The sequence below is a fragment of the Alteromonas sp. MTD1 genome (assembly GCF_042848195.1).
Taxonomy (GTDB): domain Bacteria; phylum Pseudomonadota; class Gammaproteobacteria; order Enterobacterales; family Alteromonadaceae; genus Alteromonas.
In genome coordinates, this window is sequence record NZ_BTGG01000009.1 from 1 (window position 1) to 57,671 (window position 57,671).

General features: G+C 44.4%; 48 protein-coding genes (1 of these 48 running past the window's edge). 18 read left to right on the forward strand and 30 right to left on the reverse strand.

Annotated elements, in window-relative coordinates; genetic code table 11:
* Positions 1-189: 189 nt before the first annotated feature.
* From ACGHAV_RS12875 to ACGHAV_RS12890, 4 genes are all read right to left on the reverse strand, one after another.
* The gene (locus ACGHAV_RS12875; RefSeq protein ID WP_390381299.1) at positions 190-1,101 is read right to left on the reverse strand and encodes an alpha/beta fold hydrolase; all 912 of its coding nucleotides are present in this window, start codon (positions 1,099-1,101) and stop codon (positions 190-192) included.
* A 157-nt stretch (positions 1,102-1,258) separates the two neighbouring features.
* Entirely contained in the window at positions 1,259-3,058 is a 1,800-nt protein-coding gene (locus ACGHAV_RS12880) for an acyl-CoA dehydrogenase C-terminal domain-containing protein (RefSeq protein ID WP_390381302.1), read from the reverse strand.
* An 11-nt stretch (positions 3,059-3,069) separates the two neighbouring features.
* Positions 3,070-4,251 carry an acetyl-CoA C-acyltransferase gene (locus ACGHAV_RS12885; RefSeq protein ID WP_390381305.1) on the reverse strand — a complete coding sequence of 394 codons (1,182 nt, stop codon included), beginning with the start codon at positions 4,249-4,251 and terminating at the stop codon, positions 3,070-3,072.
* Positions 4,252-4,273: 22 nt separating this feature from the next.
* Positions 4,274-6,394: a 3-hydroxyacyl-CoA dehydrogenase NAD-binding domain-containing protein gene (locus ACGHAV_RS12890; RefSeq protein ID WP_390381308.1), complete on the reverse strand. Its 2,121-nt coding sequence runs from the start codon at positions 6,392-6,394 to the stop codon at positions 4,274-4,276.
* A gap of 245 nt (positions 6,395-6,639) precedes the next feature.
* Here ACGHAV_RS12890 and ACGHAV_RS12895 point away from each other — a divergent pair, with 245 nt between their 5' ends.
* The 5 genes from ACGHAV_RS12895 to ACGHAV_RS12915 all read left to right on the forward strand — a co-directional run bounded on the left by ACGHAV_RS12895 (position 6,640) and on the right by ACGHAV_RS12915 (position 12,152).
* Positions 6,640-7,554: a haloalkane dehalogenase gene (locus tag ACGHAV_RS12895; protein ID WP_390381310.1), complete on the forward strand. Its 915-nt coding sequence runs from the start codon at positions 6,640-6,642 to the stop codon at positions 7,552-7,554.
* Between the two features lie 9 nt (positions 7,555-7,563).
* Positions 7,564-8,328, forward strand: coding sequence for an SDR family NAD(P)-dependent oxidoreductase (locus ACGHAV_RS12900; protein WP_390381313.1), 765 nt, complete (start codon positions 7,564-7,566; stop codon positions 8,326-8,328).
* A gap of 742 nt (positions 8,329-9,070) precedes the next feature.
* Positions 9,071-9,481 (forward strand): STAS domain-containing protein, encoded by a 411-nt coding sequence (locus tag ACGHAV_RS12905; protein ID WP_390381316.1) that lies wholly within the window; start codon positions 9,071-9,073, stop codon positions 9,479-9,481.
* 15 nt (positions 9,482-9,496) lie between these two features.
* Positions 9,497-10,501 (forward strand): ATP-binding protein, encoded by a 1,005-nt coding sequence (locus tag ACGHAV_RS12910; protein WP_390381319.1) that lies wholly within the window; start codon positions 9,497-9,499, stop codon positions 10,499-10,501.
* The gene (locus ACGHAV_RS12915; RefSeq protein ID WP_390381321.1) at positions 10,491-12,152 is read left to right on the forward strand and encodes an EAL domain-containing protein; all 1,662 of its coding nucleotides are present in this window, start codon (positions 10,491-10,493) and stop codon (positions 12,150-12,152) included. The genes ACGHAV_RS12910 and ACGHAV_RS12915 overlap by 11 nt, the downstream gene beginning before the upstream one ends.
* A 149-nt stretch (positions 12,153-12,301) precedes the next feature.
* On the opposite strand, the gene ACGHAV_RS12920 is transcribed toward ACGHAV_RS12915, so the two are convergent.
* From ACGHAV_RS12920 to ACGHAV_RS12935, 4 genes are read right to left on the reverse strand one after another with little or no spacing between them, the layout of a single operon-like run.
* Positions 12,302-13,276, reverse strand: a complete 975-nt coding sequence (locus tag ACGHAV_RS12920; RefSeq protein ID WP_390381324.1) for an NADPH:quinone oxidoreductase family protein — start codon at positions 13,274-13,276, stop codon at positions 12,302-12,304.
* 27 nt (positions 13,277-13,303) lie between these two features.
* Positions 13,304-14,359, reverse strand: coding sequence for a phosphotransferase family protein (locus ACGHAV_RS12925; RefSeq protein ID WP_390381327.1), 1,056 nt, complete (start codon positions 14,357-14,359; stop codon positions 13,304-13,306).
* Positions 14,360-14,368: 9 nt separating this feature from the next.
* Entirely contained in the window at positions 14,369-15,595 is a 1,227-nt protein-coding gene (locus ACGHAV_RS12930; RefSeq protein WP_390381330.1) for an acyl-CoA dehydrogenase family protein, read from the reverse strand.
* 11 nt (positions 15,596-15,606) lie between these two features.
* Positions 15,607-16,293 (reverse strand): histidine phosphatase family protein, encoded by a 687-nt coding sequence (locus ACGHAV_RS12935; RefSeq protein ID WP_390381333.1) that lies wholly within the window; start codon positions 16,291-16,293, stop codon positions 15,607-15,609.
* A 383-nt stretch (positions 16,294-16,676) separates the two neighbouring features.
* Between ACGHAV_RS12935 and ACGHAV_RS12940 the strand changes: the two genes are divergently transcribed.
* Positions 16,677-19,250, forward strand: coding sequence for a TonB-dependent receptor (locus ACGHAV_RS12940; RefSeq protein ID WP_390381336.1), 2,574 nt, complete (start codon positions 16,677-16,679; stop codon positions 19,248-19,250).
* A gap of 77 nt (positions 19,251-19,327) precedes the next feature.
* Here the strand turns inward: ACGHAV_RS12940 and ACGHAV_RS12945 are convergent, their stop codons facing one another.
* Both ACGHAV_RS12945 and ACGHAV_RS12950 read right to left on the reverse strand, forming a co-directional pair.
* The gene (locus tag ACGHAV_RS12945; RefSeq protein WP_390381339.1) at positions 19,328-20,317 is read right to left on the reverse strand and encodes an XdhC family protein; all 990 of its coding nucleotides are present in this window, start codon (positions 20,315-20,317) and stop codon (positions 19,328-19,330) included.
* Between the two features lie 109 nt (positions 20,318-20,426).
* Entirely contained in the window at positions 20,427-21,323 is an 897-nt protein-coding gene (locus ACGHAV_RS12950; RefSeq protein WP_390381342.1) for an SGNH/GDSL hydrolase family protein, read from the reverse strand.
* Between the two features lie 68 nt (positions 21,324-21,391).
* On the opposite strand from ACGHAV_RS12950, the gene hemN reads away from it, so the two are divergent.
* Complete coding sequence (gene hemN / locus ACGHAV_RS12955) at positions 21,392-22,765, forward strand: oxygen-independent coproporphyrinogen III oxidase (RefSeq protein ID WP_390381345.1); 1,374 nt, start codon at positions 21,392-21,394, stop codon at positions 22,763-22,765.
* Here the strand turns inward: hemN and ACGHAV_RS12960 are convergent.
* The 7 genes from ACGHAV_RS12960 to moaB all read right to left on the reverse strand — a co-directional run bounded on the left by ACGHAV_RS12960 (position 22,752) and on the right by moaB (position 27,691).
* Positions 22,752-23,984, reverse strand: coding sequence for an ATP-binding cassette domain-containing protein (locus ACGHAV_RS12960; protein WP_390381348.1), 1,233 nt, complete (start codon positions 23,982-23,984; stop codon positions 22,752-22,754). The genes hemN and ACGHAV_RS12960 overlap by 14 nt on opposite strands.
* Positions 23,981-24,754: a molybdate ABC transporter permease subunit gene (modB, locus tag ACGHAV_RS12965; RefSeq protein ID WP_390381351.1), complete on the reverse strand. Its 774-nt coding sequence runs from the start codon at positions 24,752-24,754 to the stop codon at positions 23,981-23,983. Before modB ends, ACGHAV_RS12960 begins: the two co-directional genes overlap by 4 nt.
* Before the next feature lie 146 nt (positions 24,755-24,900).
* Positions 24,901-25,974 (reverse strand): molybdate ABC transporter substrate-binding protein, encoded by a 1,074-nt coding sequence (gene modA / locus ACGHAV_RS12970; protein WP_390381354.1) that lies wholly within the window; start codon positions 25,972-25,974, stop codon positions 24,901-24,903.
* Positions 25,956-26,429 (reverse strand): molybdenum cofactor biosynthesis protein MoaE, encoded by a 474-nt coding sequence (locus tag ACGHAV_RS12975; RefSeq protein WP_390381357.1) that lies wholly within the window; start codon positions 26,427-26,429, stop codon positions 25,956-25,958. Before ACGHAV_RS12975 ends, modA begins: the two co-directional genes overlap by 19 nt.
* Before the next feature lies 1 nt (position 26,430).
* A complete protein-coding gene (locus tag ACGHAV_RS12980) occupies positions 26,431-26,679 on the reverse strand; it encodes a MoaD/ThiS family protein (RefSeq protein ID WP_390381360.1) in 249 nt (82 codons plus the stop codon).
* A 32-nt stretch (positions 26,680-26,711) separates the two neighbouring features.
* A complete protein-coding gene (gene moaC, locus ACGHAV_RS12985) occupies positions 26,712-27,188 on the reverse strand; it encodes a cyclic pyranopterin monophosphate synthase MoaC (protein WP_390381362.1) in 477 nt (158 codons plus the stop codon).
* Positions 27,185-27,691 (reverse strand): molybdenum cofactor biosynthesis protein B, encoded by a 507-nt coding sequence (moaB, locus tag ACGHAV_RS12990; RefSeq protein WP_390381365.1) that lies wholly within the window; start codon positions 27,689-27,691, stop codon positions 27,185-27,187. The genes moaC and moaB overlap by 4 nt, the downstream gene beginning before the upstream one ends.
* 125 nt (positions 27,692-27,816) lie before the next feature.
* Between moaB and ACGHAV_RS12995 the strand changes: the two genes are divergently transcribed.
* The 3 genes from ACGHAV_RS12995 to ACGHAV_RS13005 all read left to right on the forward strand — a co-directional run bounded on the left by ACGHAV_RS12995 (position 27,817) and on the right by ACGHAV_RS13005 (position 30,555).
* The gene (locus ACGHAV_RS12995; RefSeq protein ID WP_390381368.1) at positions 27,817-28,599 is read left to right on the forward strand and encodes a HesA/MoeB/ThiF family protein; all 783 of its coding nucleotides are present in this window, start codon (positions 27,817-27,819) and stop codon (positions 28,597-28,599) included.
* A 12-nt stretch (positions 28,600-28,611) separates the two neighbouring features.
* Positions 28,612-29,730, forward strand: coding sequence for a succinylglutamate desuccinylase/aspartoacylase family protein (locus tag ACGHAV_RS13000; RefSeq protein WP_390381371.1), 1,119 nt, complete (start codon positions 28,612-28,614; stop codon positions 29,728-29,730).
* Positions 29,731-29,820: 90 nt separating this feature from the next.
* The gene (locus tag ACGHAV_RS13005) at positions 29,821-30,555 is read left to right on the forward strand and encodes a 2'-5' RNA ligase family protein (protein ID WP_390381374.1); all 735 of its coding nucleotides are present in this window, start codon (positions 29,821-29,823) and stop codon (positions 30,553-30,555) included.
* 58 nt (positions 30,556-30,613) lie between these two features.
* On the opposite strand, the gene ACGHAV_RS13010 is transcribed toward ACGHAV_RS13005, so the two are convergent.
* Positions 30,614-33,055 carry a zinc-dependent metalloprotease gene (locus ACGHAV_RS13010; protein WP_390381377.1) on the reverse strand — a complete coding sequence of 814 codons (2,442 nt, stop codon included), beginning with the start codon at positions 33,053-33,055 and terminating at the stop codon, positions 30,614-30,616.
* A gap of 360 nt (positions 33,056-33,415) precedes the next feature.
* Here ACGHAV_RS13010 and ACGHAV_RS13015 point away from each other — a divergent pair, with 360 nt between their 5' ends.
* The 5 genes from ACGHAV_RS13015 to ACGHAV_RS13035 all read left to right on the forward strand — a co-directional run bounded on the left by ACGHAV_RS13015 (position 33,416) and on the right by ACGHAV_RS13035 (position 38,861).
* On the forward strand, positions 33,416-34,591 hold the full coding sequence (locus tag ACGHAV_RS13015; protein WP_390381380.1) for a saccharopine dehydrogenase family protein: 1,176 nt from the start codon (positions 33,416-33,418) through the stop codon (positions 34,589-34,591).
* A gap of 103 nt (positions 34,592-34,694) precedes the next feature.
* Entirely contained in the window at positions 34,695-35,135 is a 441-nt protein-coding gene (locus ACGHAV_RS13020; RefSeq protein WP_390381384.1) for an SRPBCC family protein, read from the forward strand.
* Between the two features lie 273 nt (positions 35,136-35,408).
* The gene (locus ACGHAV_RS13025; RefSeq protein WP_390381387.1) at positions 35,409-35,537 is read left to right on the forward strand and encodes a hypothetical protein; all 129 of its coding nucleotides are present in this window, start codon (positions 35,409-35,411) and stop codon (positions 35,535-35,537) included.
* A gap of 525 nt (positions 35,538-36,062) precedes the next feature.
* Complete coding sequence (locus ACGHAV_RS13030) at positions 36,063-38,384, forward strand: molybdopterin cofactor-binding domain-containing protein (RefSeq protein WP_390381389.1); 2,322 nt, start codon at positions 36,063-36,065, stop codon at positions 38,382-38,384.
* A 3-nt stretch (positions 38,385-38,387) separates the two neighbouring features.
* Complete coding sequence (locus tag ACGHAV_RS13035; protein ID WP_039218518.1) at positions 38,388-38,861, forward strand: (2Fe-2S)-binding protein; 474 nt, start codon at positions 38,388-38,390, stop codon at positions 38,859-38,861.
* A gap of 328 nt (positions 38,862-39,189) precedes the next feature.
* Here ACGHAV_RS13035 and ACGHAV_RS13040 read toward each other — a convergent pair whose 3' ends face one another.
* From ACGHAV_RS13040 to ACGHAV_RS13055, 4 genes are all read right to left on the reverse strand, one after another.
* A complete protein-coding gene (locus tag ACGHAV_RS13040) occupies positions 39,190-39,633 on the reverse strand; it encodes an energy transducer TonB (protein ID WP_390381393.1) in 444 nt (147 codons plus the stop codon).
* 95 nt (positions 39,634-39,728) lie between these two features.
* Positions 39,729-40,247 carry a YceI family protein gene (locus ACGHAV_RS13045; RefSeq protein WP_390381396.1) on the reverse strand — a complete coding sequence of 173 codons (519 nt, stop codon included), beginning with the start codon at positions 40,245-40,247 and terminating at the stop codon, positions 39,729-39,731.
* A 4-nt stretch (positions 40,248-40,251) separates the two neighbouring features.
* Positions 40,252-40,800, reverse strand: a complete 549-nt coding sequence (locus ACGHAV_RS13050) for a cytochrome b (protein WP_390381399.1) — start codon at positions 40,798-40,800, stop codon at positions 40,252-40,254.
* The gene (locus tag ACGHAV_RS13055) at positions 40,793-41,425 is read right to left on the reverse strand and encodes a YceI family protein (RefSeq protein WP_390381402.1); all 633 of its coding nucleotides are present in this window, start codon (positions 41,423-41,425) and stop codon (positions 40,793-40,795) included. The genes ACGHAV_RS13050 and ACGHAV_RS13055 overlap by 8 nt, the downstream gene beginning before the upstream one ends.
* 357 nt (positions 41,426-41,782) lie before the next feature.
* Between ACGHAV_RS13055 and ACGHAV_RS13060 the strand changes: the two genes are divergently transcribed.
* Complete coding sequence (locus ACGHAV_RS13060) at positions 41,783-41,995, forward strand: cold-shock protein (RefSeq protein WP_390381405.1); 213 nt, start codon at positions 41,783-41,785, stop codon at positions 41,993-41,995.
* A gap of 329 nt (positions 41,996-42,324) precedes the next feature.
* On the opposite strand, the gene ACGHAV_RS13065 is transcribed toward ACGHAV_RS13060, so the two are convergent.
* From ACGHAV_RS13065 to ACGHAV_RS13075, 3 genes are all read right to left on the reverse strand, one after another.
* Positions 42,325-42,786, reverse strand: coding sequence for a GyrI-like domain-containing protein (locus tag ACGHAV_RS13065; protein ID WP_390381408.1), 462 nt, complete (start codon positions 42,784-42,786; stop codon positions 42,325-42,327).
* A gap of 81 nt (positions 42,787-42,867) precedes the next feature.
* On the reverse strand, positions 42,868-43,083 hold the full coding sequence (locus ACGHAV_RS13070) for a TIGR02450 family Trp-rich protein (protein WP_390381411.1): 216 nt from the start codon (positions 43,081-43,083) through the stop codon (positions 42,868-42,870).
* A gap of 30 nt (positions 43,084-43,113) precedes the next feature.
* On the reverse strand, positions 43,114-43,452 hold the full coding sequence (locus tag ACGHAV_RS13075; RefSeq protein ID WP_390381414.1) for a hypothetical protein: 339 nt from the start codon (positions 43,450-43,452) through the stop codon (positions 43,114-43,116).
* Between the two features lie 308 nt (positions 43,453-43,760).
* On the opposite strand from ACGHAV_RS13075, the gene ACGHAV_RS13080 reads away from it, so the two are divergent.
* A complete protein-coding gene (locus ACGHAV_RS13080) occupies positions 43,761-44,234 on the forward strand; it encodes a hypothetical protein (RefSeq protein ID WP_390381417.1) in 474 nt (157 codons plus the stop codon).
* Positions 44,235-44,289: 55 nt separating this feature from the next.
* On the opposite strand, the gene recD is transcribed toward ACGHAV_RS13080, so the two are convergent.
* The 3 genes from recD to recC are packed head-to-tail and all read right to left on the reverse strand — an operon-like array spanning position 44,290 to position 53,842.
* Positions 44,290-46,413 (reverse strand): exodeoxyribonuclease V subunit alpha, encoded by a 2,124-nt coding sequence (gene recD, locus ACGHAV_RS13085; RefSeq protein ID WP_390381420.1) that lies wholly within the window; start codon positions 46,411-46,413, stop codon positions 44,290-44,292.
* Between the two features lie 2 nt (positions 46,414-46,415).
* Entirely contained in the window at positions 46,416-50,309 is a 3,894-nt protein-coding gene (recB, locus tag ACGHAV_RS13090; protein ID WP_390381423.1) for an exodeoxyribonuclease V subunit beta, read from the reverse strand.
* Positions 50,309-53,842: an exodeoxyribonuclease V subunit gamma gene (gene recC / locus ACGHAV_RS13095; protein WP_390381426.1), complete on the reverse strand. Its 3,534-nt coding sequence runs from the start codon at positions 53,840-53,842 to the stop codon at positions 50,309-50,311. The genes recB and recC overlap by 1 nt, the downstream gene beginning before the upstream one ends.
* A gap of 604 nt (positions 53,843-54,446) precedes the next feature.
* On the opposite strand from recC, the gene ACGHAV_RS13100 reads away from it, so the two are divergent.
* Positions 54,447-55,103: a dUTP diphosphatase gene (locus tag ACGHAV_RS13100; RefSeq protein ID WP_390381429.1), complete on the forward strand. Its 657-nt coding sequence runs from the start codon at positions 54,447-54,449 to the stop codon at positions 55,101-55,103.
* Positions 55,104-55,197: 94 nt separating this feature from the next.
* Here ACGHAV_RS13100 and ACGHAV_RS13105 read toward each other — a convergent pair whose 3' ends face one another.
* Both ACGHAV_RS13105 and ACGHAV_RS13110 read right to left on the reverse strand, forming a co-directional pair.
* The gene (locus tag ACGHAV_RS13105) at positions 55,198-56,877 is read right to left on the reverse strand and encodes an AMP-binding protein (protein ID WP_390381432.1); all 1,680 of its coding nucleotides are present in this window, start codon (positions 56,875-56,877) and stop codon (positions 55,198-55,200) included.
* Between the two features lie 223 nt (positions 56,878-57,100).
* A protein-coding gene (locus tag ACGHAV_RS13110; protein WP_390381435.1) for an EAL domain-containing protein crosses the window boundary here: on the reverse strand, positions 57,101-57,671 show its final stretch. Its footprint extends 3,614 nt past the window's final position; only the last 571 of its 4,185 coding nucleotides appear in the window; its start codon lies beyond the right edge, outside the window; it ends in the stop codon at positions 57,101-57,103.

Sequence of the window (57,671 nt, forward strand, 5' to 3'; positions counted from 1 at the left end):
TCTTCAAGACTCGCCTATCTCTGCAACGCTTAACGACAGAATCTAATTACTTATACGGCAAATATATTTTTAACCTGCGCTTTACTTACATAGCCAGAACAAGATAACGCAGTAGAACGATTCAACATGGTAGCGGCAGGATGCCGCTCTTGAGGCCTCTTCGGAGGCCTCTCCCTTTTCAGACGCCCCTTATTCCCTATTCCAAATAAAATCGCATATGTGCTTTGCCGCCCACGTAGCTTGCTCTCTATGGATCCAGTGCGTTGCAAGTTCGTGGCGTTTAATTGTTAGGCTGTCAACATACCGCGGTAGGCCATCTAAAATATCAACGTCAAACGCATCATCTTGCTCTCCCCACAGAACAAGTGTTGGTATCAGTATTCGTATGTTTGGCACGCGTATGCGCTTAAGCTCATGCTCATCGGCATCGGTTACAGGCACTAACTGAGGCATATTTCGGTAGTAATTCAACATAGCGCTTAAAGAGCGCTTGTTGTTCCACATAGCAAGCAAGGTATCTGCGTAACCTTTGTGCGTAGAAAATAGTAATTCTCCCAACATATTCTTTAGCAACGTAAAGTCGGTGCTTTGCAATGTTGATTGCGCATCATCATCTATCAGTTGGTGAATATATTGACTTTTTTCGCGCTGTTTACAGCTAGTCTTCAACAATTCGGTAAATGTTGAGGGATGCGCGGCATTTAATATTATTAAGTGAGAAAACAAATGAGAGTGGAAAGCGGCTAAAGGCCATGCAATTACCCCACCCCAATCGTGGCCTACAAGAACCACACGCCGTTTATTACTCACTTCCTCAATAAACGTGGCCATCCTAGCAAGCAACATAGGAACAGCGTAATCTTCCTCTTGTCCTAATGGCGCTGATTTATGATAACCAGGTAAATCAGGAGCAATCACATCAACTCCCTCTGGTAAACAAGAAATAAGGGGTTCCCAAGCGTGTGCATTTTCGGGAAAGCCATGTAGAAATAGCACCAAGGGGTTAGTACTTGTATTGTTTACACGTTCAACATTTGATAAATAATGAATGTCGTGGCCATCTACTTCCATATAATGACTACGTAGCATTTGCGTTTCCATGTAATTACTCCCTTTTAGTTACTATTTTCTACTTTCGAAAAACTTGTTTAAAGAATTGATTCTTTCCAAGGCATTTAGTTTTAAAAACAAAAAAGCCGAGCTGTTTTATAGTATTAACAGCTCGGCTTATTTACTCGTTGGTCTTTGACCTAAATACTTACTCTACAGCAAACATACTCTCTGGCATTGACATAAGGTTGTCAGCACCTGATTGCATAGCTGATACCAACGAACGCGTTCTTGTTAGAAGACGATCGAAGTAGAAACCTGTAGTAAGGATCTTACTCTTATAAAACTCTGTTTCTGTGCTACCTGCATCAAGTTGTTCTTGCGCTTTAACTGCCATTTTCAGCCAGAAATACGCTACCGACACATAACCCGAATACATAAGATAATCTACAGAGGCTGCACCAACTTCGTCAGGATTCGATGCTGCAGCTTTACCAATATCCATGGTTATTTGTTGCCATTCGTCAAGGTGTGAGCTTAGCGCATTTGTCCATGCACTGAACTGCGCGTTATCTCGCAGTGAATTACAATAGTCACGCACCTCTTGAACGAACACGTTAAGTAATTCACCGTTAGAACCCATGACTTTACGGCCTAACAAATCTACAGCCTGTATGCCTGTTGTGCCTTCATACATGGTACAGATACGTGTATCACGTGCCAGTTGCTCCATGCCCCATTCTTTTATGAAACCATGACCGCCGTATACCTGCATGCCATAACTGGTTGCTTCTTGCGCGGTTTCAGTTAAGAACGCTTTAACAATAGGCGTTAAAAACGCAAGTTTAGCTTCTGCCATCTGCTTTTCTGCAGCATCATTGCCATACAGCGTGATATCTACAAGCTGCATACAATAAGCTGCAAGCGCGCGGTTACCTTCAGCAAAAGCTTTCTGCGTTAGCAGCATACGGCGCACGTCAGGGTGGACGATAATTGGGTCAGCCGGGCCATCTGGGTTTTTACGCCCTGTTAGTGAGCGAAACTGAACGCGATCTTTCGCATAGCGAAGCGCACCTTGGAATGAAGCTTCAGAAGCCGCCAGCCCTTCAAGGCCAGTACCGATACGCGCCGTGTTCATAAAGGTAAACATGCAGTTTAGGCCACGGTTTGGAGGACCAATAAGGAAACCTTTTGCACCGTCAAAGTTGATAACGCACGTTGCGCTGGCTTTGATACCCATCTTGTGCTCGATGCTGCCGCACGCTACTGCGTTTCTGTCTTGTTTCTCGCCATCTTCACCAACGTTGAATTTTGGTACAACGAACAATGAAATACCTTTCGTGCCTTCCGGCGCATCAGGCAAACGGGCAAGAACGATATGCACAATGTTTTCAGACATATCATGCTCGCCGGCAGAGATAAAAATCTTGGTGCCCGTTAGGCTGTAGCTGCCGTCTTCTTGAGGCTCTGCTTTACATTTCAGCATGCCCAAATCTGAGCCACAGTGAGATTCTGTTAAACACATTGTGCCTGTCCATTCACCACTGATAAGCTTAGGTAAGAATTTGTTTTGCTGCTCTTCTGTACCATGAGCTTTAAGCGTTTCCATACACCCTTGGCTTAGGCCAGGATACATAGCCCATGAGTGGTTAGCGCCAGAAAACCATTCCGCAATAATTGAAGAAAGCGAGTACGGTAACGCTTGACCGCCAAAATCTTCAGGGTGCGACATGCTTGGCCACCCGCCTTCAACGTAGGTTTGGTAAGCTTCTTTGAAACCTTTTGGCGTTGTTACTTCACCGTCAACCCACTTACAGCCTTCTTCATCACCAGACGCATTGATAGGTGCCAGCGTATTCTCAGAAAACTTAGCGGCTTCAGCGAAAATGGCAGTAACCAAATCTTCTGAAGCTTCGTCAAAACCCAGTTTTTGATAGTGACTTTGATAATCGAGTAACTCATGTGTAACGAACATTGCGTCACGTTGAGGAGCTTTATAACCTTCCATACTAATACCTACTATAGAACTTCAAATAGACCAGCAGCGCCCATTCCGCCGCCGATACACATGGTGCAAACTACGTATTTTGCACCGCGTCGTTTACCTTCGATGAGTGCATGACCCACCATGCGAGCACCGCTCATGCCATAGGGGTGACCTATTGAGATAGCCCCACCATTTACATTTAATAATTCGTCTGGAATGCCCAATTTGTCGCGGCAGTACAGCACCTGTACGGCAAACGCTTCATTGAGTTCCCACAGACCAATATCGTCCATGGTCAATCCATGCTGTTTTAATAACTTAGGAATAGCGAACACTGGGCCAATACCCATTTCATCTGGCTCACAACCTGCTACTGCAATACCGCGATAAATACCAAGTGGTTGTGCACTGCCCTTTGCTGCAGATTGCTCGTCCATAATTACCGTAGCGCTAGCACCATCAGAAAGCTGACTTGCATTACCTGCTGTAATACAACCGCCCTCAATGACCGGATTAAGTGCTTGAAGCCCTTCTAAGGTTGTTTCAGGGCGATTGCCTTCGTCTTTAGAAAGCGTGACTTCGCGCTCACTGGTTTCGCCTGTTTCTTTATTGAAGATGGCCTGAGTAGCAGTGATGGGCACAATTTCATCGTCGAACTTACCCGCTTGTTGTGCTGCCGCAGTGCGCATTTGGCTTTGATAGCCGTATTCATCTTGTACGTCGCGACTGATATTGTAACGCTTGCCTACCACCTCTGCGGTTTGCAACATAGGCATGTAAATGTCTTTATGTTTCGCCACAAGCGCAGGGTCAACAGCGCGGAACATATTCATGTTTTTGTTTTGAACAAGCGAGATTGAGTCCAAGCCTCCAGCGACCATAATGTTGGTTTCGCCCGTTCGGATAGCATTAGCGGCGGTTGCAATGGCGTACATGCCTGAACTGCACTGCCTGTCCAACGTCATGCCTGCAACGGTAACAGGTAAACCGCCGGCGAGGCCTGCTAAGCGGCCAATGTTCATACCGCCGCTGCCTTGAGTTAGTGCTGCGCCCATCACCACATCGTCAATGCTGGCTGGGTCTACCCCCGCGCGCGCCACAGCATGTGAAATAGCATGCCCACCCAGCGAAGGAGCGGGTAAGTTGTTCAAAGCGCCTTTATAGGCACGGCCAATTGGCGTTCTCGCGGTACTAACAATAACTGCATCACGCATAGGTTTTATCCTTTTCGTTTGCTTAATTTTTATAGTTTTTAAAGCTGCCGCCTTCACGCGCCAGTTTCACTAGTAATTCACTTGGCTCTAGCCACATTTTGCCGTACTCACCAAGCTGATCTCGGTAAGTTGTCAGCTTGTCTAAAATGGTGCTGAGCCCTACCTCATCGGCGTATTGCATTGGACCGCCGCGATAAACAGGGAAACCATAGCCGTATACATAGATAACGTCGATATCACTCGATTTAGCAGCAATACCTTCTTCAAGTATGGCCGCACCTTCGTTAATCAGCGAGTACATAACGCGCACTAAGATTTCTTCGTCACTAATATTATCGCGCTGAGTTACGCCGAGGCGCTCTGCTTCTTGTTTTGCAATCTCAAGTACTTCTGGATCAGGAATTGGAACTCGGCTTCCCACATCGTAATTATAGGCACCGCGCCCGGTTTTCAGTCCATTGCGCCCTTTTTCTACAAGGCGGTCTGCAACCGCACCGTAGGCGGGGTCGTGAGAAATGTATTCTTGTCTAGACTGGCGCACATAGTAGCCAATATCCAAACCAGCCATATCACCCATGGTAAACGGCCCCATTGGCATGCCAAATTCGGTGAGTACTCTGTCTACCTGTTCTGGTGTGGCACCTTCTAACAGCAGTCTGTTAGCTTCGCGACCATATGGCTCTATCATACGGTTGCCCACAAAACCAAAACATACGCCCACGAGAACTGCGACTTTCTTAATTCGCTTCGCCATCTTCATACATGTCTTGATGACTTCAGGTGACGTTTTATCCGCTTTTACTACTTCTAGTAAGCGCATAACGTTTGCGGGTGAAAAGAAATGAAGGCCAATAACATCTTCGGGACGGGATGTAGCAGTCGCAATTTCGTCAATGTCTAACGTTGACGTATTTGATGCTAAAATTGCACCGGGCTTACACACTTTATCTAGTGTTGAGAAAACCGTCTTTTTAACTTCCATTTTCTCGAACACGGCTTCAATAACTAAATCAACATCAGCAAGGTCATCATAAGACGTTGTGCCTGTTAAAAGGCCCATGCGTGTTTCCACTTGCTCTTGGGTAAGCTTGCCTTTTTTCGCAGAGTTTTCGTAATTTTTGCGAATAAGCGCTAACCCTTTCTCTAACGCCTCTACTTTTAGCTCAAGCATAGTTACAGGAATGCCAGCATTAGCGAAGTTCATTGCAATACCGCCACCCATCGTACCCGCGCCAATAATGGCGACCTTTTGAATACTGCGTTCTGGTGTTGATTTATCAAAGTCGCTCACATGTCCCGCCGCACGTTCAGCGAAGAAAAAGTGCTGTTGGGCGCGTGCCTGTGGCGTATTCATACATTCCATAAACAGCTTGCCTTCATTTTTAAGGCCAGCTTCAAAATCGAGTGTGTACGCACCGTGCACTGCTTCGATACACTTAAGCGGCGCAAAGAAACCACGCGCGGCCTTCTTTGTTTGCGCAGTTACCGCATCAAACACCGCTTGAACTTCATCGGTCATCGATAGCGTGATATCGCATGTGCGTTTAATTGCATTGTCTGCTGTAAGAGATGCTAGATATGCTTTGGTGTCTTCCAATAAGTGCTCAGGTTTATCTGAGATTTTGTCAAAAACTCCAGGTAACTTCAGCACTGACGTAGGTCTTCCGCTGGCAATCATTGTTAGCGCTGTCTGTGCATCTGCCAGTCTTGGTAACCGCTGTGTACCACCTGCACCAGGCAGGATCCCTAAATTCACTTCAGGTAAACCAACCTTGTTATCTGCAAAAGTAACACGGTGATGACACGCTAGTGCAACCTCAAGCCCGCCACCGAAAGCAGGTCCTGGCAACACTGCAATAACTGGCTTGTTTGCGTTTTCAATTTTATCGAGAACTTCAGGAAGCATTGGTGATAAGTCACCGCCAGAAAATTCACTAATATCTGCACCACCTGAAAATATGGGTAAAGCAGAAGTAATTACGATTGCACTTACACTTTCATCTTTAGAGGCGTTTTCGATACCTTCAATTAGCCCAACGCGAAGCGCGCGCGAAAGAGCGTTAACGGGTGCACTTTGCATTGTAAGTGTAGCGACGCCTTGTTGAACGTCATAGGCAACTACTTGATTTTCCGTCTGTGTCATAACCATGTCCTGTTTATCACGTTAACTGGATGTTATTGCAGTGACGTTAATCATCCAAGTTTATTGGTGTTATAGACATTTATCACAATATTTAATATTGACAGCCAGCCCTTTTCAGATGGCATTTTCGCCTCAATACAGCGTGATGTATTGGTTAAGGAGGGTTTGACACCACATCAAACCAGTGTTTTTGTTAACTCGGTCATCACAATTATTTACAAAAATTTCACAATGGATAATTCACCATGCAAGTGTTGAAAACCTCGGAAAGCGCCTTTGCGAATATCACTGATTTTCCCTATACGCCTCACTATGTTCAGGTCACTGATACCATAAGCAGTGAGATAACAATGGCGTATTATCAAGCAGGACCAAAGGATGGTCACACCATTCTGCTAATGCATGGAGAGCCCACGTGGGCCTACCTGTACAGAAAGATGATACCGACATTAGTTGAAGCCGGATTCAACGTTTTGGTTCCCGATCTTATTGGGTTTGGACGTTCGGATAAATTAGAAAGACGCGAGGATTACACGTACGCTCGTCACGTTATTTGGGTGAAAGAATGGTTTAATCAGGTCGTTAAGGGGCCGGTTACGCTGTTTTGTCAAGACTGGGGCGGGCTGCTAGGGCTTAGATTAGTTGCAGATATGCCTGAACGGTTTGCTGGTGTAATGGTGTCGAACACGGGTTTACCTACCGGAGACCAGCCGCCAAGCGAAGCATTCGCTAAATGGCGTCGTTTTTCACAAGATGTGCCGGCCTTTCCAACTTCAAGCATTATTCAAGGCGCAACGGTTTCTGAATTATCGGAACATACCTTGAATGCCTACGACGCCCCCTTCCCCTCTGAAGAATACAAAGCGGGTGCGCGTATGTTTCCGTTGCTAGTCCCTGCTAGCCCAGACAGCGTTGAAGCGCAGTCAAATCGCAATGCGTGGGAAAAACTGCGGAAATTTAAAAAACCGTTTATGACTGCATTTGGTGATAGTGACCCAGTTACCGCCGGCGGTGACCGCGTGTTTCAGAAATTGGTCCCTGGCTGTGAAGGTATTGAACACGCAGTAATAAAAGACGGAGGGCACTTTATTCAAGAAGATAAAGGCGAAGAATTGGCTGCATTGTTGAAACGATTTATAGAACAAACACATAACTTATAGGAGCGCTTCATGGACGCACTTTTAGATTTTACGGGAAATACCGTTTTAATTACGGGCGCTAGCAGTGGCTTTGGGCGTCTTCTCTCAATGGGACTTGCCAGTCGTGGGGCAAAATTAGTGCTTACGGATATAGCCGAATCAGCGCTTGAAGGCACGAGAAGAGATGTAAGTGAACTGACTGATGCAGTGGCCTTGGCAGGTGATATTGCCAAAGAGTCTCTTAACAAGCAGCTAGTAGAACTGGCGTTGGAAACATTTGGTCGTTTAGATATTGCAGTGAACAACGCAGGCATTGCACATAATCCTGCGCCGGTGCACCAAATGACCGAAGAAATAATCGACACACAATTTTCCGTGAATGTTAAAGGTGTGATGTTTGGCATGAAATACCAAATTCCAGCGATGCTTGCACAAAAACACGGGCACATTTTAAATGTAAGTTCTCTTGCAGGGTTAGGCGGTGCGCCAAAAGGTGGGGCTTATGCTGCTGCAAAACATGCAGTATCGGGTATTACACGAACCGCTGCAGTGGAATATGGAAGGAAGAATGTTCGCGTAAACGCCATTTGCCCCTTCTACAGCCCAACAAACATTTTAAATATAGACGGCTACAACACACCAGAAGCAAGAGAACAGCTGGGTATGGGCAGTCCAATGAAGCGTTTAGGAGAACCGCAAGAGATTGTAAATACGATGATGTTACTGCTGTCACCAGGAAACAGCTACATGAACGGTCAAACAATTGCCGTAGATGGAGGGGTAACCGCTTGGTAGCAGGTAGCTAACATTGCGCAATCTGATTGAGTATATATTTGCATACTTAGGTATGGCCAGTATGGTTTCACTGTGCCTACCGATGCGATTTAATGGGAAAGAACAAACAAAACCGTCGTCTGGTGCGGCAACAGCGCACCTTTCGATTTTTTTTGCTTAAATGATGTAGTCGAACTTACGGAATACACAGATTTCAATGTCGAAACGTAGCAATTTCATCTTAATCACGTTGCTTATTTCCGCACTCATGCCGGCCTCTGCTTCTTGCATTAATGAGCGATTAAATCACAAAGCAAATATCGAGGCACCTAAGAACGCCCCCCTAAAACGCAATTACACATCATTGAAAAAACTGAGAAGCGGCAGCACTATAAGCGCCGATTCACTTAAAAAGATTCTCTTACACAGCCGCAAAGGCGACAACTCAGCCTCTGTCAATCTTCATTTAAGCTCACTTCCACACAAGCTCTGACAAACCCTATCAAGCTCTAACACACAAGTTAACCAGAACCGGTTCGCTCAAGTCTTACTTTACTTAATGGGTTTGAACACAAGTTTAGCTTTATACTTTTGCCTATTAAACTTTAGTATAAAATTAAACCAAATTGCGAGCATTTCCACCACACAAGTATATAGTTTAAATAGTGAGCAAATTAATTTTTGTTAACTTTATTGTGCGTAACATCACTTTGGCGCTACTTGCTTTTCCTTATCAGCTTGTGATGCCTTGAAGGACTAATTTATGGACAGTGTAGCAATTAGCAGAAAACAGATCGGTGGTGAATCACCTATTGTGGCCTCTGAACTTTTCGACCAGTGCATCTATTCTGGTTTTTTCGGCACAATTGATTCTGCACGGATGGTCGCGATTACCAGCAAAATCATACAAATGGTGGAAAGTGGAGACTTTACGGTCGCAATTATTGATCTTTCAAACGTGGATGCCATCGACTCATCAGTTGCGACTCAACTAGTTCAAGCGGCTGAAACACTTAGCCTTATCGGCGTTAAAACTATTTTTTGTGGTATACGAGGTGTCATCGCTATGACTATGGTTAAAAACGGTGTGGTGCTTGGCAATATCACTGTTAAAAAGCGTTTAAAAGAAGCTGTTCATGAAGCACTTGCTGTTCTAAATTTAACCATAGAATAATTAGGTTAATAGCTAATGTCTCTGCGCGAATTTCAGGTCGAAGACCAGGAGAAAGTTCACCTGAATTCACAGCGTGATGTAGATATGCTAAGTCAACATTGCAAGCTACTTTGCTATCACATATACAACGACGAGTTCAAAGCAAGCTGCTTTGCTACAGCAATATCAGAAATTGCTACCAATGCGCTTCGCTATGCGAGTAATACGACAGCCACTATTACCATCCTTGATAACTTAAGCGGCCTACACGTAAATATTGAAGATCACGGACCGGGTATCCCTGACCTAGCGCTGGCATTTCAAAATGGTTTTAGCACTTACAAATCTACCAGTTTGGGGTTAGGCCTAAATGCGGCTAGAAATGCGGTAGACGAGTTCGTAATAGAAAAGAATGATAGCAATGGGTTGTCAATATCAATGCTGTTTCATTCACCCCCCAAAAAACACGACATCGATATTGAAGCGATATCGTTCTCGGCCGAGGGCCAATACATAAACCATGATAGACTGCTAAGAAAGGTTTTTGACGGAAATAGTGCTATTGCAGGTATCTATTCAGTTGAAAACAAAAACATACATATTTATTTTCAGGAAGCCATTGACCAGCTTCTTCTTCAGCACTTCCGCCTTGCTTTGCCTGACTTGTTCAAAAAAATACAATCTATGAGTGAAGAAGGTGAATTTCCGCTGTGCTTATTAAAAGTAACGCCAAATACCATTGAATTTATTGGTAACAATCAAATGCAATTCTGTATTGTTCAGCCATTAGAAGATGGTACAAGCCGTATATGCCCGATAAAACAACCTGCACAAAGCCTTACCCATTTCAAACTACCTAACTCTTCGAACAGTGTTTTTGCGTTAGGCTCAAGTGGTATGTCGTTTTGTAATGAACGCATTTCCCTTTCGGTCAAAAAAGACACAACCTACACAATAGCAACGCAGCTTTTCAATCAATTTGCCAAAAGCAATCAGGATGCAACCGTTCATGTTATAAGGACAAAGTCTAATGACCAATGACTATGACCAAGTGTCTACCCTGCGAGATATGTTGTCTGGAATACTGGGTACCATTCCCTATGGCATAATGTGTGTTTCAAATCAGCTGGATATTCAGGTTATAAACCAAAAAGCATGCGAAATTCTTGGGCTAAACAAAGATGATATTGATGAATTTGTTGACCGAGATTTTGAAAATGCCTTTGTCAATGAACATAGTGTTTACGCACGTATTAACGAGGTAATGCTAAAAAACAGAAAGCAAATATTAGATTTAACTGAGATCCCTATTGGCAACCGCGTTGTCACCGTGAAGTGTAGAAGGATGCCAAAAGGTTTTCTTATTGTTCTGAGGGATATTACTCAGGAAAGTTTGCTTTTGCACAGGGCAACCCATGATTCCCTTACACAAATACACAATAGACAATTTTTAGAAGAATCAATGGAGAAGCTGCTACCTGATATGATGAAGATGCGAAAAGATGGTGTTTTCGCTTTTATTGATGTTGATAATTTCAAAGCAATAAACGATAAGTTCGGTCACAGTGTAGGCGATGAGATGCTGAAATGTATCGCTGCGCTTTTAAAAAACAGCATGCGGGGCGACGACATTGTCGCAAGGCTAAGCGGCGATGAATTTGCACTTTTCTTAAATGGATGCACATTAGCACAAGCTGAAAAGCTGCTTCTCAACATTACTAAACAAGTTGAAAAACTTGAGATATTTTCCAACGGAGCCATAGTTCGAGCAACAATTTCTATTGGCGTTACCTCTATTGAGAAGCATGAAACTGATACTTTCAGCAGCTTAATGAGTGTGGCTGATACTGCATGCCATTTGGCAAAAAATGAAGGGCGAAATACGCTCCACATCATAGAGCCAACTGGGTGTGAATTTAAAGATCATCTTGTAAATGTGAAATGGATTGATGAGATTGAAGATGCTATGTCACAAAAGCGACTTCTTCTTTACGGGCAGAAGATAAATGCAGTAGAAGGTAGCGCTAAGCCTTATTGTGAAGTGCTAGTTAGGTTGAAAAAAATGAATGGCAGCATTGTCTCACCCTCTGCTTTTATTCCACACGCAGAGCGTTACAAAATAATGCCGCTTATTGACAGGTATGTTATAGAGAGTTTGGTTCGCTCAATGGTTTGTAACATGACTTACTCTGTAAACTTATCGGGGCAAACTATTTCCGATAAATGTTTTGTACGATTCATCGAAGACATGATGAATACCTATGTATTTGACCCGAGAGCGATTACATTTGAAATTACAGAAACAACTGCAATGATGAGCATTGATGACACCATAGAGAATATCAAAACTTTACGGAGTAAGGGGTTTTCGTTCTCTCTTGACGACTTTGGAACAGGATTAGCGTCGTTTAATTATTTAAAATCGTTGCCAGTTGACACGGTGAAAATTGACGGCCTGTTCATACGGGACATTACTACTAACAATACATCTAACCAAATTGTTAAGTCGATATGTGCCATAGCACACTCACTCGGACTAAAAACAGTCGCTGAATACGTGACCAATGAGGCCGTATACAATGAAATAAAAAGCCTCAAAATAGACTATGCACAAGGCTTTTATATTCACGAACCAGAGTTACTAGGCAATATTCATGATACTGTCGACTTCACTTTAGCAAGCGTGTCTTGAAGTGCAACACTCGGCCCCTATACAACCCTCTGACCCGACACGTTTCGTGTAGTTCATTAAAAAGGCTCAGAACAAAGCCTGAACCTTTATACATTTATACATTTATACATTTATACCGTTATAAGTGCTGTTGTTTGCACCTTTCTGGTTTAAGGCACGAGTACCATTTTACCTTTTACTTCTCGGTTCATAACCTTTGCCATGGCTTTTGTGGCGTCTTTCAGTGACAGTGCTTCATCTACCACGACTTTTACTTTGCCTTGCACATACCAGGTTAATAGTTCCTGCATATTTTCGGCAAAGCCTTTAGGATCATGCTGCGTGAACGAGCCCCAAAATACGCCCATCACAGAATAGCCTTTTACTAGTGCTAAATTCACCGGAAACTTTGGAATTTCGCCACCGGCAAAACCAACCACCAACAAGCGCCCTTCCCATGCCATACTTCTACTGCAAGCATGGAATGTATCGCCACCTACGCATTCGTAAACAACATCAGCGCCTTTGCCGCCAGTCACTTCTTTAAGCGTCTCTTTCAAGTCTTTTTCTTTGTAGTTAATTAGTACGTCGGCACCGTGCTCTTTTGCCAAGGCTAATTTTTCTTCGGTAGAGCAAACTGCAATTACCTTTGCGCCCATAATTTTACCAATCTGCACGGCGGCCAACCCTGTACCACCTGCCGCACCAGTCACTACCAGTGTTTCTCCAGCCTGCAGTTTTGCGCGCTGTTTTAGCGCGTGGTGGGCCGTTGCATGAGCAGTGACCAGTGCAGCCCCTTCGTTAACGTGAATAGGGTCTGGTAACGGCATAACATGGGTTGCTGGAATTAGCGCTTTTTCTGCATAACCACCTAAATTAGATAGTGCAATAACACGCTGCCCTTTTTGGATATGGGTTACACCCTCGCCTACTTCAGCAACAGTACCTGCCACTTCATTACCTGGTACGAATGGAAAATCAGGCTGAAGCTGATATAGACCTTGAACTAATAGCCCATCTGGAAAATTCACACCGGCAGCTTCAACGTTAACGACAATGTGGCCTTTTTTTACTTCTGGGTCGGCAACGTCCTTGTATTGAAGTTCATCAATAGGGCCGAATGCTTCACACACGATTGCTTTCATAAATACTCCAAATCCTGTTCAAAAATATTAACGTTGATGAATGGTTTCATTCGCTATTTGTGCAAGAGGTCGAACCATTGCTCCTAGCTGCATGGCCTTTTCACTTGATGCGTTGCCATCGTGTGCACGTTTAACTACACCCTGCAAAATGGCAGCCAACCGGAAGAAACTAAACGCCAAGTAAAACGTCCAATTATCGATATTGCTAATACCGCGGCGCTGGCAATAAGCATCGATATACGCCTCTTCACTTGGTATACCCAATTCTTCTCTATCTAAACCACCCAGTCCGGCTGCGTGGGCAATGTCACTTGGAAGTCGCAATTGCATACATTGATATGCCAAATCGGCATAAGGGTGCCCTAGCGTTGATAATTCCCAATCAAGAACAGCAATCACCCGGGGGTTATTACTATCTGACATATCAAACATCATGTTATCTAGACGAAAATCACCATGCACCAACGATACTTGACCATCATCTTCGGGTAAATTCGCTTCTAAGTACGTTATCAGAGCTTCAATTTCTTCAATATGCTCAAGCTCAGAAGCGCGGTATTGCTTAGTCCACCGACTTAACTGACGTTCAAAGTAGCTGCCTGGCTTGCCATAGTCTGACAATCCGGCTTTTTCAATATCAACGCTATGTAGCGCAGCAAGCACGCTGTTCATCTCGTCGTACATCATACCGCGTGTTTTCGGCGACGCTATTTCAGGCAGCGCACTATTCCAATAAATCTGCCCTTCAACATAACCCATGATGTAAAACATACTGCCGATAACGCTGGTATCTTCGCAAAGATGAAATACCGTAGGCACAGGTACACTGCTGTCTTGCAGCGCACTGATAACGCGGTATTCTCTGTCTACCGCGTGGGCAGATTTTAAAAGCTTCCCAGGCGGTTGGCGGCGAAGTACAAACGTGCCGTTGTCAGTGATAAGTTTGAAGGTAGGATTAGACTGTCCACCTGCAAATTTTTCAGCAACCTCTACCGCGCCAACTTCAGGACACGCTGAAGACAGATAGTCATTCAGCGTGGTTAAATTGATGGCGTGGGGCGTGTTAGCATGATCCTGTGACACACTCACTCCTTATGCATTTTTCTCTGCAATCAAATTTCTACCAAGCTGCATCATGTGCACTTGATCTGGTCCATCTGCTAACTTGATGGTACGAGCATAGGCATACATAGCCGATAACACAAAGTCTTGGCTTGTACCTGCCGCGCCGTGCATTTGAATAGCTTCATCAATCACATTACAGGCCATCGTGGGTGCCACTATTTTTATCGCTGCAATAAGATCGCGCGATACTTTGTTGCCATACCGGTCCATTTTGTCGGCAGCTTTTAGCGTGAGTAACCGCGCCTGCTCAATATCGCAGTGCATTTTCGCAATGCTTTCACGCACCGACTGCTGCTTGCTTAGCGGCTTTCCAAAAGCCACGCGTTGCTCTACGCGTTCACACGCCATATCAAGCGCGCGCTGCGCACAGCCAATTAAACGCATGCAGTGATGAATTCTGCCAGGCCCCAAGCGACCTTGTGCAATTTCAAATCCTCGCCCTTCACCTAGCAGCAAGTTTTCAGAAGGTACACGAACATCATCAAAAACAATCTCTGCATGCCCTACTGGCTCATCGTAATAGCCCATTGCCGCCATTGGGCGAACAACCTTTACGCCAGGGGTATTCATTGGCACAAGAATTTGCGACTGCTGCTGATGGCGCGGCGCGTCAAAATCAGTTTTCCCCATCACAACCATAATTTTGCAGTTTTCATTCATGGCACCGCTGGTGTACCACTTTCGCCCGTTGATAACGTATTCGTCACCATCGCGCTTTATAGACGTTTCTATATTTGTCGCGTCACTCGATGCAACCGCAGGCTCGGTCATAGCAAACGCAGAACGAATTTCACCGTTAAGCAAAGGTTCTAACCACTGCTTCTTTTGCGCATCGTTGCCATATTTTGCGATTACTTCCATATTGCCTGTATCTGGCGCACTGCAATTGAAAATTTCGGCGCTAAATAGAACACGCCCCATTTCCTCACACAGCGGCGCATATTCAGCATTAGTTAAGCCTGCGCCATAAGGTTTATATTCTTCGGGAAGAAACAAGTTCCACAATCCTGCATCTTTCGCTTTTTGTTTGAGGGCTTGCATCATGTCAGGTGTTTTCCAACGTTCTGCATCACTTGAAGCACCGCTTTCGACTGCGTGAATATAGTCCTTTTCAATTGGGTAAACTTCTTCATTCATAAACGCACGCAGCTTATCTAGAAGTGCTTGGGTTTTTTCATTGTATTCAAAGTTCATAACTGCCCTCGTTAGCTATAAGTAATGGCGTGCAACCTGTCTAACACATCCAGGTGAGGTACGCTGTTGAAATTATTAAGATGCAAGCCTCGCGGATTAGCAAAGCATTGAGAAAAGCTGGCATTGCGAATTTGAAGGTTCATATTTATAACCGTTTCATCGCTATACCCTAGAATTTGTTTGAGCATCATGGCAATTGCACCACCGGAACTGACTACCAATACACGTTTTGCATCCGTGTGCTGTAAATGCTCTAGCATGCCGCTTACCCTTCCCTCAAACGCCTTCCAGGTTTCATCCAACAAACTATGCTCAAGTTCATCTTTTGACCACGCAAGCATCGCTTTTCGAAGTAACCGGTAATATTCAGAGGCAGGCGCTCCTTCAGGCACTTTTTGATCAGGAAAGCGCGCCAAATAAGCAGCAGCCACGGCTTGAAAATTAAACTCATTCAGTGCGCTGTTAGTTTGAACCTCAGGTAAGCAATAGGCCTCAGATTTGATGCCGTTAGCAATTCCCTCCTGAGTTTCTCTATGTCTTACCATATCGCCCATAAATACGGCATCAAACTGCGTTTCGCGTTGCTTAAAATAGTCGCCAAGCCAGAAGGCTTGTTGAGCCCCTAAATCGCTTAACTTATCGTAGTTGGCTTTTCCAAATGACGCTTGTCCGTGGCGTACCAAATATATGTCGGCCATACTGCTCTCTAATGTTATTAAGTTGTAAACTTTATCTCACCATACTAAGGAATAGAGCAATATAAGTTTAATTGATATTTTGAATGGGTATGCATCATGTGAAACTATGAGAATTGTTTGGTATGGTATAAAGCGCATGCAGTTTGAACAAAAAGTGACATGTTTGATTCATATCCATGCAACTTAGCCCCATTAGGCTTTCAAAGTAAGCAACGTGGCAATTAGCTTTTGGTCAAGGATGCGGATCAAATACGTTGCTTAAATTAATGGATGATACGCATTCGGGCACGAGAAAATCGTGATTGTATTTGCTTGAAGCATGATGCTTCTTTGGTCAGCGCTGAAACTGGATTCACGTTGCCTCGTTACATAAAAGAAAAATAATGAAGTCACCTATTAACGTAACAGACCGGACATCACACCGGCTAACACGCTTGGCCAATGCCATCACTGTTTGTCTAATATCTTCAACATTTTGCGCTAGCGCCGACGACAAACTAAATACCGAACTTGAACACATCGTTGTTCAGGCACAAAAAACAGAACAAAACCTTCAAACCGTACCCGTTGCCGTTACGGCGCTATCAGGGAAAGACCTTACAGAAACAGTAAGTCGCGACATATTCGACCTGCAAAATTACGTACCGGCATTCGCTGCCTTCCAAAGCCAAAGTGTTACCAACTCAGGCTTTTCTATTCGTGGTATTGGTACCTCTGCACAGAACTTTGGTTTTGAGTCATCGGTAGGTTTATACGTAGACGGCGTATATCGCTCTCGCCAAAATGCGCTGATTAACGACCTTGTTGATGTAGAATCGGTCGAGATATTACGTGGCCCTCAAGGCACGTTGTTCGGCAAGAATACTGCCGCGGGAGCAATGACAGTAAATTCTGTAGCACCTAGTCATGATGGTCATAATGGCTTTGCAGAAGTATTACTAGGAAACGACAATTTAGTGCGTGTAAGCGGGGCATCATCTTTTTCGGTTGTTGACGATGTACTTGCAGTGCGTTTCTCAGGGTTTAATACACAAAGCGACGGTTTTATTACTGATGAGACTTCAGGGCAAACCTTGAATAATAGAAACCGCTCAGCAATTAAAGCCCAGGCGCTATATACTCCAAACGACAAAATAAGTATGCGTTTTATTGCCGACTACGGTGAACTTAACGAGCGCTGCTGTGGCGCGCTTACTTTGCAAGACAATATTCAGGCAAATGAAATTCCTGGGAAGTTTGGTACTGATGCGCTTCTGCTTCAACCGCCTTTTAATGCGACCATTTACAATCGTTCAGACTTCTTTGACTACAGCACGTCTTTGTCTCAAACGCCAATATCTAAAATGGAAGACAAAGGTTTATCGCTTCAAATTGATGCTGAGCTCAATGATGCTTGGGATATAGTTAGCATATCTGCATACCGCGCTTTTGACAGTCTAGATACGGTAGATACCGACTTCTCTAATGCCGATTTATTAACAGCCACTAACGATGCTAAGCAACAGTCTTTCTCACAAGAGCTAAGATTGCATTACAGCAGTGATACTCTGCGAGCAATGATGGGAGCCTACTACTTCAGTCAAAACTTAGACCTTTCGTTTGATACCACTACGCAGCAAGACTTTGGTGCTTTCTTTGCTGCTGCCGCCGCAGATTTACTGCCGTTAGCAAATGCAATCGACCAGTTCAGTGCATTAACTGGAGGGTTAATTGCACCTTCAGCCGCACCGGCGCCTGCGGGGACTGCATTTGAACATAACGCGTATCAAGATCAAGACAGTATAGCGTTATTTGCGCAAGCCGACTGGTTTTTGACTGATGCATTTACGTTGACCACAGGCCTTCGCTTTACGCGAGAAAAGAAATCCATTGAGGGCGAATACTTTGAACAAGGGCCAGGCATTAATGGGCTTGAACAAGACCCGTTAAGATGGCCAAACATCAATAATGCCGCATTGGCTTTACAAGAGATTGGTGTAGCACTTCTTAATGACACCCTACCCTCTGAAGCAGCATTGGGCGCGATTGCGCCTTTTCAACAACCTGGCTGGGGTTACTTCTTTTTAGGTAGCGCTGCAGTCTTACCGAGGCCTGCATTGTCAGCTGAACTTGATGATAATCAGGTAACTGGCACGGTAAAACTAGCCTATCAGTTAAATGACACCACCCTCACTTATGTAAGCTTTGCTACAGGCTTTAAAGCTGGGGGAACAAACACAGACCGAATTCAGCCTTCCTTCGATCCTCTCTTTGACGCAGAGAAATCTCGAAGTGGTGAAATAGGCATAAAGCATGATTTTGAACAATATGATGTGCGGATAAACGCAGCAGCACACTACACACGCATTAGCGATTTTCAAGCAACAACTTTCACGGGTAGTGGTTTTAACCTTCAAAACGCCGGTGATATTGTTGTACAAGGTTTAGAAGTTGAAGCGATATGGCTGGTAACACCTAACACCGAAATTCACGTAGCCGCTGCGCGTACGCTAGCTAACTTTGATGAATTCGAACAGGGAACATGCTGGGTTGCTTATACCTGGCACACCGGTATTGACGACCCAGGTAGAGCGAACCCTACCGATCCATTTTGCTCACGCGATGGTGATCGCGTTGGTTTTGAACCGCAAAATACCTTGGCAATTATGCTGAATCAGCACTTCGATATTAGCGACTACGCGTTCACAGCCAGCGTAGACTATCAATATACTGGTGATGTTTATCTTGATGACGCAAACGACCCATACAAGTTCGAAGATGCTTACAGTGTAGTAAATGCACGACTAAGCATGTCGATACCGCAATGGGACAGTGAGATTATTGCTTGGTCACGTAACCTTTTTGACGAAGAATATGTGGCAAGAAGCGGCTTTGACGTACCAGTACAAACTGGGAAAATAATGGCATACCCCGGTGCACCGCGCAGTTTTGGTATTACATTTAGAAAGTCATTTTAAGCTGTCGACACGCTTGGAATATCAGCGCGCACTTTTAATTTAAGGGTGCGCGCACACTGTTTGCCAATTACTTTTTTCTAGCTGGCTCCAGTTGGCTTCTTGTAAAAAACTGCATGGCACTGCGCAATAACCGAAAGCGCAATATGCTCTGGCAAATCGCCACCAATATCAAAACCGGCAGGGCTAGCAAAGTAGTCACAGAAAGAGGTATCTGATACACCGGCTAATGTCATGATCTCTTGCTTTCTATGCAAAGGTCCCAGCATAGCGATATACATTAGCTTGTGCTGACTTAGCAATTTAAGTGACTTTGCATCAATATCTCGATGATGCGACATTAACACTGCAGCGTGAATACCATGCTGGGCGATGTGAATATTTAACGCCTCAATATCAGTGTCTTCAACTAGGAAATTCACCTCTGGAAAATGCTCTACCCTTGCTTGGGCTGGTCGAGGATCCCACAGTGTAACCGTCCACCCTTGTGCTTTAGCCATTTGCGTCATAAAGGTGGCATCGTAGCCTCCCCCGATAACTAATAGATGGATAGGTGGGACATGTGTAACAGCAAGCGTTTGTGTGCCTTCCTGTTGTTCCAGTTTCGCTTTTTGAGGACGAACATTAAGAGTGTCTAATGCTGTACATTTCCCCTGCTTCCCAGCAATATCGCATTCCCACGTACAGGCTGTTCCTTGTGACAGCAAACGACTAACGTTATCAAGTTCTAAATATTGATTATCTTGGTTTAATGAAACTAATGACAAGTGCACAACACCGCCACAGCCAACGCCCAATTTGAATGCGATATCCTCTTCATCTTCATCGTCGTACACCGCTGTTCGGCTCTTTCCATCATCCATAACGCGATGGGCTTTCTTAACAATGTCACTTTCTAAACACCCGCCGCTTAAAATTCCAAGTTGATGGCCTGCATCACTAAACAACATCATGGCGCCCGCCTTGCGGTAACAAGACCCTTGTGTTTTAAAGATAAATCCAAGTACCCATTTGTGTTTATCTTTAAGCGGTAGCCATTGTGAAAGTAAATGATTAACGTGATTACTCATGTCTTATTGCCTGTATTTGTAGCATTAACTCGCTTCTTAGCGATGTTTGCTTTTTGGATTCGCTTGTGTTGGATAATGGAAACACTGCATTCTTATAAATCCAGTAACCTTACGATTTTATCCATGTTTGCTTATTCAACACTACCATAATGCGGTCAACCCACAGTGAATACGCTTTGGATGACGGGTGAAATCCATCGGTTGCCATAAACCCACTGTCTTTCATATCTTGAAAGCGCGCAACGATTTCACTTCGCGGGCTCTTTGCGCTCTCGGTGTTTACTTGGGTATTGGCATTGATATTAGTATGAGTATTGGCACCTGCATCGACAACAACATCGGCATCGTTATTTTTGGGATTGTACATAATATCAAGGGGCAAAAACACGCTACTAGCTTCACCCTTCGCATTCTGTGAACATACAACATCCCGCAGTGCTTGATTGAACAGCTTTGCTCGCTGTCCTAATACCCAACGCAGCGGCTGTACAATAGCTGGAAACAGATTAATTGGGGGAAGCTCGCTGAATATTACGAGGTTACACTGAAACTTTCTAGCTAACAGAGCTTTTATTTGCTGGCATTGTTGCTGCCAGCGGCGAAGTGATGTGAAATGCGTAACGTCGTTTACGCCTACAGAAATAAGAGCAACATTAAACTTTTCCACAGATGCGTTTTGCAACATGTTAAGCACATCTTCGCTGGTATACCCTGTTTTCGCCTGTAGCACTACCCGTGCGCTACCTACGTTAGACAAAGCGGAATACAAAAGCCCAGACAACGCATGCTGCTGATGGGTGGCACCAACACCTGCTGCGGCGGAATCTCCAAGAACGAGTACATTTACTCCACTCTTCTCACAAAAAGTAGGGCTCTCAAATAGGCGTTCACCATCAGGTTCAGGAAGACGCAGCGTGCGCCTTCTTACCCATAGCCCTTGCGCCAATAACAAGGGAAATAAAACCAACAGTGCTGTGTTTAAAAGCAAAAGTTTGAAGTAGATCAAAGTGTGTTCCATCCACATGAGTAAACTAAACCTATCCCCTTTCTACACGTGTTAGCAAGTAATTGATTATGACTGACAGTAAAATAGCATCGCACCGTAAAACCATTCTTGAAATGTATGCCCAACATGCCCCACGTTACACGTCATACCCTACTGCATTAAAATTTGCCCCTGTAGCCCACGACATTCTTGTTGATGCGAATGAAAAAAGCGATGCTGACACACTGAGCTTGTACGTACACATCCCGTTTTGTAAAACACTTTGTTATTACTGCGGATGCAATAAAATAGTGACCCGCCACAGCGAAAAAGCTGATGTGTACTTGCGCTATATTGAAAAAGAAATTATTGCACGCCAACATCTGGCTGACGCAAAGCGCATTGTAAGCCTGCATTTGGGAGGGGGCTCACCAAGCTTTCTTAGTGAGTCACAGCATATTGAATTAATGTCGACTCTGCGCCGATACTTTTCGTTCGAGGTAGATGCCACCCTGTCTATAGAACTCGACCCACGAAACGTCACTAAACCCTATTTACGAACATTAAAGCAGCTTGGCTATAACCGCTTAAGCTTTGGCTTACAAGACACAGACTACAACGTTCAACACACGATTAATCGTGTGCAAAGTACCTCACATATTGCCGATTTAGTGTTTGAGGCAAAATCACTTGGCTTCGACTCGGTAAATTTAGACTTAATTTATGGTCTGCCACACCAAAACTTAGAAACGTTTAAAACAACAGTAGCGGCCACGAAAGCAATGGCACCCGATAGAATTTCATTATTTAGTTACGCACATCTTCCCGAGCGTTTCGCAGCGCAGCGGAAATTCAGTGACGATATGCTGCCCGATGCCACATTAAAGTCTGAGCTATATAGCTATGCTGTTGAAAGCTTTGCCGGTATTGGCTACGAAAAAATAGGGCTCGACCATTTTGCCAAGCCAACTGACGAACTAGCAGTTGCCTACAAAAATGGCGTGCTGCATCGCAACTTTCAAGGCTATACCACTCACGGTGATAGCGACTTACTCGGGTTGGGGTTATCGTCAATCAGTTCCCTAGGTAACGCTTTTGCTCAAAATCCTAAAAAGTTAAATGACTACTACCTTCAAATAGACAACAAGTTACCCACTGCTGTTGTTGGCTTAACGCTCACCAAAGACGATTTAATACGGCGAGACGTAATCTCAAGTCTTATGTGCAATATGCAGGTTGATATACAAGAAATTGAAAAGAGACATGCAATTGTATTTAGCGAGTACTTTCACAAAACCATTGAGAAGCTTAAGCCACTTCAAAATGACGGTTTACTATTAATGAAAAAACACTGGCTTTTAGTGCCTGAGAGCGCACGAATATACATTAGAGCAATTTGTGTGAAATTTGACGCATATTTTCACGAAGATGAAATGTCTCAGCGCTACTCTAAAGCAATTTAAACCTGGCTAGAACCTGCATCCCTTCTTTCAGCTTTAGCCTAGTGACAGACAGTTCGCTAATGCTGGCATAGAGGGTTTGACGTCGCTCAGGAGGATTGTCAAATGCGCTTTTGTGCGTTTTTTTGTGAAAGCCCTTGTGAAAATGCTCTTGTGAATTGAGCACGCTCAGTGTTATCAACACTTTTGCCTCTTTGTTACTACCCAGCGGTGCAATATGTGAAACCTTACATAGCAAGGCATTTAACATGCTTGATGTATGCGCTTCTTTCATCATGCTTACATTTGTGTCTAGGCTTACATCGCTGGCTTTTACGGCAACGCTTACTTTTCTCGTATTATTGTGTTGCGCAGACGACACCTGACTATCCAAGCAATTTTCCACAACTGCAGCTTGATGAGAAGCATAAACAATTTGATCGCCAATGCTTATTGCTTTAACTGACGCCGGCCAGCTTGATGTTTCCGCGAAAGGCGTTTTTGATTGCCTGTCAGCGTCAATTAATTTGTCGCGTAACGAGCCACAAAGTACCGCGCTGGGGTTATCAATAAGCCCGGAGTTAAATATATTGCTCAGCACATCGTTAGGAGAGCCGGAATATTTCAACTTACCGTCTTCAATGTAAACCAGTGCATCGCTGAACAAAGCGAGATCTTCTAAATCATGAGACACAAAAATACATGTAGTTTGTGTTGCCTCGCAGTGCTGTTTTAGAAATTGGTAAATTTTTCGTCGAGTTACAACGTCAACAGCACTTAATGACTCGTCTAGCAGCAACACATCAGGGCCGTTAATAAGTGCTCGTGCTATTGCCACACGCTGAGCCTCACCGCCAGATAACGACGAAATAGGTTTATCTAGCAGATGCTCACAACAACAGCCTGCCGCGGCCTTATCCACAGAAAGGGCTTTAACACCTTGATGCCGCTGAGCCAGTTTAAAATTGCCTGTAACATCCACGTGAGGGAACAGCATAGGCTGTTGAAACACAATACCTACTTTTGAAACTTGGCGAGTGTTTACGTTTTTATCAGCATTATCGCGCCTTGAGCTTACCCAGCCACACTCAACCACGGCGCTTTTTTCACTACCGGCAATGGCACGCAGCAGTGAACTTTTCCCCGCCCCTGATGGCCCTGTAACGCCCACAACGCGTGCGTTATTTTCACACGAAAATGACGCGCTAATACGACCGGGAAAGTTAACGTTTACTGAAGTCACAAACCGTTTCCCTTTTGTGCTGTGTCGCCATGTGTTTCTGTTTTTCTGAGTGTTTCTGCGTTGCTGCTCGGTGCTGGTACACGTGATAACGGCATACCGTTAAATTTGTACAGCACGCTTAGTAATAAAAAGCAAAATGCCAACAGGGTCAGCGACAGCGCATGCGCTTTTTCGTAGTCTAACGCCTCAACATTTTCATACAATGCAATCGACAATACTTGTGTTTCTGACGGAATGTTGCCACCTATCATCAATACAACACCAAACTCGCCAATAGTGTGGGCAAAACTTAACCCTACAGCCACCATAATCGAAGCTTTACACATGGGTACCATAATACGCCAAAACGCTTCTAATTTTGAAAAGCCCAATGAATAGGCGGCATCTAAATACCCCCGCTCGAACTGTGAAAAACCACTGTACAGAGGCTGTAGCGCAAAGGGAAACGAGTAAATAACCGACCCAATAACTAAGCCTTCAAAACTAAACGCTAGGGTTGAACCAGTTACCGCTTGCCATGTTTGCCCCAACCAACCTTGAGGAGAAAAGGCAATGAGTAAATAAAACCCTAATACTGTTGGCGGTAACACTATCGGTAGCGCGAAAACAGACATAACAAAGGGTTTGGCTCTGCCCTCCCAATTCGCTAGCGCCCACGCGAGCGGCAGTGTAATCACGAGTAAAATGGCACTTGTTAATACTGCTAGCTTCAAAGTAAGTGCTATAGCACTTAAGCTGGCCGGGTCACTGATATGACTGAAAAAGGACATAAATAGTTAATTCAATTTTGCAATATGTGAGTTATGTTCATTACATAGGCCTGTTTCTGCGTTTAAACCTTATTTATATCGTGGCTGTGTAGTGTTTGTACTTGCTAGCACCGTGTTTTTTTTACCGTATTTATTCTATGTAGAGGCTACTTACTTATTTGTTGGGGCGTGGCAACTGCTGGAAGGTAGCCCCACTCTGGTAACCGGTTTTGCACCCTCTGCGACAGTAAATATTGCACAAACAGATGGCTAGAGGAAATACCCTTAAGCCTTTCTGCAATTTCTCCGTTTAGCCGTATTTCTGTTTCACTTATTTCATTAAACACATTGGGCACTAGTTGCGCCGCCGATTTGCTATTTATAATAAGCGACTGAACAATGGGCGAATAATAGGTGCTTGGTACAAGTACACTATTCTCAGAATCGCCTTTTTTCTCTGACTCAAGCGTAAGTGAATGTGCCACTAAAGCACCAGAAACACTGCCTGTGGTAAAGAATTGATAGGTCTGCAGTACGTTCTTTCCTTTAACCTTGGTAAACATTGCTGAAGTTGGATTTTGCTCAGTTTGCGTTTGGTCTTGGCTTTGTTGATGAAGCTGTCGAGTCTGCATACTTGCTAAAACTTGCTCAGCCGCAACCCCGTAAGGCGCAAGCTTTGGATTGGCGATAGCCAGTTTTGCATTTGCCACCGACATTTCACTTTCAAATATTTTCGAAAACTGTGCAGGGCTTATCTCAGAATGAGATGCGTAGTTGGCATTTTTTTCATTGGTATACACAAATGCTAACCGTCCAAGTGCATAATTCACTAGATTGTCGCTATGTACCAAATGGGCGTCAACAAGGGCTTGCGGGCGGCTGCGATCTGCGGATAAAAACACATCAAAGCCAGCGCCATGCTGAATTTGCGCAAACAAAGTACCGCTAGACGATACCGTTATAGCTACATCGACACCGGTTAACTGCGTGAACTCACTGGCGATATCTCGAAGCGGTTTTGCAAAGTTGGCAGCAACAGCCACATTAACCGATGCATTCTCGGCTGCGCGTAACGGTAAAGGAAAAATAAGGCATATAGAAAAAAAGAAAAGTACAAAACGCATCAACAATGACCGTTTAAACAAAGCGATAAGTGGAGATGAGATAAGATAAAAATCGTGTACGGCTAGAGCACCGCTTCGATGCAAAACGTCGTTAACCCTCAACGTTTCTGCATCCATTTAAGTGCAGCTTGGTCGTCTGTGGCTTTCACCTGTACCCACTTTTCATCGGCACCTTTAAATTCCTTTTTCCATAGCGGAACCGACTGTTTTAGCATATCCATCAAAAAGCACGCGGCATCAAAAGCGGCTTGTCTATGAGGCGCGGCTGCTCCAACCCATACAATTTGCTCGTCATTTAAAATACGCCCAACCCTGTGAACGGCACCAGCACTTGTTAGTGAGAATCGAGACACAGCTTGTTCTACTAGCGATAACAGCGCATTTTCAGTCATGCCTGGATAGTGCTCCAGTTCAATGCCGTCTATATTCCCTGACTGATTATAGTCTCTTACTAAGCCAGTAAACGTAACGATGGCCCCCGTGTTCCCCGCAGCTGCATTATGTGCATTTTGCTGAAGCTGTTTATACAAAGTACCTTGGTCAAAGTCTTGCTGCTGGATAACTGCGAACACCTTATCCCCCTGTTACCGGTGGAAAAAGCGCAAGTTCATCGCCACTTCGCAGCACGGTATCTTGGTCGCAAAGCTGCTGGTTACAGGCAGTAAGCACGTTTGCATCAAGCGCTAACGCCCACTTTTCACTGCGTTTACCTAAAAGCGCTATGGCTTCAGCAACATTCGCGCCTTCATTAAGCGTTAATGATAATTGTGGCTCTTCACACACTTCACGGGTTTGCGCGAAGGTTTTCACCGAAATCTGCATATTTTTCACTTTTATCAAAGTTGAAATAGAGGCTACTGACTTGTCCAGTGGCCTGTTTTACCGCCTTTTTTCTCTAGCACTTTTATGCCCTCTAAACGCATGGCGGGGTCGATGGCCTTACACATATCAAACAACGTTAATAGCGCTACGTTTACCCCCGTTAGCGCCTCCATTTCTACGCCCGTTTTTCCACTTAGTTTGCAAAAACAGGTAGCGCGAACGCGGCTTTGTTCTGGTTCTACTTCAAAATTCACGTCTACTTTCGACAGCGCCAGCGGATGGCACAATGGAATAAGGTCGCTACAGCGCTTCGCACCTTGAATGCCAGCAACACGCGCTACGGCAAACACATCACCTTTGGCAATTTTAGCTTCACTAATTTGCGTTATTACGTCGTCATTAACGTACAAATAACCCTCTGCGGTAGCTTCTCGTTTGGTAACGTCTTTGTCGCTAACGTCAACCATGTTTGCTTCGCCACCCGCATTTAAATGGCTAAACGTGCTCATGACTCCACCAAATGTTTAACAAAGTTACACGGTCGAAAATCGGCATCCAGCTGACTTGAAATAATATTATCCCAAGCGGTTTTGCATGCGCCTGTTGAGCCGGGCAAACAAAAAATAACGGTATTGTTGGCAAAGCCGGCAATGGCGCGAGACTGAATGGTAGATGTGCCAATTTCTTGGTAACTAATTTGTCTAAATAGCTCACCAAACCCATCAACTTCTTTATCGAATAATACGCTAATGGCTTCTGGCGTTGAGTCACGATGTGTGAAACCCGTACCACCTGTAATTAGCACCGCGTGAATGTTTTTATCGGCAATCCACTTAGACACCACCGCTCGCTGTTGGTATATATCGTCTTTCACCAAGTCACGGTCAAACAGCACATGTCCTGCTGAGGTAAGGGCGTCTTTTAAATAATCACCCGATTTATCGTTGTCTAACGTGCGTGTATCAGAGATGGTGAGCACGGCAATATTTAGAGGCTGGCTAACAACAGACATATAAAATCCTAATTTGATCTGCGACATTTCGGCTGGTTTTGATAAAGTACCAGCAAAAATAAATACTTGGTAAACACTTTATAAGGGTGTGCACCATGAATTCAACAATTAAGTTGGCATAACCTATGTTCAAGAGCCTGACAACCGAGCAAGCCATGCGCTATAACCGTCAAGTTGTACTTAAGAAAGTTGACCTAGACGGCCAAGAAGCCCTGCTTAATGCTAGCGTGTGCATTATTGGTGTGGGAGGCTTGGGAACAGCCGCGGCGACAAGCTTGTGTGCAAGTGGCGTGGGTAATATTACGCTGGTCGATTTTGACACGGTTGAAGTAACAAATCTTCCAAGGCAAACCTTGTTCAGCGAACGAGATGTGGGTGAAGCAAAAGTAGAGGCCGCCAAAAAAAGGCTTAGCGAGATAAATAGCGAATGCCACATCACTTGTGTGAACGCAGCATTCGACGAAGCACTTGCTAGTGTTATTAAAAACTGTGACATAGTGCTTGATTGTACTGACAACCTTGAAAGCCGCGACACCATTAATGAATTGTGTTTTGCCAATAATCGACCATTGGTATCTGGTGCAGCAATTCGCTTTGAAGGGCAGCTGTTTGTAGCCATTCCTGGCCAAACCGCCTGTTACGGCTGTTTGCGCACCTTATTTTCCTCCGTAGATTTAAGCTGCGTTGAGGCAGGCATTTTTTCACCCGTAGTTAATATTGTCGGCACTTATCAGGCTTTATTAGCTATGCAGCTGCTTATGGGCATGTCGACCGTTCCCACAAATGCCCTGCTAACCTTTGACGGGTTAACTCATGAATGGCAGCAGTGGGCACTGCCTCCTAATACGCATTGCTCAGTGTGTGCGAACGGTATGTGTGAACAAATAACAACGCAAGATGAAAAGTAGAGACAAACAAACATGACAACCGAAGTAGTAAAGAAACACATGGTTGTGGCACAAAATGCCTCTGGCAGAAATATGAATGTGCCAATTTATAGAATGAAAGGTGCACGCCCAGGCCCTACCGTTTACATTCAAAGCTCTATCCACGGTGCTGAGGTACAGGGCAACGTGGTGATATACCATCTGATCCAGCGCTTAAAGCAAATGGATATTTGCGGCGAAATTATATTAGTGCCTAACTGCAACCCCATTGGTACCAATATAAAAGCAGGTGAATACACCCTTGGCCGCTTCGACCCCGTCAACGGCACAAATTGGAATCGTGGCTATTTCTTCGACAAAGAAGCCGTGCAGCAATTTGCGAAAACCGTTACACCTGAAGAGTCAGTAGCAGCCATTAAGGCTCGCTTTCGCGCACACCTTTCGGCAGCTATTGATAAGAAACTGGCAGAACCTTGGGGTTTAGGTTTAGCGCAACAGCTAAATTTAAAGTTGCAGCAGCTTGCCGTTAACGCTGACTACGTACTGGACTTACATAACGGGCCCGTTAGCACCCGCCACGTATATATTCCCGAATACGCAAAGCAAAGCGCCACGTTGTTTAACATTCCGCATTGTATCTTCATTCCAAACGTATTCGCTGGCGCACTCGATGAAGCTACTTTCTGCCCTTGGTGGACGCTTCAGGAAAATGTAAAACAGAACTTGCAGCGCGAAATCAACTTTGACGTGGAAGCATTTACGCTAGAAATGGGTAGCCAAGAAGTGATTAATTTTGCCGAAGGCGACATTGATGCCACCAGCATTTTAAGCTATCTGAACGCAAAGAACGTGCTTCATGAATGCGACATCACGCCGAGAGCAATGACGAGACTGGGCGTTTACCTTAAAGACTACAAAACCATGTTTACTGATTGGGGCGGCATGGTGGAATATATTGCGAAACCTGGGCACCCTGTATTAAAAGGCGAGCCAATGGCGCAAATTTTAAATATTGACGATTTAGATACCGACAACGGTAGCAGAACACTTACTGCTCCCTGCGATTTAATTCCTATTTTGCATTTCCCGTCGGCGTCGGTACTAAGCGGAACACAGCTCTACAAAGTGTTTACCAACTACGTTGAGCTTTAGAAGGGAAGCATAGCGTTACACGGATGTTCGCTTTTATTGTAAAGAAATTAAGGTGTCGATATTAACGATATAAATCGTATTTACGAGGAAATGTGGCAGCGTTTTAACCAAGCTCTTCATAATGAGGGGGTAAGCGTTGACCACAATATTCATAGTAACGCCGACACGCGACGAGGTGTAACCGCCCTCGCCTACATAGAAAAAAATGATACACAGGTAGCAACGCGAATTAGCGAGTTTTTAATGGGACTACAGCAGGTTATTCCGAACCAATACTTTTATCCTACTAATGAACTCCACCTTACCATGCTATCCATCATCTCTTGTGTAGACGACTTTACGCTAGACGACATTCATACCCCAGACTATACAGCACTTTTTCAAGAAGCACTTTCGGGGCTTCCTGAGTTTAACATTACGTTTGAGGGTGTAACCGCAACACCAGATTGTGTAGTAATACAGGGTGTTGTTGACCATGGAAAGAGCGGAAAAAACGAAGAAAACGATACATTAGCGCTACTGCGACAGAGGCTACGAAACGCTTTCAAATCATCGACACTTAGCAGCAGCATAGACGCTCGTTACACGCTAAAAACAGTGCACTGCACGGCCGTGCGTTTCTGTTCGCCGCTAAATACTAGCTCTAATACAAAAGCTAGCGAAAGCGAATTGTTACTTAACTACCTTGAACGCTACCGCAATCACAACTTTGGTACCATTACCGTCAAGCATATCGACCTTGTTTTCAACGACTGGTACCAACGCCTAAATAATACAAAGCGCCTTGCTCAAGCCTCGCTAGTAAAGATAAATTCCGTTCCATAAAAAAAGCGCTAGGATAAGCGCTTTTTTTTGAGCTGGTTCAATAAGTTCGAACCGTAAGTTAAATAGGTGAGCCTGGGGGAAGTGGTTCAACGTCGAACATTGCTGGCCATTCACCTGTTTCCCAATAACGCGTAAAGTGTTTGTGAATTACCGTAAAACGATTATTGTCAGCTTCATCTTCTAACCACTGCGTAAATTCCAGCAAGGTTTCCTGCGCTGCCAGCTTTGCCTCAGGCGCGAGCATGTCAGACGTTACTGCACGCATTACAGCGTTAAGGGCCACTAGCTTTAATCGCTCATTTAATGGGCTGCTATTTTCATTTCTATACCAATGTACATTTAGTATTTGTTTAAGCAGCAACGCTACATCTACTTTTCTTCGTCTGTCTTTACTGCTTGTTGCTTGCCACTCAAGACGATTCAACCTTTCGGGGTGCAGAAGCAGCTCAAACGCAAAATTCGATGCCGAAGCTGCAGCTGAAACCGGGTCTAGCATTAGGCCCATCTTACCTTTGAAGTGTTCACGGGTAATATCGTCGCCATAGGCTGTGGGTGGTATGAGTGCTAGCACGTTTTGAGGCATAGATAAGTAATCAGACGTAGTTGCTCTTATCAACTGCTGCATTGCGCGCTCTTGAATTGCGGGAGCTACGAATACTTGCCCCTGCGCTTTGGTGTAGTTGCCCTTTCGTTCATAATCGTACTTCAAGCCACCAACCTGCTTTGCTACTGCTTCTAGTTGATAACGGTGTAACAGATAAATGGGTACCAACGCATTTTCTAACGACGATAGTGTGCTATTAGGGGGCAGAGTATCAAGTCCAAGGTTATCTAGTGCCACTTGCCTTATATGAGAAATTTCATCGAAAGCATCAAGCGGGTTACTGCCATTTTCCCACATGTGGCCATTGGCAGAGGCATGCTTAGCACTTCGTGTATCGGGGTCAGATTTAAAACTTAATCCATCGTTTCGCCCTTTCACAATAATTTTTGCTAGCGCTTCGGCCTCTTCTACATCGCTGGCAAAGTCAGAGTAACCGTATGCAACAGCATGCTTATCCCATGCGCCAATGCCTTTGTCGTAAGCCCCCTCAAGCGACACCTTACCGTCTTTAAGCGTAATTCTAGGATGTGGGTAATCCATTACCGAAGCTCTGTCGTTTTCGCTGGCCGCAAAGTTGTGTGCAATACCTAACGTATGCCCTACTTCATGTGCAGATAATTGCTTAATGCGATCAAGCGCCATTTCTTGCTGTAGGCTGGTATCGGTGTTGCCATTTTTAAACGGACTGGTTAACCCCAACGCAATTAAATAGTCTTGGCGCACACGAAGAGAGCCTAAGGTAACGTGACCTTTAATAATTTCTCCTGTACGAGGGTCGACAACCGATGAACCATAAGACCAACCTCGCGTAGCTCTGTGAACCCAATTAATAACGTTGTAACGCACGTCCATTGGGTCTGCGCCCTCGGGCAGCACTTTTACTTGAAACGCATCTTTGTAACCTGCTGCTTCAAAAGCTTGATTCCACCAGCTAGCCCCTTCTTTAAGTGACGACATCACTGGCTCTGGTATACCGGGGTCAAGATAATAAACAATCGGCTCTACTGCCTCGCTTACCGCAGCATGAGGTGACTTTTTGTGAAGTCGATAGCGCGTAATAAAACGCTGCTCCGTGGGCTCGGTGATAGCCGTTGAATAATCGAAATAGCTGAATTTCCAATACCCTGAATAAGGGTGATAAACGCGAGGCGTGTAATTATCGTCTGGCAGCGCCACAAAAGAATGGTGCAAATGCACGGTTAAGCTCTCAGCATCTGGCGTTACCTGCTGCACAAAATTACCCGGCTTTTTACCAGCAAACGTAACCAATGCTTCTAGCTCGGTGTTCTTTTCGAACCCTTTTGTACGCTTGAGATAAACGCCACTGCGCGATTTATCTATGCTGTAGTTCCCTTGCTTTGCCCTGTTCATTCGGTTGCCAATGCCGTGAATATCACTAAGCAAAAATGCCGTATAATCCACCAAGTTAGTACTGTCGTTCGCTGCAACAATGGTAAACCCTGCAATTACCGAATCGGCAAACGCTTCATCAATACTTTGCTTCTCGGCCGCACTTCCCATGCTCGCGCGGTACTCGGTATTATGCTGTTTAAGCAAAAGCTTGTTACCAAATTGCTCGAAGCTCACTAAGCGCGTTCGTCCTAATTGACCTCTATCCAAGCCAATGTCATTCGACCCCACGCCGGAAGGCATACTGCTTTGAAATAAGAATTGTGAGGCTTGTTGTGGCACGGCCAAGTACACTTTGTCTGCCGACTCATCGTAATAGATAGGAATTAAGCCCTGTTTCAGCTGCATATTTTGTGTAAATTCAGCAATGGTAGGCAATGCAGCCCACACCGGAGACACACCTAATACCAATAAGGTTATAATACTTACCTTTAACGCCCTTCTCTTTTTGCTATTTTGAACAAAAAAGCCAAACAATTTGTGCATTTACGATTCCCTCTAACGCTTATGGTTATTCAATCAGTGTTTCGATTGTGAGTGTGCTTATACGTGTATTTATTTCCTGAAGCAATGTCTAACCTTACCTCTTTTTGCCTTATCACAAAACACAGATTCGATAAGTAGTTTTTTATCTTCTAGAAGTGGCGTAAATCTACAACGTCGCTAAATCTATAAGGCACGAAGATATCCAATGTTTTACGCAATACAGTCATGCAATAAATAGCCGTGATAGATAAAAACCCAAAACAACAATTTTGTGAATATACAAATATTATCGAAAAAAATGATACATCGCCGTGTTCATGCGTATATTTGGCTTATACACCACACAGATAGGACGAAATTATGAGTAGTGAACGTGAATTTGATGTTGTGATTTTCGGCGCAACAGGCTTCACAGGAAAGCTTGTTGCCGAATACTTTCAAGCCCAGTACGGAAACGACAGTAGTGTAAAGTGGGCTGTTGCAGGTAGAAACGAATCAAAGCTAAACGACGTTAAACAAGAACTTGGTATTCCAGATAGCGTGCAAAGTATTGTAGCTGATGGCGATAATGAAGACGCGCTACAAGCACTTACCAAACGCACTCAAGTTGTGCTGACTACCGTTGGGCCCTATCAAATTTATGGTGAAAAACTGCTCTCAGCGTGCGTAGATAATGGCACAGGCTACACCGATTTATGTGGTGAGCCTGCTTGGATGCACCAAATGATTAATAAGTACGAAGCAAAAGCCAAAGAAACCGGTGCAAACATTGTGTTCTCGTGCGGTTTTGACTCGGTACCATTCGATTTAGGTGTACATTTCCTTCAGCAGCACGCAACGAAAGAAACCGGCGCCGTTATTGAATACGTAAAAGGCCGCGTAAGAAAGATGCAGGGTACTTTTTCTGGCGGTACGGCAGCATCATTAAAAGCCACTATGGCTGCCGCACATAAAGATAAGGCTATTATGGCGGCGCTTATCAACCCGTTTTCCTTGGCAGGTAACGAGGTAATACAAGCGCAGCCAGACGGCAATAAACCTTACTTCGATGAAGCACTTGGTACATGGGTTGCGCCATTCATCATGGCTGCAATTAATACGAAAAACGTGCACCGCTCAAATTATCTGTCTGGCTATGCTTATGGCAAAAGCTTTCAGTACGATGAAATGATGATGACAGGCCCTGGCGAAAAGGGTGAAGCCATGGCTAAACACGTTGCACAAGATAAATCGTTAGCCAGTGACGATGGCCCGAAGCCAGGCGAAGGCCCAAGCAAAGAAGAACGTGAGAACGGTTTTTACGATGTTGTATTCACAGGCACTGCATCAAACGGCGATATGCTAGCGGTGTCGGTAAAAGGCGATAAAGACCCAGGATACGGCTCTACCAGTAAAATGATTGCGGAGTCGGCACTCTGTTTGTGTAAAGACGTATCCCTTAAAGGCGGTTTCTATACACCTGCTGCAGCACTAGGCGAAAGTTTAATTACCCGACTAGAAAAACACGCCGGCCTTACATTTACTATAGAAAAATAAGTAGGCTTCATGACGGCGCGGCTTTAACTTTGCAAAAGGAAACAGGCCGTGCCTATTCATTATTTACAGCGCACGAAAATCGTAACACGAAGTAGGATTACGTATGTTTTCAATTCATGTAGAAAGAGCCATAAACAAACCCATTCAAGAGGTGTTTGCGGCACTTAGCGACCATGCTAATTATTCACAGTTTAAAGGTGTGGATGAATCTAACCTATTATTGGAAGGTAACACTGAGAAAAACGGTTTAGGCGCTGTGCGTGAGATCATTGCTGGCGGCGCTAATCTGCATGAAGAAATTGTTGCTTACGAACCACCGTATAAACTGGGTTATAGAGTAATAAAGTCAAAGCCCCTTCCCTACGACCACCGTCTAGGCGAAATAACCTTGGAAGAACGCGATGGAAAAACCCACGTTACGTGGCGCTCACAAGGGCATATCACCATCTTTTTGTTAGGAAGCTTGTACTTCGACAAACAAATTCAAAAGCACGGTGCTCGTGCGTTCGGCAGCATCTTAAAGCATATTGATAATATGGCGTAGCAACAACCGTATTAGCTGTCATCAATGAAAGAGATGGGATGTGTGACTGGCTGTGGCGAGCGTGAATCGGACATTGGAATATCTTCTTCGCTGGTCAGATTCAGACAAGGAGCGGATATTCAGAAAATTTCCTTGAACTTCGGTCCTGGTCTCAGATCTCTATATGGAAAACATTCATCAAAACGTAAAAAATGATAATAAGTGCTTTGAGACCATAGTTCCTTGTATTACTGCTGATGACCGTTCAATCAAGCGGACATCAACAAATTAATAATGCATTTAGACAAATTAGACTCTCCGATTACCGCCAATACTTGTCGAGCCCAGCAGATTTTCGAACCTGCACAAACCTCAGTATTTGACGACTACACCATCCAACGAGATTTTGACTTTGATGCATAAGTTGCAAAACATGCGAGAGCTTGAACATACAATATGTTGAGGCAAGAACTTCCACAAATCTCATTTAGAATTTTAGTATCACAGTTCAGTTCACTGAATTATTTTGGCGACAACTCATTTCATATTTTTCAAAACACCCATCAGGAAAACATACCAGAATCAAATACGGCTGCCATTGTGCCTAGTATGGCGTTAATGCTTCTTATGCTCCGTCCTTAATCAGCGATGGCACGTTGATGGCAGCCAGCAATGCCCTGGCGGATAGTTATCCATTAGCCAGCACGGGCCGTGTTGAGCTTCTGCCCTTTTACTCAAGAAAATCGCGTTCGCAGCGAGTAAAGTCGCTATTACAATAAGGGGATCCCCCTACTTTAGCATTAATTATTATTAACGCTTAATAAAGTGTACGCAATGTTAGCATCTCATTAACATTTATGTAGCAAGCTGCAAATTTCTACGCCAAATAAACGACTTTTCTTAAGCTTAAGTTAACGATTGAAGGTCTTGACCTGAAACGGAGAATTTATGACAAAAAGCAACCATGCAGAACAAATAGAGGCGAAAACCTCCTCACAAAAACATGATCAATCCGGTAGTGATGACGAACACATTGTCGAGTTAGAAAACACCGGACGAAGAAAGTTTATTGGTTACATGCTTAAGGGGTCGAGTTTTGCTGTTGCGTTACATATAACTAGCGGAGCTATACGTCCTCAGGATGCCAACGCCCGGTTGTTAGGAATACCGGAACTTGCAGATGAACTGGATTTAACAGATCTGTTGCTTATCTCCGGTGACCCTTTCTACTACGATTATTTAATTAAGATAACGAGTGATAACCGTGTCCGTTTTGAGCTTCCAAGAATGGAGGTAGGGCAAGGTATATTAACTGCAGCAATGATGATTCTTGCCGAAGAGCTGGACGTTGAAATGTCCTCAATTGATGCGACTTTATCTCCGGCAGAAATCAGACGAGCGACTGGTCAAATTACAGGGGGGTCTCACGCCGTAACCTCTCTTTGGGATCCGTTACGCAAGGTCGCGGCAGCGCTGTTACATAAGATAAAATTGTCAGCCGCAGTGCATTTCGGGATTTCTGTGAACGAAATTAGTACAGAACTTGGCTTTGCAATTGATAACAATGGCAATCGCATTGCTTACTCTGAGCTCACCGCAGGTGTTGAGGGACGCAACGATGCAGCTCGACTGGCAAAGCCTAAAGACCCGTCTCAATACAAAATTATCGGTACGCCGCAAAAGCGGGCTGACGCGCGCGATATTGTTACCGGCAAACTAGATTTCGCGATGGATCTCGACATACCAGACGCGATGCCCACTGTGGTCGCTAGGCCACCCAGCTTAGGTGGTTGCGTGGTCACGTTTGACGATTCTGAGGCAATAGGCCTGCCCGGTGTCCTTGCCATCAAGGAAGTTCCATTGGATGTTGATGCAAATTCCTCTGGCGTGGCAGTTGTTGCGCGTTCCTTTGGCGAAGCTTTTCGGGCACGTGATGCACTTAAAATTTCATGGAGTGTGGGTGCTGCCGAACACCTGTCTGATGCCGAGGTCATTGAGCAGTTACGTGCGATAAACCTGCCAACCTTACCTAATATTCCTCTGGCTACCGATTCGGTTGGCGGCGAGTTCATCTTTCCTTATTTGGCACATGCCCCTATGGAAACCATGACAGCAGTTGCCGATGCAACCGGCTCAAAGATCAGGGTATGGACTGGCGCCAAGACGCCACTTGCAGCACAAGCCAAAATTGCGCGTGAACTTGGAGTCTTACCCACTGACGTTGAGGTGAATGTAATTCAGAGCGGCGGCTCATTTGGCCGTCGCTTATTTTTTGATGCAGCAGTTGAAGGCGCGCGTATTTCACAAATTGTAAACCGCCCCATCAAACTTATGTTTACCCGACAGGACGATACAAAGTTTGGCCGCGCACGACCGCTCAGCTTGCACAACGTAAAAGCGACTTACACTAGAGGTTTTTTAATAGGCAAAAAAGTGTTGTCGTTTGACCATCGCGCTGCGACCGCTGAATTGGATCTCGAACATGGCTTTGGCGACGGTATTACTGCATTGGGAGGAGAATTAGCTCCCGCTGCTTTCAGCCAGACAGTCTGGCACTCAACGCAACTAGTGCAATATAAGTTTGGTGTAACTTCCTTACTGCTAAACGAAAAAAAATTCGTTGTGCCAACCTCCTCTTGGCGCGGCATCTACTCCGGCACAGCTGCCGTTGCAAACGAGATAGTTGTTGACGAATTGGCACGCGCAATGAACGAGGACGAATGCCAGTTCAGATTACAAATGCTGGATGATGAGCGCTCCAAAGCTGTCCTGCGGAAAGTTTCTCGAGAGGGCAAGTGGGGAAGGAGAATGAAAAAAGGACGTGCCCAGGGCCTCGGGTTACATAAAGAGTATAAGTCTCGAGCCGCAGTGCTTGTTGAATTACAAACGTTCAAAAATCCGGAGAAAGAATGTAAAGTCACTAAGATTGTTGTTGCGCTGGATGTGAACCGAGTATTGAATCCAACCGGCCTAGAGGCGCAAGTTATCGGTGCGGCAACCGATGCCATTACCTACATGATTCGCACTAGTTTACACCTCGACAATGGCGCAATACGCGAGAGCAGTTATGGCGATTTTGAGATTGCTCGAATGCGCAACACGCCACCAAAAATTGAAGTGCACTTTATGCCGCCTAACGGAGAAACACCGGGAGGTGCAGGCGAGTTGGTAGTGCCTGCGGCGGCAGCGGCGATAGCCAACGCATTTGCCAGGGCGACGGGTATTGCACCACGTCGTTTTCCACTTCGTGACTTCTATCCAGAGGGTTAATTCATGCCACAAATTACATTTAATGTTAACAATAACCCGGTCTCTATCGACGCTGAAAACGATGATGAGCTTCTGTATCTCTTGCGTGATCGACTTGGTATTACTGGCCCAAAATATGGTTGCGGTGTTGGCGTGTGTGGCGCTTGCACTATCTTTAAAGACGGTGAGCTAGTTCGCCCATGCATTGTTCCGATGGAAGAAGTGGAAGGTGCATCGCTAACCACTATTGAAGGGCTTGCGGTCGATGATATTCTGCATCCGGTGCAAGAAGCATGGATAAACGAAGATGTCGCTCAGTGTGGGTTTTGTCAGGCGGGACAAATTTTAACCGCCGTCAAACTATTGGAGTCTAATCCCAATCCCAACGATCGTGACATTGATGAAGCTATGAGCGACAATATCTGCCGCTGTGGTACCTATCATAGAATTCGAAAAGCCATTAAACATGCTGCAGCTTTGATTCAGCAGACGACATAAGAAGCTAGTTTTTGGGAAAACGGGCGGGGGCTGAGAAAAACACTTCAATTTGTATAAACTCATAACTAATCTGAGTTTCTCGCCTATAGGGTTGGTAGTATTGTAGACTGCTTCAAGCGAATTGCTGGAGTTTCACTGCTTTTAATTGAAGGGCTGCTCTAGTACCCCCTCTGTCGTTTAATCACAAATAATTGAACGGGAGCTTCTGGCACATAGGGGTCGGGTATATTCACTAAAATCAACACTTGTGAACGACCGCTCCTTGCTTGAACAAAGATGCCGATAAGACTTCTATCCGCGTCGTATGAAATTTTGAACCAAACCTACATCAGCTACCTTTGATTTGAATTATTTCAACATTACTAAAGAACGTAGTATCAGGGTTATCAGTAAGGGCAAACTCTAGCGATACGTAATTGTTTCTGATTTTTTTGCTAGGTTTGGTAAAAACCCATCTTTGCACTGCAAGTATTGCACTTGCATCAAACAGCCCATCTTTGTCAGACGCTTCAACTTGAATGTCTGACACATTGCCGTCTTTTTCTATACTAAAGCTTACTAAAACAGCGCCCTCTAAGCCGTTTTTTACCGCGTATTGAGGGTACTTGGGCATTGCTCTTTTAATAACGGATACTTCGTTAGCTTCTTCATTCTGCGTAGGAGCAGCAACAGTATGAAAATGACTAGCGCCTAAAAGCAGCACAACAGCGACCGTGGTATAGGTGCCTATTTTCTTAAAACCACTGATAAAATCCTTGAATTGTGATGCCATGGTAACTCCTTGTTATTTTGAAGGTCTTTGCGTCCCATTCGATAGTTACAGATAACGTCATCACCATCAAGGTTTTTTACTTACTCATAAAAATCCTAATTTGGAATAGTTAACCTTAACCCAATCTCTCGACTCACCCACTCTGCGTCAGGATCAGACTCTTTGCCTATTCCAAAGGCCAGGCGGTCTATGTCAAATTCTGCGCTTAGGCCTGTTTGGTTTCGTGTTAACGCAAAAGTCACTAGGTGTGAAATACCACGTAAAGAAAGCTCGCCTTTTACCATGTAGCCGCTGTCAGTTTTAGCGATGTCTGATGCAACAAACTTCGCCGTTGGTGTGTTTTTGACATTGAACCAGTCGTCTTCAACCAAGGTTTCATCGTACATTGCATTGCCAGTTTCAGCAGATGCTAATGAAAACTGCGCTTCTATTCGCGGTTCAGTTTCTGGAGGCAACATCAGCGTGGCCTGCCATTCATTAAATTTACCAGTAAATGCCCTACCCGCATGCTCGCCAGAAAACTGTAAGCTCGCATTTTTAGAATTGATTTTTATTGTCTCGGCAAGCGCGCTGTATGAGAGAATACAACACATTAGCATTGTTAAAATTCGCATTTATTTACCACCACATTCTTTTTAGTAAGTTTTCACTGTGCTTAATCTTATGTAAAACAACCGCCCCAATATGCGCACATAAAAGCGCTACAAGCGTCAACACACCATACCAATGCACGGCATTCGCTATACCTGCAACCGTTTTATTTCTAGCAATTCCCGGTATATGCGGCCACTTAAGCCAGTCAAAAAACACAAACGTTGGCAACCCGAAAGGACTTGCCGAAACCATTACCCAGCCGGCAATAGGAATAATGAACAGCAGGCAATAAAGTGCAACATGGCCCATGGCCGCTTTGCGCCTTTGAGTAGGCGGGATTGAACTAGGAAGTGCGGGGCGAGGTAACATAAACCGTAGCACTAATCGCAATGCCATTGCCCACAATATCACCACGCCAGACGCTTTGTGAATTTGGTAAAGGTCGAATTGCTGTGCTTTTGGCAGGTCACCATTTACCATATACAAGCCAGAGCCAATCATAAAGGCAACGCCTAGGGCCATTGCCCAATGAAGCACAATGGCAAGAGAATGGTAGCGAGCAGGCTTATTCATCGGTTTTGAAAAACTCGCCTTCAATCATTACTTCAACATCGGTGCCTATCATGGGCGCATATTTATCCATTCCCCACGCCGTTCTATCAATGGTGGTAGTCGCTGAGAAACCCATGGTTGGCTTTCCTGAAAAAGGCTGTCGAGCCATTGCTCCATTTAACGTAACGACCAATGTTACAGGTTTGGTAATACCTAAAAATGTAAGGTTGCCTTTCATTGTTGCTGTAGTTTCGGTGTTCATTTTAATGCTTGTAGAAACGAAGTCGATGCTAGCGAATTCACCCGCATTAAACCAACCACTATCGGTAGCTAATGTATTGTTGAAGTCTTTTTCTTCAGGGTTGGGGAACGCGGTTTGTATCGACATTGGGTCGATAGAGGCAGTGACGGTAGAAGCTTCGATGTCTTCAGGGTTATAGTTTATGCTTGCTTCAAACTTTGCAAACCGTGCCACATAATTTGAAAGCCCAAGGTGGCTTACTTTCCAAACAATACTGGCGTGGGTTAAATCTACCTGATAATTACCTTCTGGAAGCTTTTGAAACTCTGTTTTAGCAAATACCAGCGACATGCAGCTCGCTAGAAGCAACGCAACGGATAACAAGATACCTTGTTTTTTTTTCATATTGTTTCCTAAAGGGACAGAAAAATATTGTGTAATTTATAAGTTAACTTGTAATGAATTGATCAGAGTTAAATCATAAGAAGTGAAAAACTATATCAATATTATGAAATAACCTCTTTTATACATCATCAAAAATATATTTATATACAAACTTACTTTTATAGCGTACTGTGCACCTGCTTTAGAAATTTAAAGCTTTATCTACTACTGCATTTTGTACTTCTTTTTCTTCTTTTATTAATTTAGGTCGAACTTGTATATCCATTTGCTCTATTGGTTAATGTTTTACGTGGTTTATCTAGAGTTCTTTCGGTTCAATACCGATACTGTTTTTTTAATTAATAAAAGGTTTCAAATATGTCTAACACAGTTACTGGTGTAGTGAAGTGGTTCAATGAAGAGAAAGGTTTTGGTTTTTTAACACCTACTGAAGGTGGCAAAGATGTTTTCGTTCATTTTCGCTCAATTGCTTCTGAAGGTTACAAATCACTTGCTGAAGGGCAGCAAGTGTCGTTTGTTATTGAACAAGGTCAAAAAGGACCACAAGCAGCAAACGTTGTTGCAGTTTAATTAACGTTCTTTTTAAAAGGCTAGTGCTAGCTGGCCTTTTTTATTTCAGCTCACCACTCCCCTAAAAATATCTACGCTAAACAACACTCTGTAAGACAATTCTAATAAACGTACCAATCTACAATAAGACTAAAAATCATGATTTATCATTATAACGGTGACAGCATAAACGCTCGTCCCCCCATCACCGCTATATCTGCGAACAAACTGAATGTTGTGTTTAAAGATAGTTGTCAGCTTAAAAACATTCATTTTCAAACCCTTTCTGATAAGAAAGCGTTCTTACGTTGGCTAACGACAATATAATTTAACGCTGGAATTAGGCTTAATTATTTAATTGATATATGTACATCAATTTGATTTGCGTTTGGGTAGTGTTCAAAGTCTACACCGAAGGTACGCGTGTATTCAGGTTTGCCTTCAGTGAAGTACTGCCAAACTGATGTCCATGCATCTATGGCTATTTGTGGCATTTCGCCTTTGTGGCTAAACACTAAATATTTCCCGCTTGGTATAGTTACGGTTTCTACAATTACATCTTCAGATAACGTTTTATCATCAAGATTACCATCGAAGCCAGCCAGTACCTTGAAGTTACCAGTATGGTCCGACTCGTAGTCTGAATAAACACCGTAAACGCGTTCCCCACCTTGGTAATCAACGAAAATAGTACTATCAAACTTTTCCCATAGCGCTGGGATCTTTCCTTTGCCCGGCGTCATTTCAGCTACATTATTTGTTATCGTAGAAAAACCGCAAATGTGCTGTTGCTCTATGTACTTCACTTCCATGCTTTGTATTCCCATTTAAGTTGGTGTTGGAATTAGTACTGGTGTATCCAATCTTTTGAAACTATACCGCAATGTATTGCCCTACTTCCAACCCTGACGCCACTGCGAAATGTTGTTTAAGTCTCGCCATGCTATATGATATTCGTTCTTCGACATTACCGCTTCAACAACACAGTCAATCATGTTGTTATCGTCGTCAAATTCTACCGACGTTACCATAAAATGCTTTTCTTTATTAAGTGGGCTAACTGCCGTCCATTTGCTTTGGAGCAACTTTTTGGGATGAACTTTATTCATTGTGATTGAATTACCTCACTGTTACCAACATCAGCCCTGATGGCTAACGATGCCATAGCTTAGCTTGCAGTCTATGTACTTCAACATTCTGTTCACTACTCGTGGCACGTCTATTCCATTGCTAACAGCGCATGCCGGACTTTCAACGTAAATATCACAATCGTCATATTGAACTTGTTGGCGAATAACAAAATCGTTTAGCTCATCAAACAAGTCGTCACTTAGCGGCACGGTACCCACAAAAATGTTTTCATCATCTAACTTATAAAAAGAAGCGCCGTTGATTTCTTTTTTGAAGGTGTAGGCTTGCATCATATCTAATTTTAATAAGCGGAAGCTTACCGACACAGTCTGCGTTGCTTTTGTCACTAGCTAAAAATCCCACTGCGTTGAATTGCGCTTATTATTTCATGTGTTGGCCTTTTCTTCACGTCTCATATCAAAGCAACCCCACACCAATAACTATTATAAAATGAGTAAAAGCGCAGCAGCGGTAGCAGCCCCCATAGTTAGATTGAAATGTCTACGTCTTGTGGGCGAACTTAGCCAGAATCGCATTTTCGCGCCGATATTAAACGCAACCTTGACACTACAACAAGCAATTTTGATCCACATCAACGCATGCTATTCGATGTTCAACCACAATCACATTACTCCCCTTGCACAAGGCTAAGCGCATGCTTTCTATTATTGGTGATACCGATGCAAATACCAGCATTAAGGCGGAGGCTTACAGCCTTTACAAACTTGGTGTTAAACCCACAACGCAGGTTGCTATAGAAACGAAGCCAGTGTTCGGTGCTAACCTTACGCTGCACAGTAGCATGTTTGAATTTGCGAGCTTTATCGTTCGTCCACATAACATCATTGGATGGGTAGACCACGCTGGCTTGTCTCACTTCAACGTGGAATATGGGGTTCAGCATGAAACAGAGCACCACCTGCAGTCATCGAATGAACATAAAGCTGCAAGCGAGTTACAGGCTGCGCACTTGAATCAACGCGAGAAGGGGTCAGTGCTTTTACCCTCCCAATTCTTACGTGCAGACAGCGGCGTTCTGCGTACGACGCTTCCAGCCCGTATTTACCTTATGGGACGCGAACTAGAGTCTATTCACAAACACGGTGTGTTTTTATTCTGTCCACTTTAGCCTTGGCACCGCACTCTTTGTGCCTTTCACTCTTTTGGATTTACTCCACGTTGTATTAGCGCTGCCTATTGGCTTCTAGCACATTTATGGCTTGAGAAAGGCCTGAAAAACGCTTATCTACTTTCTCAATCATAGTGGTTAATGTGTGCTGCTTGGATAAGATTAAACACCCTTTCTTAGCACGCGTTAATCCGGTGTACACCAAGCCTCGATGTAACAAGTTAGCTGCTTTATCACTGGGTGCATCAGACAGAATTAGCACCACATGCTTAAACTCTGAGCCTTGTGATTTGTGGATGGTCATAGCAAACACAGTTTCAAACTGTGGCAAACGCGACAAAGAAATATGACGCACGCCACGTTCAACCCCATTTTCTACACCACTTTCTGGTGCTTCAAACCACGCTTGTAACTTTCCGCTTTTATCTGGCCAAATTACGCCAACCTCACCATTAGACAGTCGCTGTGGGTGGTGATTTTTAACTATCATGATGGGCTGGCCTTGATAAAACTGCCCTTCTCTTCGCTTTATCTTGTGCTTAATCGCATCAAATACTAATGCATTTAAGCCTTCAACCCCCATAGGCCCCTTGCGCATTGGCGTAAGCCAGCGAACGGCGTTTAACAAGGCAAGTGCGTCTGCTGGCCCAAACGGCAGACCGTTTTCTTTTGGCGGTGGTGCAAAAAGATCTGTAAAGCTTTCTTTGGCTAATTGCTTTAGTAGTTCTGTGTTGTTAACACCCTCGGGCATTAAATGAACGCCTTCTGTTAACAATAGCTGTGCTTTATTGCTTAATACGTTTTTTGGTGTGAGTGAAGATAATGCCTTTAGCGCATCACCCCGCTGTATAGCGGTGGCCACCTCTGCTACTTGACCTTTGAAACGCTGAGGAGCTTGTAGAGTAGACACCCATGTTTTGGCATTCTCATTAACAGGCAATAAAGGCAAATGAGGGCAAAGGGACACTATGTGCTGGCGCATATCTGTTGTTACCGCCCCCATAAGCTCTGCGCCGCTTAACTCTGTCTCGCTCAGCGCTTTCCCTTTTAGCTGATCACTGTCGTCGCTTCCTACTAGTTCTAACTTCGATGTCACATTGCCTTCAACAAGTTGCTCAAGCACGTTACCAAGCTCTACTGCGGGTAATTGATCTGCATCGCCAATAAAATATAAACGCGCATGCTCAGGTAACGCCCGCATTATGCGCGCCATAAGCGCCAAATCCACCATACTGGCTTCATCTACGATTAACACATCAAGGTTTAACGTGTTACTTGTGCCAAAGTTGGTTGCTACCGTATGCTCACGAAGTCCTAGCAAGCGGTGAATCGTAACGGCATCTGTGGGTACTTTTTGTAGTGTCTCTTCAGGTACCAAGCCACGAAGCCCTTCAATGTTGCTAACTATTGATTCGGTCATACGTTGCTGCGCTTTGCCCGTGGGCGCTGCCAGTACAATGTTTATGTTTTCATCAACAGCTTGAAGCGCAAGCAACAAACGTAAAACGGTATAGGTTTTACCCGTTCCCGGACCACCATTTATTACACTGAAACGCTGTACAATGCTTTTTGCAACTGCCACCTGCTGCCAATCTTGTTGAAGTACTTCAGATGTAGGAAACATCTGCGGCCATAGCGCTTTTACGCGCGTCGAGGCTGTTTCATCTAACACCTCAAGGGCCGTTCGTTGCACAATTCTTGAAGCCACTTCACGTTCAAAATCGAAATAACGACGGCTGTACAAGCGCCCAACTTGATAAACAAACAATTGCGCAACCGTTTGGTTTTCAAGGGCGTTTTTTACGCATTTAATAAGCGGCGTAAGTGAAGGAAATACAAAGCCTTTTAAACGCTCCTGGCTTTCCTCTTCTATAGCATCATCTGTGGCATTTAATTTTTGTTGCTGTGCATTATCGACCGTCGCTTCTGGCTCATCGAACATGCGCTTATCTGCAAGTTCCGCCAAGCTTAGGCAACTGTGCCCATTTCGCTGCATGAAAGACAACGTAACCAGTAATGCGCCCCAAAGCTCAACCTCATCAGCGTTAAGTTCAGGCAGGTTGGCAAACTCTTCTGCAACAAATTTATCAATGGCTTCAATACCATATAACCGTTGAAAAAGTGCGGAGAGAATTAGCTTATTGCTAGATGTAGAATGTTGTGTTGTTGTCGTGGTCATTCTTATTCCCATTCATCATCGAACAAAAGTTGCTGCTGGCCACCTTCGGAACTTGGCGATGAAAGCTTCTCTGCTGGCTGCTTTTCTGCATGCTCTGATGTGTTTACAGACCCTGCTGTCTCCTTAGCCTCATTGTTATTGAAAACGTTGCTACTGAAATCGTTGTTACTGAAAACACTATCAAGTGCATTAAGAATGTTCGGTGTAATAGGCGAATAAAACACGCCCTCACCCTTTTCATTTTCTGGGTGCATTCCACGCAAGTACAGATAATACACGCCGCCAAAATGTTTAGTAGCGCTGTAATTGGGTAGTGATTGCATTAAATATCGATGCAGTGCTAAGCAATAAATAAGATACTGAAGGTCATACAAGTGATGTTGATTGTTTTCAAACAGTGCTGATGGTGAGTAGCTGTCGACGGTATCGCCAAGCCAGGTAGACTTATAATCAGCCACATAATACTTTCCCTCATGCTCGAAGATTAAATCAATAAACCCGTGCATCATACCCTGCAACGAGGGAGCAAGAAGTTGTGGTGTTTCCTGTGCTTCTGCATCCAACATTTGTGCAACGTCTTGTCGATGCGCTTTAAGCACCGAACGTAGTCCCTGCCATCGGCTGTCATTCATCGGAAAATAAAACTCGGCCTCTCGCAACGTTTTATCAAGCGGCAAGTCGCTCATAGAAAATGGCATATTAGGGTACAGCGGCGTTTGAAGTACTTCGTCAAGCCATTCGTACAACTGCGGAGTACTGCGTTGTTCAAGCCCAAACCGCGTTACCAATTCACCACCTGTTTCTTCCCATTCGGGGGCACTAAAATCGTTGTGTTCAAGTAAATCATGTAGCAAGTTACCTGCACTTGCACCTTTTTCCAAGGTAAAACGAAGCTGGTTCTTGTCTAACCTGTCATTTTCAAAAGCACTGTTAAACGGCACGTCTTCAAAGTACACCTCTTCGTCGCGCTGTGTCTGCACTACAGGAATGCTAGGAATGTTTTGAGCGTTTGCTTCACCAGTGTTTTTACTGTTATGTGAAGCTGTGCCACCTGCGAACTGACTAAGCCGGCTAAGCGCCGAAAATGAATATAGTCGCCAATCTTCACTGGCTGTGCCGTTAAATTGCTGCGCGTGCAACGCATCAATATTTTGGTCTTCTTCGAAGGCGCTATACACTTCATTAAACTCATCGGCATTTATATAACGTGCATGGGCGTCATGTTCGCTATCGAGAAGCGTTAATGCGTCTTCCCAACTAACCGGTTCGCCAGTATCATCACGCGCTTCGCCTATTTTCATTGCACGTCCTAAAGCGCTTTTCTCGTTTCCGTCTAACGGTAATACGCCCATGTAACACCGATGCGCAGCCCTTGTTACAGCCACATAAGTAAGACGCATATCTTCCGCCTCACCTTCTGCGCGAACCCGCGCTATCGCCTGTTTGGTTTGCCCTAACTGTAGCTGTAAGTCTTCTTTTTCTTCGTCGTAATAGGTAAAAATATGCGACACCGATTTACCGTTACGCGCCGCATCTTTGTATGACGTAGCAAACGGCACAAAAACAATAGGATATTCCAGTCCTTTCGAACCATGTTGAGTGATTAAACGAATAAGCTGATTGTCGCTTTCTAACCTGAGCGTTAGCTCTTCATTGCTGTCCGGCTGATGAATTTGTTTATTTAGCCAGTCTAGTAATTGCTCTGGTCTTGAGTGCGTGGTGCTCGCTTTCTCAAGCACTTCAGCTAAGTGCTGATAGTTAGTCAGAGCCCGTTCAACATCACTACCATGCGGAACATAGCTGTTTTTCAACAAGTAAAGCAACACACTCATGCAGCCTTTTTGAAGCCACATATCGCGGAGCACCAATACTTTTTCGAAGGCCTCATCCCACAGAGCATCATCTTCTTGGTACAACAGCGAAATAAGCGTTTGCGCACTATAACCCCACAGTGCCGATGCTAAACTAGATGCTACTTTACGTGTATCGCCTGCATGCCAAATACCATTGAGTAAACGCAGTATGTCTTTAGCTTCTGGCGACGTAAATAAATTACTTCTGTCACTTAGATAAACGCTACTGAGTCTCTTCTGCTGCAGCACGTATTTAACTATGTTGGCTTCGCTTCTGTCTTTTACCAAAATGGCAATATCTGCAGGACGAACAGGCCGTGTTGTTTCTGTTTGAAAATGCGCTTCGTTCAAAAGGCGATAGATTTCTTGTGCTATCCATTGCGCCATCCCTCGACGCATCGAAGTGGGGTCTTGCTTGTCTTGCAAGTACATAGCAACGTAGTTCATGGCACTGCGTTTGTCGTGTGTATCGACAAGCGGCGTTTTAGCGGCAGCGGCTTTACTTGTGAATTCAACGGGCGTGTATTGAATACCAAACCCAAAAACATCTGCCGATTGGTTATTGGCAACAGGCGCACCAAAAAACAGGCGATTATAGGCTTTCACCATGCCTTCAACCGAGCGCCAGTTCGTGTTCATCACCCAGCGATAATCGGCTTGTCTCCCAGCTTTAAGGTAGGTAAATATATCTCCGCCGCGAAAGCGATAAATTGCCTGTTTAGGATCGCCAATCATCAATAACGCACTGTTGAAAGCTTCACCTGTATGATTGTTATCTAAATCGGATGTAGATGCTGTATCGCTCGGCGCGTTTTTATATACCGCGTCTAAAATGGCGTACTGGTTGGCGTCTGTATCTTGAAACTCATCGATAAGCGCTACTGGAAATCGCTTGCGAAGCTGTGGCACCAGTGTGTTGTTAGGTTTCACTACTTTATCTGCAAGCATGCGAATAAGATCATCGAAATCGATAAGTCCCAACTGTTTTTTCTGCTTAGCGACGCGCTGCTTTATAAATAAAATGGCATCGTTAACTAACTTAAACACAGGGATTTGCGACAGCGCGGTATCGCGTTCTTCAACTGCGGCATCAATGGCTTTTACCAGTGTTTTAATGGGCGTAAGCAGCTCTTTTACGCCAGATTTATTACGGGCATATCGCCTGGCATCAAGGAAAGCCTGTGCGGCCGCGGGAGCAACCTCATAATTTTTTTCATCTATGCGCTGTTGCAGCCATAGCTTTAGGGCCTCAAGCTCCTGCGGTCGCTCTTTTTTGTGCGCTGGCGTTTTTATTAGCTGTTCATGAAGCAGCTGCTCGTTGTCTTCAATTGCCCGAAGCATATCGCTGAAAACGTTAAGTGCAGTATCTTCGTTACTGTTTAAGCCAGTGACAAATGCGGTTTGAATTTGCGCTTCGTCAAGTAAGTTAGGCGTTAACGTGCTTTTAATGCTGCCATTGAAGTCATTCAACAGCCGCTCTGGCACATGCCAGCCAGACTGCGCCAATAACATAAAGCTTTCTTCATCGTTACTGATTTGGCGTATAAAGTCCTCTGCCGCCTGCAGGTAGAGCTCGCTGGTATCATTGCCAAGGTTTAACGTCATGGCAAAACCGCTGTTGAAAGCCATTTGTGCAATAACATGCTGACAAAACCCATGAATGGTAAACACTGACGCTTCGTCAAGTTCCAGCTGCGCCGCGTGCAGTCGCGACAAACATTCATCTATGTCGTTGTTGTTGAACAGATGCTTGTATACGTCGTCACAATCATCATCAATGACATTGCCATTTTCTTTTGCTTGCTGCCAAATATGCATGGCTTCACGCAGCGTTTTCGCCACACGACCTTTTATCTCTTCTGTCGCCGCTTTAGTGAACGTCATCACTAATATCTCTTTTACGCTGCGCTTTTCCTCTAACAACAAACGTAAATAAAGGCGAGTAATATTAAATGTTTTTCCTGTGCCGGCACTGGCTTCAATAAGGTGTCTACCGCGTAGCGGCATGTTTACTACATCGAGTAATTTGGCATTGTTCGTCATTACAATGTCTCCTCTTGTGCAGCATTTGCCACCATGGAAAACAACACAAAAGCGTGCTGTGCTGGCATATCAGTCCAGGTTACGCCATCGGGAAATAGCCACTTAAGATAAGGGTTATTTACCATATCAGCGCTAAATTGACCTGAAGACTGTAGCCAGGTTTTAATTGCTTTTTCAGCAGATGTTCCGTGAATAAAGTCAGTGATATCGCGCAAAATATCCGCTGCTTTTTGTGTGTTTTCGCTTGATGCTGTGTCTGACATGTCTTTGTCGGTTTGCAAACATTGTTGAGACAATTCACCAAAAAGGGGCGGTTGAATTTCTGCCACAATGGCTGCGCTGTCTGACTTTCTCTTTCCCGGTACAATGTCTGCGAACAAGCTGCTATACATTGGCGTTGGCGACGAATAAAGCGCAACGAAAAGATGTTCAATGAAAAGCAGTACATCTTTCGCTGTTTCGGCGTCAAACGGCGTGTAATGACGCTTCATCAATTTAATATCACCTTTGTCCCAATCGCAGAAAAACACATCTAATGGATAGTGTTGATAATGACCTTCTGCGCCCTGCGCGCAAAACACTAATTGCGTAATGAAATACTCAAGAGCGCGTTTTACGTTTACTTTACCCGCACTCAACAACACTAACGCATCGCTAGCGGCGTAAGCATTTGCATTAATGGTGATGTGTTGCCCTGTAAATACCGCCGTTTTAAGGTCGGCGTCGTGTGGCCCCATTGCTTGGTTTAACGCTAACGCACCTTCTTTCCACATTTGCAGTTCTTCTTTGGCAACAGGGTTGTTTGGTATGTCACCTCTAAGTGCCGCAAATTCGACAACTTGTTCACTGTAATGCTGTGGGCTGTTAGCTTGCTCTGTTGAAGCGGCTCTACTTGGCGAAGAAAAAATAGCGTCTAGCACTTGATAACGCACCAGCGCATTGGTTTCGAAGGGTTCACTGTTTTCAAGCAATGTAAACGATTGTGACAAGTTAACGCCTAATCGCTGTGTAGCAAAATAATCTAGAGGGTCGTCAAACGCTCGTGCAATCTGACTGGCACTGAAGTGAGCTTGACCATCAAATTCGGTAGGTATTTCAATAGCAGGTGGCGTGTTCTGTGCATTCATTACGCCATCGTCAACATTGCCTTTTGATTGCTTTAGCGCTTGCGCAAGCCGAAGCCAACCCGTTTCGTAACTAGGTATGCTGCCTGCAAAGGCTGTTTCGCTAAACGGATGTAACGCGGCATGTTTTACATAATGAGGTAGCTCAACGTTATAGCCTAGCTCTAGCATTTCAAGAAACTCTGCCAGTACTAAGCTGGGCTGGCGCTCACTGTTATTAGTTACATCGTTACCTTGGTAGCTTAAGTATAGGCCTTCACGGCTCGACACTATTGCCTCGAGAAACAAGTAGCGGTCTTCCAATCGACGAGAGCGGTCGCCAAGACGTCGTTCAGGGCCTGCCATCAAATCGAGCCCCAAGGGTGTGGACTTACGTGGGAACTCGCTGTCATTCAGCCCTAAAATACACACTTTTTTAAACGGAATGCTGCGCATGGGAAGCATAGAGCAAACCGTTACTTGCCCCGTCATAAAGTGGTTACCGGCGTCAGGCGATGAAAATCTATTTAACAATAGCTCTCTCACTTGGCGAAGCGTTAGCTTATGGCTGTAATCGGCTTCTTCACAACGCGCAGATAGGTCCGCCGCGACTTTTGCTATTAAATCCCAACTTTGATCTTGCTCTCGGGTGGGCTTAAAACAGGCATCACGCAATGCTATTAAATCGCGTCCCCAATCACTTGGCGTTCTCGCTACGGTCAACGATGTCGAAAAGTCTCCCAGCAACTGAATTACATCTATCAGTTTTCCTAATGTCAGGGTACTTTGCCCCTCAACGTCTGGAATAGTAAGTAAATGATCTACTATCATTTCACTATCGGGCGCCAACATGCCCATTAGCAATCGGCGAATGCCCCACCACCAGCTGTAAGTATCGTCACACGCTTCATTTTCAGACACTATTGACTTATGGCCTGCGTTTAAGCCCCAATGTATGTGCGCTTGCTTTAGCCATACCGTCATTTGATCAATATCGTCTTGCGACACATCGAAGCGTTGCTGAACTGCATCTAACTGCAAGTAATCCATTACATCCGACACACCAAACCGACTATCAGGTAGCTGTAAAAGTGCCATAAACGCAGCAATAAGTGGCTCGGCATCCATAGGGCTTCTGTCGGCAATTGAGCATGGTAAACGCACGGGGCCGTTATCTTGCAGTGGCTTTGTGCCAACACGATGAAAAACAGTGTCTACAAAAGGAGCGTAGTTTTCGATGGCCGGACACATCACTAATATATCGGACGGTGTACGCGAAGGATCTTGAGATAACCAATGCAGAAGATGGTCGTGAAGTACTTGCACTTCGCGCAAAGCTGAATGCGCGCACATTACGGTTACACTGTCATCGTCAGGCTTTATAGCGCGGTTTGAAACGGGTTTAATAGCCTGAAGTACATCGTCGTGAATGTAGTCGAGTAAACTAAAACCGTGCTCGCTATTGGCGTCATTAATATCGGCACTGTTACGAACTGGGGTCTCACTGAATCGCGGTGCATCAAAAGCACTAATTTCAAACGTGTCTAACTCGGTAAGTAAATTAAACAATTCTCTGCCTTGCTTACCTAAATTACCCAACAAAGGGTTTGACTGATCTTGTTCCATCCACTTATCAAGGCCTTCTGTACGAAGCTGCCTGGCTTGCTCGGCGTTACTTTTTGCATCACCCCAATAGTTTACGCTGGGGTTGAGATGGAAAATGTGAATATCGATATGTGCTGCAAGGGCGTCAAAGAATGCAATGAGCTGAGGAGCCATAGTATTAATGGCAAATACAATGACACGCTGAGGCAAGTTATCTGGAACATTCCCCGCCTCAAGTGCTTCAAGGGTCATCTGGTGTAAACGCGCAGGGTGCAGTGGCTGGCTTTTAGTCAGTTCTCGCCATATTTTGCTCTGCCACACTTCCATGTCATCAAACACAACACGTTCGTTATTTTCCCATGCAAACAACCAATCGGGTCGGTACAGCAGATATTGCTCGTACACATCGGCCAATGCAGTAGCTAATTGTAACCTTTGAACACCTTGTTCTTGCTCGTTTCCCGCCGTTGCCCAGTACTTTGTTACTTGCTCGAACGCGGGCGTATCTATCAACGATTTATCTTGCAGCAAATTATCTATTCGCCACGTTAACACTTCCCGTCGATAAGGTGACTGTTTAGGTACGGTATCACTGCCTAACACAGTGCGCGCGGTATTCCACATAAAGCGCACTGGTAAAGGAAAGTCGATATTCATTGCCACACCCTGCTCGCGGGCAAGCTGCATGCTTATCCAATGCTGCATACCAGGGCTTTCAACCAAAATGGTCTCGGGTACAAAAATACCCGTAGGCTGTTGCTTTAGTAGCGTTGTAAGAAGAAAACTTAAGTGTTCAAGTTTGTTTGAGGGATAAAGCGCGAGCAATCTAAAAATCCTTTATGCAGCATGGCGTTAAATCGCAACCAAAGCTCACTAAAGCTTAGTTACGCCAGTTTTGTAAGGTAGATACAACAGTAGAATGAGTGTAACTCAAGAAAGTGGTAAGAGGGAAATAAAGCTATCTTTTGCCGGGACAAACACAATGCACATAATAGAATAGCGCCATGCGCTAAAAAAAACCCATACAGACCTCAGGACACGAAAAATCTGTATGGGTAAGGTTTACGGGCCATCCAGTAACAACGTGAAAAAGCGTTGCCTGGCACTTACTCACGTTAGCGTTACCACATAGCACTGTTAACACTTTTAGGTTTTGCAGGTTCAATGCCAATATTAAAATCAATACAAATCAGACACTTAAAAATTTAAATATAAAGTATAAATGACATCGTGCGTTAAGTGTGGTGCAAGCGCACCAAAAGCAAGCAAGCCATAATAATGATCGGCAACCTACATATTTTTTGGTTACGTGAACTCCCCTTTTAAATACAGACCGTCATTTTTGGGTTTGCTCAATTAAACGGTTTTGCTTCCCTATGCTATCCAGTACAATTTGTGCGTTATCGTTCATCATAATTCAGGAGCCTCAATGTTAAGTGCGCAACAGCTAGCAACCATGCTAAACCTACAAGATAAAATGAATAAAAAGGTAAACCCGGACTGGCTAAACGCAGGTTACGGATATTTGCGCGCCGCAATGGTAGAGTCGGTAGAAGCGATAGAGCACCATGGCTGGAAATGGTGGAAGGCACAACAAAAAGATTTGCCGCAGTTACAAATGGAGCTTGTTGATATATGGCATTTTGCGCTTAGCGCTTGCATTATTGACTATAAAGGCGATGTTGATGCGTCGGCGCAGAGTATTGCGGCAGAGCTTGCCAGTGGAAACACAACGGTGTCGTTCGACGGTAAAGACTACGACGCTTCTATGCAGTCCCTGCTTGATAACCTTGAGTTAATGACAGGTTTATGTGCAGCAAAACGCTTTAGCGTACCGCTTTTCATGTTTATTGTTACTCAGTGCGATATGTCGGCTGATGAGCTATACCGCCAGTACGTTGGCAAAAACGTGCTTAACTTCTTCCGTCAGGATAACGGCTATAAAGAAGGCAGCTATATTAAAATGTGGAATGGCCGCGAAGATAACGAACATTTGGTAGAAGTTATGGATGCGCTAGATTTAAGCAAGCCAGAATTTAGTGACTTGGTTTACGATGGCTTGAAAGCACGCTACCCAAAAGCTTAAGGGTGGAACGCTACACTGAAAGTTCAAGTAATTCAAAACACATAAAAAAGGCGCTTTAATAAGCGCCTTTTATGAATGGGGTGGTTGGTGCTTTTTAAGCATCAACCCAAACTAGCTTATCGCTGTAAGACCCTTGAATGATTTCTTCGAACCGCTCTTCTAGCACATGTCGCTTTACTTTAAGCGTTGGCGTAAGCAAGTCGTTTTCTATACTCCATTCATTTTTCATTATTACCACCCTGTCCATTACCTGATGGCTTTCTAACTTAGCATTAATGGCATCGAATGTTTTCTTCAGGCTTGCTTCAACACCTGCTTTGTCTTTCTTCTGCGCATCTTCACTAAGTACTAATAACGCAACTGGCTGCGGTAGGTTATTACCTGTAACACATACTTGCTCAACAATTGGGTTTTCCATGAACTTGGCTTCTATGGGCGATGGTGTAACGTATTTGCCTTTTGCGGTTTTGAAAATATCTTTCAAACGACCGGTAATCTTAACGTAGCCATCAGCATCAATAACGCCCTTATCACCAGTGCGAAGATAACCATCTTCGGTAAACACTTCTGCAGTTTTTTCAGGCTCTAGATAGTATTCCAGCATATTGCATGGAGATTTAACCTGAATCTCACCCTCTTCAGACGTGCGAATATCCACGCCGTCATATGGACGACCTATACAGCCGATTTTATCGTGTCTGAAAGGCACGCTTCCCGTTCCGTATGCGCTATTTTCGGTCATTCCCCACCCTTCAGAAATGTTGATACCGATTTTAGCAAACCACTCGATAACCGCTGGCGCCAAAGGTGCTGAACCGCTTGCCCACAAACGCGCATTATTAATGCCCAAGCCATTGCGAATTTTCTTCGCAACCACTTTGTTTAGGAATGGAATTTTAAGTAATACATCTAACTTTTTCTGTGGCATTTTTGCCAGCACGCCCATTTGGAACTTAGTCCACAAACGAGGCACAGAAATAAACAATGTTGGTTGGCAATGGGCAACATCTCTCTGGAATGTAGCGAGATCTTCAACAAAGTGTATTTTACCACCACTATAATAGCTCGAAAGTTCTACCAATACGCGTTCGGTAATATGCGCAAGTGGCAAGTAACTCATTGTTCTATCGTTTTTATTGATGCCAAGCTGATCAAGTGAGCGACGCGCTGCCCAGCATGCCGTGTTATAGCTATGCACAACACCTTTTGGCTGGCCTGTGCTACCAGAGGTATAGATGATCGTCATAACATCATCCATGTCTTGAACCGGCATGTCGCTAATTGGCTCAATATCTACAAATTCGTCCCATTGTTGCTTTGTCGCAATATTAGGATATGGTAACGCTACCGTTAGATACTCGCTAGGAATAGAGGCTACTTGCTCTGCCGTATTATCGAGTTTTCCGACAAAGAGTAGCTGTACGTCTGCGTGCTTTAGCACATATTGAACAGTATCTGGACCTGCAGTTGAAAAGATAGGAACCGAGATATGCCCAGCCATCATGATGCCAAGGTCAGTGATAAACCATTCAGCACAGTTCTTTGAGAAAATGCCTATGCGGCTTCCCTTCGGCAAGCCCATTTCACGTAAACGAGCAGCAACCCTGCGCGCTTGCTCTCCTACTTGTTTCCAAGTTAGATCGTGATATTCACCTTTAATAGGCTGAGTAAGAAATACCTCGTCTCCACGGGTTTGTTCCCAGTGGTATAACATAGTTAATGGCGATTTTATTACTTCCGTGCTGTTGGCGTCTGCTGTCATATCTAGCGGCATAGTTCACTCATTTGTTGTTATAATGTAGTTCATTTTTACAATGATTTCACAGACTTCTAATAATCCTTATTTTTAACAGAATAACAAGCTTTTTAAACAAGCGTTTACATTCTTATGCGACGAACGACGTGGGATAACGGGTAGAATTGAAATTTCTTATAGTCGATACTTTCGATTTATGATGGTCCTATCTCTTAATAGAACCATCTCTCTAAGCCTATGTTTATTGCGGATTTACCCACGATTTAAACAGCAGAGGTTTAACCTCGTTTGCTGTACAAGGCTTGGCATAAAAGTAGCCTTGGTGGAAATAACAGTCTTTTTTCAGTAACTCTTCAACCTGCTCCTTTGTTTCAACACCTTCAGCAACACAGCTCATGTTCAAGCTTGTGGCAAGCGTGATGGTGGTAGCCACAAGTGCTTCATTCGCATTACCCGGCGCCATTTCGTTAACAAAGCTCTTATCAATTTTAAGCACCGATAACGGATAACGCTTTAAGTAGCTCAACGATGAGTAACCTGTACCGAAGTCATCAAGTGCAAGCACAAAGCCCTCGTCAACAAAGCGCTGAATTTGACGTAACGCATTGTCGCTGTCATCCATCAATACGCCTTCGGTGATTTCAAAGCGGAACGCTTCTTTTGGCAAGTCATATTCATCGAGCAAAGCAAACACGCCATTCAAATCGAATTCGGTTTTAAAATGCAGCGCTGAAAGGTTTATCGACACAAAACCTGTAAAACCGTCTTTGTACCAGTTTGCTAAGTCTTCTGCCGAACGGCGCATGGCTTTG

Excerpts from the sequence above, each read along its gene's own strand:
- ACGHAV_RS12875 (WP_390381299.1), bottom strand. The coding sequence starts at position 1,101 with ATGGAAACGCAAATGCTACGTAGTCATTATATGGAAGTAGATGGCCAC.
- ACGHAV_RS12880 (WP_390381302.1), bottom strand. The coding sequence starts at position 3,058 with ATGGAAGGTTATAAAGCTCCTCAACGTGACGCAATGTTCGTTACACAT.
- ACGHAV_RS12885 (WP_390381305.1), bottom strand. The coding sequence starts at position 4,251 with ATGCGTGATGCAGTTATTGTTAGTACCGCGAGAACGCCAATTGGCCGT.
- ACGHAV_RS12890 (WP_390381308.1), bottom strand. The coding sequence starts at position 6,394 with ATGACACAGACGGAAAATCAAGTAGTTGCCTATGACGTTCAACAAGGC.
- ACGHAV_RS12895 (WP_390381310.1), top strand. The coding sequence starts at position 6,640 with ATGCAAGTGTTGAAAACCTCGGAAAGCGCCTTTGCGAATATCACTGAT.
- ACGHAV_RS12900 (WP_390381313.1), top strand. The coding sequence starts at position 7,564 with ATGGACGCACTTTTAGATTTTACGGGAAATACCGTTTTAATTACGGGC.
- ACGHAV_RS12905 (WP_390381316.1), top strand. The coding sequence starts at position 9,071 with ATGGACAGTGTAGCAATTAGCAGAAAACAGATCGGTGGTGAATCACCT.
- ACGHAV_RS12910 (WP_390381319.1), top strand. The coding sequence starts at position 9,497 with ATGTCTCTGCGCGAATTTCAGGTCGAAGACCAGGAGAAAGTTCACCTG.
- ACGHAV_RS12915 (WP_390381321.1), top strand. The coding sequence starts at position 10,491 with ATGACCAATGACTATGACCAAGTGTCTACCCTGCGAGATATGTTGTCT.
- ACGHAV_RS12920 (WP_390381324.1), bottom strand. The coding sequence starts at position 13,276 with ATGAAAGCAATCGTGTGTGAAGCATTCGGCCCTATTGATGAACTTCAA.
- ACGHAV_RS12930 (WP_390381330.1), bottom strand. The coding sequence starts at position 15,595 with ATGAACTTTGAATACAATGAAAAAACCCAAGCACTTCTAGATAAGCTG.
- ACGHAV_RS12935 (WP_390381333.1), bottom strand. The coding sequence starts at position 16,293 with ATGGCCGACATATATTTGGTACGCCACGGACAAGCGTCATTTGGAAAA.
- ACGHAV_RS12940 (WP_390381336.1), top strand. The coding sequence starts at position 16,677 with ATGAAGTCACCTATTAACGTAACAGACCGGACATCACACCGGCTAACA.
- ACGHAV_RS12945 (WP_390381339.1), bottom strand. The coding sequence starts at position 20,317 with ATGAGTAATCACGTTAATCATTTACTTTCACAATGGCTACCGCTTAAA.
- hemN (WP_390381345.1), top strand. The coding sequence starts at position 21,392 with ATGACTGACAGTAAAATAGCATCGCACCGTAAAACCATTCTTGAAATG.
- modB (WP_390381351.1), bottom strand. The coding sequence starts at position 24,754 with ATGTCCTTTTTCAGTCATATCAGTGACCCGGCCAGCTTAAGTGCTATA.
- modA (WP_390381354.1), bottom strand. The coding sequence starts at position 25,974 with ATGGATGCAGAAACGTTGAGGGTTAACGACGTTTTGCATCGAAGCGGT.
- ACGHAV_RS12980 (WP_390381360.1), bottom strand. The coding sequence starts at position 26,679 with ATGCAGATTTCGGTGAAAACCTTCGCGCAAACCCGTGAAGTGTGTGAA.
- moaC (WP_390381362.1), bottom strand. The coding sequence starts at position 27,188 with ATGAGCACGTTTAGCCATTTAAATGCGGGTGGCGAAGCAAACATGGTT.
- moaB (WP_390381365.1), bottom strand. The coding sequence starts at position 27,691 with ATGTCTGTTGTTAGCCAGCCTCTAAATATTGCCGTGCTCACCATCTCT.
- ACGHAV_RS12995 (WP_390381368.1), top strand. The coding sequence starts at position 27,817 with ATGTTCAAGAGCCTGACAACCGAGCAAGCCATGCGCTATAACCGTCAA.
- ACGHAV_RS13000 (WP_390381371.1), top strand. The coding sequence starts at position 28,612 with ATGACAACCGAAGTAGTAAAGAAACACATGGTTGTGGCACAAAATGCC.
- ACGHAV_RS13005 (WP_390381374.1), top strand. The coding sequence starts at position 29,821 with ATGTGGCAGCGTTTTAACCAAGCTCTTCATAATGAGGGGGTAAGCGTT.
- ACGHAV_RS13010 (WP_390381377.1), bottom strand. The coding sequence starts at position 33,055 with ATGCACAAATTGTTTGGCTTTTTTGTTCAAAATAGCAAAAAGAGAAGG.
- ACGHAV_RS13015 (WP_390381380.1), top strand. The coding sequence starts at position 33,416 with ATGAGTAGTGAACGTGAATTTGATGTTGTGATTTTCGGCGCAACAGGC.
- ACGHAV_RS13020 (WP_390381384.1), top strand. The coding sequence starts at position 34,695 with ATGTTTTCAATTCATGTAGAAAGAGCCATAAACAAACCCATTCAAGAG.
- ACGHAV_RS13025 (WP_390381387.1), top strand. The coding sequence starts at position 35,409 with ATGCATTTAGACAAATTAGACTCTCCGATTACCGCCAATACTTGTCGA.
- ACGHAV_RS13030 (WP_390381389.1), top strand. The coding sequence starts at position 36,063 with ATGACAAAAAGCAACCATGCAGAACAAATAGAGGCGAAAACCTCCTCA.
- ACGHAV_RS13035 (WP_039218518.1), top strand. The coding sequence starts at position 38,388 with ATGCCACAAATTACATTTAATGTTAACAATAACCCGGTCTCTATCGAC.
- ACGHAV_RS13040 (WP_390381393.1), bottom strand. The coding sequence starts at position 39,633 with ATGGCATCACAATTCAAGGATTTTATCAGTGGTTTTAAGAAAATAGGC.
- ACGHAV_RS13045 (WP_390381396.1), bottom strand. The coding sequence starts at position 40,247 with ATGCGAATTTTAACAATGCTAATGTGTTGTATTCTCTCATACAGCGCG.
- ACGHAV_RS13050 (WP_390381399.1), bottom strand. The coding sequence starts at position 40,800 with ATGAATAAGCCTGCTCGCTACCATTCTCTTGCCATTGTGCTTCATTGG.
- ACGHAV_RS13055 (WP_390381402.1), bottom strand. The coding sequence starts at position 41,425 with ATGAAAAAAAAACAAGGTATCTTGTTATCCGTTGCGTTGCTTCTAGCG.
- ACGHAV_RS13060 (WP_390381405.1), top strand. The coding sequence starts at position 41,783 with ATGTCTAACACAGTTACTGGTGTAGTGAAGTGGTTCAATGAAGAGAAA.
- ACGHAV_RS13065 (WP_390381408.1), bottom strand. The coding sequence starts at position 42,786 with ATGGAAGTGAAGTACATAGAGCAACAGCACATTTGCGGTTTTTCTACG.
- ACGHAV_RS13070 (WP_390381411.1), bottom strand. The coding sequence starts at position 43,083 with ATGAATAAAGTTCATCCCAAAAAGTTGCTCCAAAGCAAATGGACGGCA.
- ACGHAV_RS13080 (WP_390381417.1), top strand. The coding sequence starts at position 43,761 with ATGCTTTCTATTATTGGTGATACCGATGCAAATACCAGCATTAAGGCG.
- recD (WP_390381420.1), bottom strand. The coding sequence starts at position 46,413 with ATGACCACGACAACAACACAACATTCTACATCTAGCAATAAGCTAATT.
- recB (WP_390381423.1), bottom strand. The coding sequence starts at position 50,309 with ATGACGAACAATGCCAAATTACTCGATGTAGTAAACATGCCGCTACGC.
- ACGHAV_RS13100 (WP_390381429.1), top strand. The coding sequence starts at position 54,447 with ATGTTAAGTGCGCAACAGCTAGCAACCATGCTAAACCTACAAGATAAA.
- ACGHAV_RS13105 (WP_390381432.1), bottom strand. The coding sequence starts at position 56,877 with ATGCCGCTAGATATGACAGCAGACGCCAACAGCACGGAAGTAATAAAA.